50 protein-coding genes and 2 pseudogenes (1 of these 52 running past the window's edge) are annotated in these 57,671 nt (G+C 34.7%); 41 read left to right on the forward strand and 11 right to left on the reverse strand.

The annotated features are described in order from the left end of the window. Nucleotides 1-61 precede the first annotated feature (61 nt). The 4 genes from U860_RS35685 to U860_RS0123600 all read left to right on the forward strand — a co-directional run bounded on the left by U860_RS35685 (nucleotide 62) and on the right by U860_RS0123600 (nucleotide 2,814). Nucleotides 62-202 (forward strand): hypothetical protein, encoded by a 141-nt coding sequence (locus tag U860_RS35685; RefSeq protein WP_162791013.1) that lies wholly within the window; start codon nucleotides 62-64, stop codon nucleotides 200-202. A gap of 5 nt (nucleotides 203-207) precedes the next feature. Further along, nucleotides 208-999: a hypothetical protein gene (locus tag U860_RS0123590; RefSeq protein WP_025150432.1), complete on the forward strand. Its 792-nt coding sequence runs from the start codon at nucleotides 208-210 to the stop codon at nucleotides 997-999. Continuing rightward, entirely contained in the window at nucleotides 996-1,259 is a 264-nt protein-coding gene (locus tag U860_RS0123595; protein WP_025150433.1) for a DUF4176 domain-containing protein, read from the forward strand. Before U860_RS0123590 ends, U860_RS0123595 begins: the two co-directional genes overlap by 4 nt. 610 nt (nucleotides 1,260-1,869) lie before the next feature. Then, nucleotides 1,870-2,814: a glycerophosphodiester phosphodiesterase gene (locus U860_RS0123600; RefSeq protein ID WP_025150434.1), complete on the forward strand. Its 945-nt coding sequence runs from the start codon at nucleotides 1,870-1,872 to the stop codon at nucleotides 2,812-2,814. Between the two features lie 86 nt (nucleotides 2,815-2,900). Here U860_RS0123600 and U860_RS0123605 read toward each other — a convergent pair whose 3' ends face one another. Beyond that, complete coding sequence (locus U860_RS0123605) at nucleotides 2,901-3,752, reverse strand: LysR family transcriptional regulator (protein ID WP_025150435.1); 852 nt, start codon at nucleotides 3,750-3,752, stop codon at nucleotides 2,901-2,903. Between the two features lie 110 nt (nucleotides 3,753-3,862). Here U860_RS0123605 and U860_RS0123610 point away from each other — a divergent pair, with 110 nt between their 5' ends. Beyond that, a complete protein-coding gene (locus tag U860_RS0123610) occupies nucleotides 3,863-5,068 on the forward strand; it encodes an MFS transporter (protein ID WP_025150436.1) in 1,206 nt (401 codons plus the stop codon). 69 nt (nucleotides 5,069-5,137) lie between these two features. Here the strand turns inward: U860_RS0123610 and U860_RS0123615 are convergent, their stop codons facing one another. Beyond that, nucleotides 5,138-5,368 carry a hypothetical protein gene (locus tag U860_RS0123615; protein ID WP_025150437.1) on the reverse strand — a complete coding sequence of 77 codons (231 nt, stop codon included), beginning with the start codon at nucleotides 5,366-5,368 and terminating at the stop codon, nucleotides 5,138-5,140. Between the two features lie 270 nt (nucleotides 5,369-5,638). Between U860_RS0123615 and U860_RS0123620 the strand changes: the two genes are divergently transcribed. From U860_RS0123620 to U860_RS0123640, 5 genes and pseudogenes are all read left to right on the forward strand, one after another. After that, nucleotides 5,639-6,766 (forward strand): serine hydrolase domain-containing protein, encoded by a 1,128-nt coding sequence (locus U860_RS0123620; protein WP_025150438.1) that lies wholly within the window; start codon nucleotides 5,639-5,641, stop codon nucleotides 6,764-6,766. A 240-nt stretch (nucleotides 6,767-7,006) separates the two neighbouring features. Then, entirely contained in the window at nucleotides 7,007-8,149 is a 1,143-nt protein-coding gene (locus tag U860_RS0123625; protein WP_025150439.1) for an agmatine deiminase family protein, read from the forward strand. A 347-nt stretch (nucleotides 8,150-8,496) separates the two neighbouring features. Next, nucleotides 8,497-9,474 carry an agmatine deiminase family protein gene (locus U860_RS0123630; protein WP_025150440.1) on the forward strand — a complete coding sequence of 326 codons (978 nt, stop codon included), beginning with the start codon at nucleotides 8,497-8,499 and terminating at the stop codon, nucleotides 9,472-9,474. 83 nt (nucleotides 9,475-9,557) lie between these two features. Next, nucleotides 9,558-10,376: a MerR family transcriptional regulator gene (locus U860_RS0123635; RefSeq protein WP_025150441.1), complete on the forward strand. Its 819-nt coding sequence runs from the start codon at nucleotides 9,558-9,560 to the stop codon at nucleotides 10,374-10,376. A 74-nt stretch (nucleotides 10,377-10,450) separates the two neighbouring features. Then, nucleotides 10,451-10,809: pseudogene (locus tag U860_RS0123640) on the forward strand (agmatine deiminase family protein). Nucleotides 10,810-10,861: 52 nt separating this feature from the next. Here U860_RS0123640 and pepF read toward each other — a convergent pair. After that, nucleotides 10,862-12,649 (reverse strand): oligoendopeptidase F, encoded by a 1,788-nt coding sequence (pepF, locus tag U860_RS0123645; protein WP_025150443.1) that lies wholly within the window; start codon nucleotides 12,647-12,649, stop codon nucleotides 10,862-10,864. Between the two features lie 117 nt (nucleotides 12,650-12,766). Beyond that, nucleotides 12,767-13,558: an arylamine N-acetyltransferase gene (locus tag U860_RS0123650; protein ID WP_025150444.1), complete on the reverse strand. Its 792-nt coding sequence runs from the start codon at nucleotides 13,556-13,558 to the stop codon at nucleotides 12,767-12,769. Between the two features lie 563 nt (nucleotides 13,559-14,121). Between U860_RS0123650 and U860_RS0123655 the strand changes: the two genes are divergently transcribed. The 5 genes from U860_RS0123655 (at nucleotide 14,122) to U860_RS36605 (ending at nucleotide 18,951) form a co-directional block, all read left to right on the forward strand. Continuing rightward, nucleotides 14,122-16,023: a mannonate oxidoreductase gene (locus tag U860_RS0123655; RefSeq protein ID WP_025150445.1), complete on the forward strand. Its 1,902-nt coding sequence runs from the start codon at nucleotides 14,122-14,124 to the stop codon at nucleotides 16,021-16,023. A gap of 6 nt (nucleotides 16,024-16,029) precedes the next feature. Then, nucleotides 16,030-16,554 carry an N-acetyltransferase gene (locus U860_RS0123660; protein WP_025150446.1) on the forward strand — a complete coding sequence of 175 codons (525 nt, stop codon included), beginning with the start codon at nucleotides 16,030-16,032 and terminating at the stop codon, nucleotides 16,552-16,554. A gap of 170 nt (nucleotides 16,555-16,724) precedes the next feature. After that, nucleotides 16,725-17,453, forward strand: coding sequence for a histidine phosphatase family protein (locus U860_RS0123665; RefSeq protein ID WP_025150447.1), 729 nt, complete (start codon nucleotides 16,725-16,727; stop codon nucleotides 17,451-17,453). 254 nt (nucleotides 17,454-17,707) lie between these two features. Beyond that, entirely contained in the window at nucleotides 17,708-18,388 is a 681-nt protein-coding gene (locus tag U860_RS0123670; RefSeq protein ID WP_025150448.1) for a hypothetical protein, read from the forward strand. Between the two features lie 305 nt (nucleotides 18,389-18,693). Next, entirely contained in the window at nucleotides 18,694-18,951 is a 258-nt protein-coding gene (locus U860_RS36605) for a hypothetical protein (protein ID WP_025150449.1), read from the forward strand. Nucleotides 18,952-19,064: 113 nt separating this feature from the next. Here the strand turns inward: U860_RS36605 and U860_RS0123680 are convergent, their stop codons facing one another. Next, nucleotides 19,065-20,030: a quinone oxidoreductase gene (locus U860_RS0123680; RefSeq protein ID WP_025150450.1), complete on the reverse strand. Its 966-nt coding sequence runs from the start codon at nucleotides 20,028-20,030 to the stop codon at nucleotides 19,065-19,067. Nucleotides 20,031-20,153: 123 nt separating this feature from the next. Between U860_RS0123680 and U860_RS0123685 the strand changes: the two genes are divergently transcribed. Further along, the gene (locus U860_RS0123685) at nucleotides 20,154-21,047 is read left to right on the forward strand and encodes a LysR family transcriptional regulator (RefSeq protein ID WP_025150451.1); all 894 of its coding nucleotides are present in this window, start codon (nucleotides 20,154-20,156) and stop codon (nucleotides 21,045-21,047) included. A gap of 86 nt (nucleotides 21,048-21,133) precedes the next feature. Here the strand turns inward: U860_RS0123685 and U860_RS0123690 are convergent, their stop codons facing one another. Next, nucleotides 21,134-21,667, reverse strand: a complete 534-nt coding sequence (locus U860_RS0123690) for a GNAT family protein (RefSeq protein WP_025150452.1) — start codon at nucleotides 21,665-21,667, stop codon at nucleotides 21,134-21,136. Between the two features lie 577 nt (nucleotides 21,668-22,244). Here U860_RS0123690 and U860_RS0123695 point away from each other — a divergent pair. Beyond that, nucleotides 22,245-22,997 (forward strand): type II CAAX endopeptidase family protein, encoded by a 753-nt coding sequence (locus tag U860_RS0123695; protein ID WP_025150453.1) that lies wholly within the window; start codon nucleotides 22,245-22,247, stop codon nucleotides 22,995-22,997. Nucleotides 22,998-23,229: 232 nt separating this feature from the next. Here the strand turns inward: U860_RS0123695 and U860_RS0123700 are convergent, their stop codons facing one another. Further along, nucleotides 23,230-23,718, reverse strand: coding sequence for a DinB family protein (locus U860_RS0123700; RefSeq protein ID WP_025150454.1), 489 nt, complete (start codon nucleotides 23,716-23,718; stop codon nucleotides 23,230-23,232). Between the two features lie 175 nt (nucleotides 23,719-23,893). Here U860_RS0123700 and U860_RS0123705 point away from each other — a divergent pair, with 175 nt between their 5' ends. Further along, entirely contained in the window at nucleotides 23,894-24,349 is a 456-nt protein-coding gene (locus U860_RS0123705; protein WP_025150455.1) for a DinB family protein, read from the forward strand. Between the two features lie 101 nt (nucleotides 24,350-24,450). On the opposite strand, the gene U860_RS0123710 is transcribed toward U860_RS0123705, so the two are convergent. Then, a complete protein-coding gene (locus tag U860_RS0123710; RefSeq protein ID WP_025150456.1) occupies nucleotides 24,451-25,215 on the reverse strand; it encodes a DUF817 domain-containing protein in 765 nt (254 codons plus the stop codon). A 276-nt stretch (nucleotides 25,216-25,491) separates the two neighbouring features. On the opposite strand from U860_RS0123710, the gene U860_RS0123715 reads away from it, so the two are divergent. From U860_RS0123715 to U860_RS0123745, 7 genes are all read left to right on the forward strand, one after another. Beyond that, entirely contained in the window at nucleotides 25,492-26,526 is a 1,035-nt protein-coding gene (locus tag U860_RS0123715; protein ID WP_025150457.1) for an iron ABC transporter permease, read from the forward strand. Further along, nucleotides 26,527-27,543 (forward strand): iron ABC transporter permease, encoded by a 1,017-nt coding sequence (locus U860_RS0123720; protein WP_025150458.1) that lies wholly within the window; start codon nucleotides 26,527-26,529, stop codon nucleotides 27,541-27,543. It begins immediately after the preceding gene. A 21-nt stretch (nucleotides 27,544-27,564) separates the two neighbouring features. After that, on the forward strand, nucleotides 27,565-28,473 hold the full coding sequence (locus U860_RS0123725; protein ID WP_025150459.1) for an iron-hydroxamate ABC transporter substrate-binding protein: 909 nt from the start codon (nucleotides 27,565-27,567) through the stop codon (nucleotides 28,471-28,473). Between the two features lie 200 nt (nucleotides 28,474-28,673). After that, nucleotides 28,674-28,943 (forward strand): 2TM domain-containing protein, encoded by a 270-nt coding sequence (locus U860_RS0123730; RefSeq protein WP_025150460.1) that lies wholly within the window; start codon nucleotides 28,674-28,676, stop codon nucleotides 28,941-28,943. A gap of 655 nt (nucleotides 28,944-29,598) precedes the next feature. After that, on the forward strand, nucleotides 29,599-29,931 hold the full coding sequence (locus tag U860_RS0123735; protein ID WP_025150461.1) for a hypothetical protein: 333 nt from the start codon (nucleotides 29,599-29,601) through the stop codon (nucleotides 29,929-29,931). A 565-nt stretch (nucleotides 29,932-30,496) separates the two neighbouring features. After that, on the forward strand, nucleotides 30,497-31,048 hold the full coding sequence (locus tag U860_RS0123740; RefSeq protein WP_025150462.1) for a GNAT family protein: 552 nt from the start codon (nucleotides 30,497-30,499) through the stop codon (nucleotides 31,046-31,048). Between the two features lie 98 nt (nucleotides 31,049-31,146). Beyond that, entirely contained in the window at nucleotides 31,147-31,374 is a 228-nt protein-coding gene (locus U860_RS0123745; RefSeq protein ID WP_002172778.1) for a hypothetical protein, read from the forward strand. 88 nt (nucleotides 31,375-31,462) lie between these two features. Here the strand turns inward: U860_RS0123745 and U860_RS0123750 are convergent, their stop codons facing one another. After that, nucleotides 31,463-32,788 (reverse strand): ArsB/NhaD family transporter, encoded by a 1,326-nt coding sequence (locus U860_RS0123750; RefSeq protein ID WP_025150463.1) that lies wholly within the window; start codon nucleotides 32,786-32,788, stop codon nucleotides 31,463-31,465. A 251-nt stretch (nucleotides 32,789-33,039) separates the two neighbouring features. Here U860_RS0123750 and U860_RS0123755 point away from each other — a divergent pair, with 251 nt between their 5' ends. Beyond that, nucleotides 33,040-33,390, forward strand: a complete 351-nt coding sequence (locus U860_RS0123755) for a YojF family protein (RefSeq protein ID WP_025150464.1) — start codon at nucleotides 33,040-33,042, stop codon at nucleotides 33,388-33,390. A gap of 16 nt (nucleotides 33,391-33,406) precedes the next feature. Beyond that, the gene (gene bshB2, locus U860_RS0123760) at nucleotides 33,407-34,069 is read left to right on the forward strand and encodes a bacillithiol biosynthesis deacetylase BshB2 (RefSeq protein ID WP_025150465.1); all 663 of its coding nucleotides are present in this window, start codon (nucleotides 33,407-33,409) and stop codon (nucleotides 34,067-34,069) included. A 291-nt stretch (nucleotides 34,070-34,360) separates the two neighbouring features. Here bshB2 and U860_RS0123765 read toward each other — a convergent pair whose 3' ends face one another. Continuing rightward, nucleotides 34,361-35,593: a MerR family transcriptional regulator gene (locus tag U860_RS0123765; RefSeq protein WP_025150466.1), complete on the reverse strand. Its 1,233-nt coding sequence runs from the start codon at nucleotides 35,591-35,593 to the stop codon at nucleotides 34,361-34,363. A gap of 187 nt (nucleotides 35,594-35,780) precedes the next feature. On the opposite strand from U860_RS0123765, the gene U860_RS0123770 reads away from it, so the two are divergent. From U860_RS0123770 to U860_RS0123830, 13 genes and pseudogenes are all read left to right on the forward strand, one after another. Next, complete coding sequence (locus tag U860_RS0123770; RefSeq protein ID WP_025150467.1) at nucleotides 35,781-37,067, forward strand: FAD-binding oxidoreductase; 1,287 nt, start codon at nucleotides 35,781-35,783, stop codon at nucleotides 37,065-37,067. A gap of 13 nt (nucleotides 37,068-37,080) precedes the next feature. Next, nucleotides 37,081-38,553 carry an aldehyde dehydrogenase family protein gene (locus tag U860_RS0123775; RefSeq protein WP_025150468.1) on the forward strand — a complete coding sequence of 491 codons (1,473 nt, stop codon included), beginning with the start codon at nucleotides 37,081-37,083 and terminating at the stop codon, nucleotides 38,551-38,553. A gap of 45 nt (nucleotides 38,554-38,598) precedes the next feature. Continuing rightward, nucleotides 38,599-40,017: an MATE family efflux transporter gene (locus tag U860_RS0123780; protein ID WP_025150469.1), complete on the forward strand. Its 1,419-nt coding sequence runs from the start codon at nucleotides 38,599-38,601 to the stop codon at nucleotides 40,015-40,017. A 46-nt stretch (nucleotides 40,018-40,063) separates the two neighbouring features. Next, entirely contained in the window at nucleotides 40,064-40,345 is a 282-nt protein-coding gene (locus tag U860_RS0123785) for a cupin domain-containing protein (protein WP_025150470.1), read from the forward strand. Between the two features lie 185 nt (nucleotides 40,346-40,530). Beyond that, nucleotides 40,531-41,991 carry a CoA-acylating methylmalonate-semialdehyde dehydrogenase gene (locus tag U860_RS0123790; protein ID WP_025150471.1) on the forward strand — a complete coding sequence of 487 codons (1,461 nt, stop codon included), beginning with the start codon at nucleotides 40,531-40,533 and terminating at the stop codon, nucleotides 41,989-41,991. A 30-nt stretch (nucleotides 41,992-42,021) separates the two neighbouring features. After that, nucleotides 42,022-43,377 carry an aspartate aminotransferase family protein gene (locus U860_RS0123795; protein WP_162791014.1) on the forward strand — a complete coding sequence of 452 codons (1,356 nt, stop codon included), beginning with the start codon at nucleotides 42,022-42,024 and terminating at the stop codon, nucleotides 43,375-43,377. A gap of 107 nt (nucleotides 43,378-43,484) precedes the next feature. Then, nucleotides 43,485-45,104: an amidohydrolase gene (locus U860_RS0123800; RefSeq protein WP_025150473.1), complete on the forward strand. Its 1,620-nt coding sequence runs from the start codon at nucleotides 43,485-43,487 to the stop codon at nucleotides 45,102-45,104. A 43-nt stretch (nucleotides 45,105-45,147) separates the two neighbouring features. Further along, a pseudogene (locus U860_RS0123805) lies at nucleotides 45,148-45,687 on the forward strand (Bcr/CflA family drug resistance efflux transporter); the annotation flags it as partial. A gap of 1,180 nt (nucleotides 45,688-46,867) precedes the next feature. Then, nucleotides 46,868-48,670, forward strand: coding sequence for an ATP-binding protein (locus U860_RS0123810; protein WP_025150475.1), 1,803 nt, complete (start codon nucleotides 46,868-46,870; stop codon nucleotides 48,668-48,670). Nucleotides 48,671-49,172: 502 nt separating this feature from the next. Next, nucleotides 49,173-49,886: a response regulator transcription factor gene (locus tag U860_RS0123815; protein ID WP_002172765.1), complete on the forward strand. Its 714-nt coding sequence runs from the start codon at nucleotides 49,173-49,175 to the stop codon at nucleotides 49,884-49,886. Further along, nucleotides 49,883-50,941: a HAMP domain-containing sensor histidine kinase gene (locus tag U860_RS31905; protein ID WP_025150476.1), complete on the forward strand. Its 1,059-nt coding sequence runs from the start codon at nucleotides 49,883-49,885 to the stop codon at nucleotides 50,939-50,941. Before U860_RS0123815 ends, U860_RS31905 begins: the two co-directional genes overlap by 4 nt. A 535-nt stretch (nucleotides 50,942-51,476) precedes the next feature. After that, nucleotides 51,477-53,786, forward strand: coding sequence for a binary toxin-like calcium binding domain-containing protein (locus tag U860_RS0123825; RefSeq protein ID WP_025150477.1), 2,310 nt, complete (start codon nucleotides 51,477-51,479; stop codon nucleotides 53,784-53,786). Between the two features lie 803 nt (nucleotides 53,787-54,589). Beyond that, nucleotides 54,590-55,981 carry an amino acid permease gene (locus tag U860_RS0123830; protein ID WP_025150478.1) on the forward strand — a complete coding sequence of 464 codons (1,392 nt, stop codon included), beginning with the start codon at nucleotides 54,590-54,592 and terminating at the stop codon, nucleotides 55,979-55,981. Nucleotides 55,982-56,029: 48 nt separating this feature from the next. Here the strand turns inward: U860_RS0123830 and U860_RS0123835 are convergent, their stop codons facing one another. Continuing rightward, entirely contained in the window at nucleotides 56,030-57,049 is a 1,020-nt protein-coding gene (locus U860_RS0123835; protein WP_025150479.1) for a zinc-binding alcohol dehydrogenase family protein, read from the reverse strand. A 337-nt stretch (nucleotides 57,050-57,386) separates the two neighbouring features. On the opposite strand from U860_RS0123835, the gene aiiA reads away from it, so the two are divergent. Further along, nucleotides 57,387-57,671, forward strand: partial view of an N-acyl homoserine lactonase AiiA gene (gene aiiA, locus U860_RS0123840; RefSeq protein ID WP_025150480.1) — the start only. The gene runs 468 nt beyond the window's last position; 285 of the gene's 753 nt are visible here — the first part of the coding sequence; it begins with the start codon at nucleotides 57,387-57,389; its stop codon lies off the right edge, out of view.

Raw genomic sequence — 57,671 nt, forward strand, 5'->3', positions numbered from 1 at the left:
TTTTTACATTATTTCTTATTAGTGATGCAGCAAATGGAACCTTTATTGGAGTGGAATAAGCTTGGATGTTTTTATGGAAATTAGTATGTTCACTGATGGAATCGAATTTAACAAAGGTGATTGGAATCATGATGGGAAACAGGATTCGGTAAAAGATAGAGTTAAACCAGGAATTGGAAATGTATTAGATAAAATTTTTTAATTTTTATGAGGTGTATAATGGACAAATATAATGGCAACAGCATAGATGATTGTATGCGGATATTAATACCATTTGATATAAGAAATATTGTAGGGGCCTTTGTGTGGGTTATCATGAATTTTCTTCTACTCATCATTTTATTCATATTTCCACCGTACAATATATACTCTTACGCAGCTTTTCCATTTTATGTGATATGTAATCTATGGGGAATTTGGGTTTCTATTCATAAGCCTCGGCAGCCTCAATTGCAACATTTACTATATTCTGGATTTGTTGCGTTAAGTATTTCATTTTGTAGTTTTATAGCTGTGCAAAAGTTAGCTTACGAATTCGTAGAAATAGAGTCTCCTTTATTTTTTATTCTATCGCTTATGGCGTATAGTTTAATTATTTATAAATCTGAATTGTTCTGGATTAAATATTTTACAGCCCGCTTAAGGGGGATCACTGATCAAGATGTGAAAATTCCTAAAATTGTATATTTTTCGGGTTTAGGTTATATGATTGGTCAAGTTAGTATTGGAATTTTGAGCCAAAAAGCTATGGCGATTGTGCTAATCGTTATTTTGTCATTTATTTCAGTTGTTTTCCTAGCGCTAAGTACACATTTGTATTTTTACTTTGATTTCAAAAAACAAGGTATTACTTCGCGACATTTAAAAGAATTATATTCTCAAAAGAAGCCTAAACTGTCAAGGAAGGAAAGGAGACAATCCACGGCTGCTTCGGGACATGTAAATATACCTCATTCTCAAAAGAAAACTAAACTTACAAGAAAGGAGAAAAGACAATGAATTCACAACTTCTCCCTATAGGCTCTATTGTAATTTTAAAAGAAGGTACAAAGAAACTCATGATTTTCGGGCGGAAACAACAAGTAGAAACGGATGAGGTAAGAAAATTCGATTATATGGGATGTCCTTATCCAGAAGGCTATCTGAATCCAGATTTCACTTATTTATTTAACCATGATGATATTCAAGAAGTTGTTTCAACTGGTTATGAAGATCAAGAAGAACGTACTTTTCAAGAAAATGTATTGTCTAAAATATAATGCATGTTTTCAAAGTTAAGTATAGTTTCAAATATACTTTAAAATAAGTTCCAAGTAAGGATATACGAAACTAAGAATTTGTAATTAAGTAAAACGTAGATATACGTAAATATCAAGTGAAAGTTACTATAAAGAATTTGAACAGAATGTATTCTGCATTAATGAGCAGTAAAAACTTCCACTAATAATCAGTAGGAGATGGATAATTCAACCTGATTAAAGCTTCACTTTATTGAAAAAATAATATTCACAAATTTTAATAGGTTTGGTATGATTAAATTCAACAAGTTGATAGAGGCCGGAGATATTTGAGAAAAGCCATAAATTTATTTAGGGATACAGGAGTGTAGCCTAAATGATTTATGGCTTTTTTTATTGAATGGGCCATACACAATAGGGAGTACTATCGCGATATGTTACATGTGAAGGGGAGGGAATATAGGGATTAAATAGTATAAAAGGAGTTTTCTATTTTATAAACAATAAAAGAGTGAATATATGTAAGATTGGAATTTTAATATAGGCTTATAAAAATAATGAAAGTATGTCTTCTATTTCGTGTAAATCGCATTAGCTTGTTGAAATTTGCAACGTAGGAAGGGTTAGAAGGATGAGAAAGATTATTAGCGTATTAGTTATTTTCTTTACGATGGGAAGTATCTTTGCTGGGGGAGCTGTTCATGCGAAATCAGAAGGAAAGCATGAAGGGGATACGAATAAGTTTTTAAATATTGCACATCGCGGAGCAAGTGGACATGCACCTGAGCATACTTTTGCTTCGTATGATCTTGTGAAAAAAATGAAAGCGGATTATTTGGAATTAGATATTCAATTAACAAAAGATGGTCAATTGATTGCAATGCATGATACATCAGTTGATCGAACTACAAATGGAACAGGCGAAGTACGAGATAAAACGTTAAATGAAATAAAAAAATTAGATGCGGGTTCATGGTTTAATAAAGCTTACCCAGAAAAGGCTAAGCAAGAGTATATTGGTCAAAAAGTTCCGACTCTTGAAGAAATTTTTCAAAAGTACGGAAGAAGCATGAAGTATTATATTGAAACAAAATCACCAGATGTGTATCCAGGAATGGAAGAGAAATTATTAGCTTTGTTAAAAAAATATAATTTAATAGGTCAAAACATGTCTTCTAGCCGTGTTATGATTCAATCATTTAGCAAAGATAGTTTAACAAAGATTCATAGTATGAATGAGAATATTCCATTGGTTCAATTGCTATGGTATTATCCAAATGATAACAATGAGATTGTTGAATGGTCTGGTATTACACATGAGCCGAAAAGTGTAACGAATGATGATTTTCAAGAAATTAAAAAGTATGCAGTTGGTATTGGACCGAACTTACGTAATGATAACGGAGAACTAATAATTGATGAATCATATATGAAAATGGCTAGGGAAAATGGAATGCTAATTCACCCTTATACAATTAATGAGAAACCAGATATGAGATTGTTAATTAAATGGGGTGCTACAGGGATGTTTACAAATTACCCGGATCGATTACATAGTGTTTTAAAAGAAAAATAAGTGGGATATGATAAAAGGTATACCAGTGTTTTGGGTATACCTTTTTCTATGTTTCGGTTCTTCGTTTCATTCCACGTATTTTCTTTTCACGCATTGTGAATCAGCTCCATAAACTTTTGTAATGCAGCTGAGTGAAATATATCTTTTCTAGTAATAAAGGTAGTAGGAACTCTTTTGAAGTTATTTGGTAAAGGGTTGAATGATACGTCATGTTCATGAACATTTAAAATAGATTTCGTCATAATTGCTACGCCCATACCGGATTTTACACAAGCGAGTATTGCCTCAATTGTTCCGAATTCTAATACTCGTTTAGGTGAAATGCCTTCCTCTTGAAGCCAGCCTTCTAATAAACTTCTATAATAGCAACCGTGACTAAAAGCGAGTAAATTCATGTCTCCTACTTCTTTAAAGGAGGATAAAGGATGTTTACTAATGAGAATTAATTCTTCTTCACAAAATACATTTGTATGAAGTTCAGCATGCTGAGTAGTTCCAGCGATAAACGCTCCGTCTAGCTTTCGGTCTAATACGAGTTGAATTAATTCTTCCGTCGTATTTGTTTCTAAAATAAATTCGACTTTTGAGTAATTCTCATAGTAGTTCGTTAATATAGATGGAAGCCTTACAGCAGTTGTAGACTCTGTACATCCGATTTTTAAAATGCCTTTTGGCTCGGTTCCGTTACTTTGGATAGCTTTTACAGATTGGTCCATTAAGTGGATAATTTGTTTTGCGTATGATAATAAAATTTCACCGTTTGAAGTTAAAGTAACACCTTTCCCATTTCGATAAAATAAAGGCACACCTAATTCGTTTTCTAGTTGTTTTATACGCATTGTTACGCCAGATTGAACATAGTTTAAATTTTTAGCTGCGTGAGATATATTTCTTTCTTTTGCAACTTCGTAAAAAACAGTTAAATCCTTTATGTCCACGTATCATTCCTCCGAACACGGTATCAATTTTTTTGATGGATTATATGATTAATCTTTATTTTATATGATATCAGAAATTTCATACAATGGAAGGGGATGGAGGGATTTTCATGTTAATGGAAGAGCGTGTGAATAGTACTTATAAGTGGATTATGTTAATTTTTGCGACTATTACTCAAGCAACAGCAACACTTATAACGTATGGTGTCGGAGCTTTCGCTTTATTTTGGAAAGAAGAATATTCGCTTACGAATATGCAGAGTGGATTGTTAGTAAGTATTGTAAATATTGGACCGCTATTTTGTATGCTTTTTGTCGGGCGGTTACTTGATCGATATAATGAAAAATTATTAATTTCTATAAGTTCTTTTTTACTAGGAGGTTCGCTTTTACTCACTAATACTGTAAATGAATTTACTGGATTACTCTTTGTACTTTTATTAGTAGGAGCGTTTTATAGTGTTTCGCAGCCAGGAGGAAGTAAAGTGATTATAAAATGGTTCTCAAAAGAAAATCGTGGGTTAGCGATGGGGATCAGGCAAGCTGGTATACCGATTGGTGGTACGTTAGCGGGAGTATTGATTCCGTTTCTTACAATAAAATATAATGTGGCTTATGCGATAAATATTATTGCATGCATTTGTATAATTGGAGGATTTTTATTTTTCATATTTTATAAGGAACCATATGTTCAGGAGAAAGTAAAAGAAGAACGTATTAAACTCTCTTTTTGGATGCAGTTAAAAGCAGTGATGTGTAAAAAAGAGTTGTATCCAATTTATATAACTGGTATTTGTATGATTTCATTACAAATGGTGTTAGTTGGACATTTTATAAAATTTTTAGTAATGGAACAATCAATTACACCTATTTTAGCTGGAAAAGTATTTTCGATTGTGTTCTTTTCCGGAATGATTGGCCGGGTTGTATTAGCAGCTGTTAGTGATTTGCTTTATAAGGGGAATCGAAGCACACCTTTATTTATAGTTGTCTGCATTTCTATCGGTTTCATTCTAATGTTCGTTATAAGCATACATACAATAACGGTTGGAGTATTGTATGGTGTAAGTGCATTATTAGGTTTTTTTTCAATTGGATGGTTCAGTCTTTTTATGGTTGAAGTTGCTGAATCGGCAAGTGAAGAATCTGTAGGGATGACAGTGAGTTTTGCACTTACACTAAATCAAATTGCTATAATTGTTGCACCTGTTTTATTTGGTTATATTGTAGATGAGAAAGGGTATACGTATGCGTGGTTGTGTATAGTTGTATTACTAAGTATATCGGCCGTTAGCTTATATAGTAAAAATAAATAATAAAGGAATGTTAGCAATGTAAATTTCTTTAGATTTGCTGTATAATCGGAATGTAAATGAGATTTGATTTCAATTATGCTCATTTCCTCTTTTGAAATTGCCGGTAATTTTAGCCATAATAAGTTGTTTTTCGTTTTCGTTATTTGCCCGATTTATTTTGTTCAAAAAATTTTCAGCGTGATTTCCTTTTAAAGTCATAATTTGTTTTCCGCAATATTCAATTAAAACCATGTTTTTTTTAGTTACTCGATAATGAAACATCAAATCGCCTAAACGATTGCGTTTATCAGTATTTTTCAAATCTGCACCTCCATTTTTGCTGATGTGTAACAAATGTTACATAAGAAATTGAAATTCAAGTTAGATGTATCCGATTGTAAGGTGGAAATTTTGTAAAAAAGAAATACAATAGAGAGTAGTCAAAATTTGAATGTGAGAAAAAGGAATCTAGTTTAATAGGATGAATATTAGATAGATGGTATAATTATAAAATGTTTAGAGATTAATAGATATAGAATAAGAATAGAATGGAAAAGTATAACGTGAAACTGGATAAAAGAGGGTCCCTATATGTGTAAGAAATGGCTAATTGCTTTCTTTATTTTTGCTATTTTTTGTGGGAGTGTCGCTGCACTCATACATGCAAATAAAGATAAGAAATATAATTTGAAGGCATTTTCAAATTTTGAGAATAAGACTGAAAATGATAAACCGAAAGTCGATGCAAATCAGCAAAAACGTTATGAGATTGCAGCAACAAAACTAGATCAATATTTAAAAGATAAAGGATTTAATGGAACGGTCCTTGTAGCTGATAAAAATAATGTAGTTTTACGAAAAGGATACGGGTATGCGAATGTAAAAGATCAAATTTTAACAACGCCAAGAACAAAATATCGCATCGGTTCCATTACAAAAACGGTAGTTGCAATATCTATATTGCAGCTAAGAGAAAAAGGAAAATTAAACATAGAAGATAATGTGAATAAATATATTCCGTCCTTTCCAGCAGATAAAAATATTACATTGAGAAATTTGCTAACGCATACTTCGGGGTTACCTGAGCAGGGACAAGGTAGAGTTGAGGCAGCATCACGTTTAAAGTTAGTAACATGGATTGGATCTCAAAAGCTTGAATTTCCTGCAGGTACAGGATGGCGATATACAGATTATAATTATATGGTACTTGCGTATATTGTAGAAAAGATATCGAATAAACCGCTCGCTGAATATGTAAATGAAAACATTTTTACTCCTGTTGGGATGCATGAATCTGGGATGGGTGCAACGTTGCCTGGGGATATGTTTTTAGCAGAAGGTTATACGAAAAAAAATAATGAGTTAGTAACAACGCCTCGTTTAAAAATGAGTTGGTTATATGGTTGTGGTGAAATGTATACAACTGTTGATGATATGAAAAGGCTAGATGAGGCAATTATGGATGGTAAATTACTTTCTAAACAAAGCTTATCAGATATGTTTACTGTATCACCAGCTAGAAAATATGGATTTAGTTTTTACATTTACCCAGATTATAATCATAATCATGGGGTGCTAGCTGGTTGGAACACTTTTAATAATTTTAATGGGGATAAACGAACTTTTGTAATTCTTTTCTCAAACGTACAAAATGGAATGAACGATGCATTTAATCAAGAATTTAGAAAGATGGCAAAAGATTTGTTAGAAGCAAACTAAGTGTTTAATATGTAATAGAAATGAAAAAAGGTAGTAGCTATATAATAAAAAATCGGTATGGACAATTGTCCATACCGATTTTTTATTTAGGCCGTTATTAAGAAGTTACATCATATAAAAGCTAGATGTGTGGAATATTATGTCGGATGTAAAAAAATGTTGTTTTATATTGAAAAAAAGCTTGAGTTTCACACTATGTGAAGCTTTACATTGTTGTAGAGAAAATTAGGAGGTTTAGAAATGAAAAAAATAGTAACGCTTTGTTTGGTAGCGGCTCTATCCGCATCAATTATTGGTGGGTGTGCTCAGGAAAAAGATAATGAGAATACTGAGAAGGTAGAGGCGCAAGAAAAAGTAGGGAAATATACAATGCCGGACGAAAAAAGCAAGCATGAAGGCACATGGCTGCAATGGCCACATGATTACACATATGGACAGGAGTATAAAAAAGAAGTAGAACCTATTTGGATTGAAATGGTAAGTGCATTAACTGAAGGTGAAAAAGTTCACATTGTTGCATATGATCAAGAAGAAAAAGAAAGAATCAATCAACTTTTAACAGATGAAGGGCTGAATATGGAGGAAATTGATTTTTTTATCGCTCCTACTGATGATGTATGGGCAAGGGATAGTGGACCGATGTTTGTTTATGATAATAATAAAAATCTAAAAATATTAGATCCGGGATTTAATGGTTGGGGGAAGAAAACGCCTTATAAAAATGATGCCCGTATTCGTGAAAACCTTAGTAAACAATTAGGGGTGGAAAGAATTGATTGGTATAAATTTGTACTTGAAGGCGGGGCAATTGAATTAGACGGTAACGGTACGGCTTTATTAACTAGAAGCGCTGTAACGAATAAAAACAGAAACTCGAAATTATCAGAAGCGGAAATTGAGAAATATATTAGTGAACTTGGAGTAACGAATTTTATTTGGTTAGACGGGGTACCAAACATAGATATTACTGATTTTCATATTGATGGATTTGCAAAATTTCACGATAAATCTACCATTATAACGCTGGCTGAAGATGATTTGGTGGAATGGGGATTGTCAAATAAAGATATTGATACATTGATGCGTGCAAAAAATGCTGCAGGTGGGAAATATAAATATGTATACCTGCCGCTAAGTAAAAATAAGGTTACGTTAGAAAGTGGGAAAACTCTCGATTATAAGGGGTCATATGTGAATTTTTATATTGGGAATAAAGTTGTGTTGGTGCCTAATTATAATGATCCAAATGACAAAATAGCAAATGAAACCATTCAAAAACTATATCCTGATCGTAAAGTAGTAGGTATTGATGTGAGAGAACTTTATAAAAATGGCGGTATGATACATTGTATTACACAACAACAACCCGTTAGTTTGAAGTAGTAAATTGAAGTTTAATCATAGGCAAAATAGATAACGTGGTATCTATTTTGCCTTGTTTTATTTTCTGTAACAAAGTTTCTATGAATTTATAATTACATCTTTGTTTTTTTGTTTTTATTAAATAAAAATTTATTATAAAAAAGTTTGTCAAGAGTCAATTTATCGCTCAACCACGGCTTTATATTTTTTATATAAATATATAATATTACCCCGTGCTATAATCCATTCATGAAATGTGCACGTTTCAAAAAAAACAAGTAAGCATAGGAGATTTGAATAGAGGGATAGCAATTTTTATCGTGATAAAGACATTTTTCTAATTAATCATAAAAAGTGAGGGGAACAATATGGAACACATACAGGGCGGGATTATTTTTACTGCGATACCAGATAAATCGAATGAATATTATCGACCATTTTATGAAGATCTTATTTATTTTAATGAGAGCTTAAATGAAAATAAAGCATATACAGATCAACTTATATCTTTATCTATTGAAGAACAAGAATTTCATACAAGCCATTTTGAGTATGACGATATTTGGCTGAGAGATGTTGCACCAGTTGTAACAAATCACCTTGTTAAATTTAAATATCAACCAAATTACTTACCAAAAAATCAAGGACAATATTTAAATCAACAATTTAATAAGTGGTTAGGAGAAAATGGCTTTAAATATGTGACATCCCCATTGATATTAGACGGCGGAAATCTTATTTGGAATAAAAAAGATACTGTTATACTAACGGAACGCATATTTGATGATAATTATGATTGGACGGAAGAAGAGATTATAGAGCAATTGGAATGGGATTTAGATGTCAGTCGTGTTATTATCATTCCTGCTGAACCGGGAGATGTACTTGCTCATGCGGATGGTATGGTGAAATTTATTGATGATCATACAATGTTTATTAGTGATTTTCTAGGGGATCATGAATTTAGGCATAGCGTTCAAGAAATCATTCAAGAACAAATGCCAGAAGCTGAATTTATAGTTGTTCCTTCCTCATATACAGAGAAAGGGCAATATGATCAAGAGATAGCATCAGCAAAAGGTTTATATATAAATATGTTAGAGACAAATGATACTATCTACGTTCCTAAGTTTGGATTAGCTAGGGATAAAGAAGTATTTCAATATATTCAAAAACATACTGATAAACATGTGATTCAAGTTCATGTAGGAGAGATATCAACAATGGGAGGAGCCATTAATTGTTTAACATGGTATTGTCCTAATCATTTGTTACCTTCAAAAATAAAAAGATTGAAGAATCAAAATGAGGAATTTTCAATTAGGAAATTTTTTGATTGGTTTTAATACATGTTTACAGGTGTACTTGCTTAAAAGGGTAGAAGGTGTTTATAGGCTTATAAAAGATAAAGCATTAAAGGAGCATGTATATGTACACAATCACTGAATTTTCTCGGATTTGTAAAATGAGTACGCGGATGTTAAGACATTATGACCAAGAGGAGATATTAAAACCGGCATATGTTAATCCGGTAAATGGATATAGATATTATGAGCAGGAGCAATTAGAAGTAGCGTTAAGAATTAAAAAATTAAGAGAGTATAAGTTTCCTCTCTCGAAAATTAAAATAATTCTTCAGTCATCAGATCAAGATTCATTTATTAAACATATGCGAGCGCAAATTATAGAGTTGTCACATGAAGTGAAACAACACTTACAGGTTATTTCTGAAATGAATGAAATGATAAATATGAATAGAGATTTACATGCAATTCAGCATAGAACATACGATATATTCATTGGAATGAGAGGAGAAATAACTGTAATTACTCAAAGGTTACAAATCGATATAAATGATATGGACGACTATTTTCATTCTTTATATGAAAAAGTACAAATGAATTGTTTTACAGTAATCGGTTCACCTTCTGCTGTATTCTACGATGAAGAGTATATTCCAAATCGCAGTGATATTGAATTAAGAATTCCGATTATGTATGAGAACAATGAAGAATCTTCCCGAGAATGTGAGATAAAAAAGCTAGTAGAGCATCAAACTGTTACTACGATGCATTATGGAAGTTATGATTATATAGGCTACGGTTATATGGCATTAGAAGAGTGGATTGAAAAGAATGGTTATATAACTGATGCGCCGCTATATGAAGTGTATGTAAAAGGGCCTGAATGTGAATGTTCAGTAGAGGAGTATGTGACGCAAATTTGCATTCCAGTTACTAAAATGTAATACGAATTATAGTTGCCCTTAACACTATGTCAAAGTATAGACTGGACGTACATTAATAGAAGGGGTGAACAAGTATGGGAAATATAGAAAGTAGTTTGTTTTATATGCCTGCGGAATGGGAAAAACCTGAGGGGACATGGATCCAATGGCCTCATGATAGAACTCATAGAGGTGAAGGTTACAGAGCTAAGTTAGATGATATTTGGGTAACGATGGCAAAGGAGCTTCATTATGGAGAGAATGTGCATATTGTTGTATATAATTTGGAAACGAAGTTGTATTGGTCCCTATATACGGTGATGAACATGACAGGTTAGGGCATCGAATTATTGAAGGGCAATTTCCAGGTAGAAGAATTGTTGGTATTAATGTAAATGAATTGTATACGTATGGTGGCATAATTCACTGTGTAACGCAACAGCACTTGGAATAAAGTGAGTGGTTTAAATGAAAAAGAATGCAGAGTATATCTGCATTCTTTTTTTCTATAATGTTGAAAATTCCTCGACTAGTGCATTGAAGCGAATTAATGCACTTTCAATTGGCTCTGGCGTTGTTAAATCTACACCAGTTTTCTTTAGAAGATTTAGTGGATAATCAGAACTACCACCTTTAAGGAATTCGATATAGTTTTTCTGAACATCTGGGTCACCGCTTAAAAGTTTATCAGCAATTTGGATTGCAGAAGCGAATCCAGTTGCGTATTTGTACACGTAAAATGGACGATAGAAATGTGGAATTCTAGCCCATCCGTATTTTACTTCTTCGTCAAATACGAGGGAGTCGCCATTATATTCTCTAAATAAGTTTTCATAAACTTCGCTAAAGACTTGTGTGTTTAATGGTTTACCTTGCTGAGCCATTTCATGTGTAATTTTTTCAAACTCTGCGAACATGATTTGTGTAAAGAAGGTACCTTTAAATTTCTCGATGAAATGATTTATTAAATGATTACGTACATCCGTATCTTTTGCTTCTTTTAATAAATAGTGAATTAATAGTACTTCATTTACTGTAGAAGCGACTTCTGCGACAAAAATGGAATAGTGTGCAGAAATTCTTGGCTGATAACCGTGTGAGTAATGCGTATGCATGCCATGACCACATTCATGAGTAAGGGTGAAAAGGCTATTTAAATCATCGTGATGATTTAAAAGAATGAAAGGGTGAACACCGTATACACCAAAGTTATAAGCACCAGAACGTTTTCCAGGTGTTTCTCTCACGTCTATATATCGCTTATCTTTAAAGCTTTTTAATGTTTCAATATATTCTTCACCTAAAGGAGCTAGTGACGCGATCATTATGTCAAACGCTTCGTCATATGGAATGTCTTGTTTTACACCTTTTACTAAATCGACGCTTAAGTCGTATTGTCTTAGTTCATCTACATTTAATTTTCCTTTGCGCAAATGATTATAAGTATGTAGTGATTGAATATTTTTTTTCGTTGTATCAATCAAATTTTCATATACTTCTTTCGGAACCATATCGCCAAATAGTGATTTCTCTAAAGCAGATGGATATTTTCTTAGCTTTGAAACAGTAACATTATTTTTAATAGCTGCGGATAAGGTAGAAGCAATGGAGTTCTTTAACTGAACATATGGTTTGTAATACGCTTTATATGCTTCTTTACGTTTCTCACGATTCTCATCTTCTATTAACTTTGAATACATTCCACGCGTTAAGTTTACTTTCTTCCCATCATCAGTAGTAATTTCACCAAATACTATATCTGCATTATTTAACATGCCATACGTATGCTGCGGAGAGGACAGTGCTTCACCCATTTGCGATAAAACTTCTTCTTGGTCCTTATTTAAAACGTGTTTTTTATAACGGTATAATTCGAATAAATCTTCTTTATAATATTGTAAGCCTTCTGTTTCTTCTATGTAAGAATGTAATGTGTTTTCATCTACACTAAGTAAGAATGGGGAAAAGAAAGATTTAGCCGCACTTACTTTTACGTGTAACTGTGATACTTTATCGACAAGAGCTTGGGAGGCAGTATCACGTGTATCAAGGTCAGATTGTAGCCTTGCATAAGCAAACATTATTGATAAAATGCTAGATATTTCTTCACTTTTTGTTAAGTAAGCAAGTAGACTATTTCCATCATGAATCTTTCCATTAAACTCGTTCAATTCATCCGTCAATACTTCAATTTTTTTATAATCACTTTCCCAATCTTCAATTGTATGGTAAATATCCGTTAAATCCCATTTTTCTTTATCAGCTATTTGTAATCGATCTTTAAGTTCTGTCATAATCATTTCCTTTCTAATATGTAGTTATATTCCTATATAACTATGAAATACAACAAATTGCAAAAAATCCCTGCTGAAAAATGAAAAGCCTTGCCGGAAATGACAAGGCTTTAAAGGTTATAAGGAAATACCGAACGTTGAATGTAAAAGATTTGTATATTGTTCTTCTGTAAGTGATTCTTTAAGTTTCTTGCCTTGTTTTGTTATAGTGAGGCTATCTTTCGTTAATGAAGCATGCCCATCATGAGTTAGCTTTACTATTAAAGGGACTTTATTGAATGGTGATTTCTCGTGCTCTACAATAATTTTTTGCGCTGCATTTACCTTTGTTTCATCCACTTCTTCTAAGTAAAATGCATAGCCTACGGTCCAATTATCAGTAGAAGATTGATCTAAAAACGCATTGTTTTTACGCATTTCTAAAATATAAGCTCCTTTTTCGGTCGTTTCTTTACGAATACGATAATCGCCGGTTACAGAATGAACAACTTTACCTGAGAATGGAACAGGGGCAAGAGGTAAATATGATCCGAAACCTACTTCAATTAAGTAAAGTTCATTTTGATGTTGTAAAACAGTTGCGATATGTCCTGAATCAACAGCCCATATAGAATTTGCAGCGTTATAAACTGTTCCTGAAACGAGATGAACATCGAATCCACAATCTTTAAGGAAGTAATACATAGTGGGATTTAATTCATAACAAAGGCCACCCCGGTTGTTTAATAAAATTTTCTGGTGAAGGCTGTCTTTTGAGATTTCAGTAAAAGTATTTTGAAAAATATTTAAGTTTTCAAAAGGGACGGCTTGTGCCATCGCATACATAATATCATCTACATCATCGAATGACACAGATTCTTTCTCTTGTATATATAATCTAGTGAAAAATTGTTTTTGAAAGTCTGTCATATAAATCCCTCCATAATATGTTCTACAAACTAATTGTATGTAATTTTGTACGAGAAAACATCTGCAATAAGTCGGGGAACTAGTCTGTAAATGTGCGTACGACTAAAGTATGGCACCTTTACTTCTCGCAAAACATATAGTATGATGATTTCAATAAATTAGATTTCAATGACTATAATATAAATTAATGAGAGGTGCTTTTTGTGAGTGCGGTAGGTACTAAATAGGAAAAATTTAATGAAATAAATCGGATAAGACCAGGGGATTTTTATGTACATCATACCCCTAATTTTGTCATGGATTTATTTCGATACCTATGAAGATACCTACAATACTTTATAAAGCGTGTGATAAAGGGATTGCCATATACTTTTAAAATGGCTTATTTCCTTATACGTTATTACACTTGCCTTGTAAATGTAAAAGCTGCGGTATCCCCGCAGCTTTTTTGTATATATTTTTAGTATATAAAAATGGAAGTTGAATGATGTAGAGCTCATTGGAATCTAATGAGTAGGTATCTTCATTTATGATAAGAATCAATCATAGTGAGGAGAAACAAAATGAATACGATGACTTTTGAAAAGTTACAATATAACGAATTAAAGGAAATAGTGAAATCATATTGTGTAAGTGGATTAGGTAAGGAATTATTAAATAAATTAGAGCCGAGTACGAGTATAAAAGTAGTGAGAAATCGCTTAAATGAAACGACAGAAGCACGAGCTATATTAGATGCAGAAGGGCATGTGCCTTTCTTCGGAATTTCTAATATCGCTAGTACAATTCAAAAATTAGAAAAAGGGATGATTTTAGATCCAGAAGAATTAGTGAGTGTTTCAGACTTTTTACGTGGATGTAGAAAGATTAAAAAATTTATGTTGGATAAAGAATTTTTTGCGCCAGTATTAGCTTCTTATGCAAATTCAATGACTGAATTTAAAAGTATTGAAGAGGAGATTAACTTTTCAATAAAAGGAAATAGCATTGATGCAGCTGCTAGTAAAGAGTTAAAAAGAATTCGAAATAATATCGATTCTGTAGATGGAAAAATAAAAGAACGTTTAACGAAGTTTTTAAATAATAGTGCAAATAAGAAATATATTCAGGAGTTCTTTATTAGTAAAAAGGATGATAGATATACGATTCCAATTAAATCTTCATATAAAAATCAGGTTGCGGGAAGTATTGTTGAAGTATCTGCAAAAGGTTCTACTGTATTTATAGAACCACATACGGTTACAAAGTTAAATGTAGAATTGGCTAGTTTAAAAGCAGAAGAAGCGATGGAAGAGTATCAAATTTTAGCGACATTATCAGGAATGGTACTAGAAAACATTTATCAAATAAAAATTAATATGGAACTTATTAGCCAATATGATATGGTATTTGCGAAAGCGAAGTTTAGTAAATCTATCGATGGAATAGAACCGAAGTTAAACGATCATGGCCACATTCATTTAGTGAATTGTAAGCATCCACTTTTAACAGGGAAAGTTGTACCGTTACATTTCGAAATCGGTCAAGAATATCGTAGTTTAATTATTACTGGTCCGAATGCAGGCGGGAAAACAATTGTGCTAAAAACAATCGGTTTGTTAACATTAGCGACAATGTCAGGCCTTCATATTGCCGGAGATAAAGAAACAGAAATTGCTATTTTCGAAAACGTGTTTGTAGACATTGGTGATAATCAAAGTATCGAAAATGCACTGAGTACATTTTCATCTCATATGAAAAATCTTTCTGAGATCATGAGGTTATCAAATAATAATACGCTACTATTATTTGATGAAATAGGAAGCGGTACGGAACCGAATGAAGGTGCGGCGCTTGCGATATCTATTTTAGAAGAATTTTATCTTGCAGGATGTATTACAATTGCAAGTACGCATTACGGTGAAATTAAACGATTTTCAGAAATGCATAGTGATTTTATGAACGCAGCAATGCAGTTTAATAGTGAGACGTTAGAGCCGCTTTATAAATTAGTTATCGGTAAATCTGGTGAAAGTAATGCACTTTGGATTGCAAATAAAATGAACGTAAAAGAGCATGTATTGCAAAGAGCGAAAGAGTATATGGGAAATAAAGAGTATCGTTTAGAGCGAGTGAATGAAAGTAAAATTAGAAAACCGAAATTCGTGCAAGAAAAAAGAGAAGAGCACTATGAATACAAAAAAGGGGACCGTGTGAAATTATTAGATCATAACGACTTTGGAATCGTCTATAAGGAAAAAGATAATTTCTATAATGTCGTTGTATATTATAACGGTGAATTTATGGAAGTGAATGTGAAACGTATTACTTTAGAGGTAGCAGCGAAGGAATTATACCCAGAAGGATACGATTTAAATACGTTATTTGTCGATTATAAAGAAAGAAAAATGCAACATGATATCGAGCGTGGATCGAAAAAAGCTCTTCGTAAAATTGAAAAAGAAATTAGAAAGAATAGAGGATAATATAGAATGGTAACGATTAGACAAGAACAACAAAACGATTATAGCAAAACAGAAGAAGTTGTAAAACAAGCATTTTTAAATGAAGAATTTAGCGATAAAACAGAACATGAACTTGTTAGTCGTATTAGAAAATGTGATGCGTTTATTCCTGAATTATCAATCGTTGCGGTAGATAAAGAAATAGTTGGTCACATTATGTTATCAAAAATTACGATAGAACAGGATGGAACTTCTGTAGAATCATTAGCACTTGCACCAGTTTCAGTTGCCCCAAGCCATCAGAAGAAAGGAATTGGTGGAAAGCTTATCGCAGCTGCTATAGAAAAAGCGACAGAACTTGGGTATGGATCAGTTGTTGTGTTAGGACATCAAGAGTACTATCCGAGATTCGGTTTTAAGAAAGCAAGTGATTGGAATATAAAAGCGCCATTTGAAGTGCCGGATGAAGTGTTTATGGCAATGGAATTAAGAGAGAATGCTCTTCAAGGTGTTGAAGGAGTTGTACAGTATTCGGAAGCTTTTTCTGGATAAGAATAGCCATTAAGGTAAAGGAAATATAATCATAAAAGACGCTATCTTTTTGTAGGAATATACAGAAAGGATGGCGTCTTTTTTATGAAGAGGATCCGCTTACGTATGTTTTGCTCTATGGATAATCGAGATGTTAAAATTGATATAGAAACCTAAGGGGAGAGAATAATATGAAGAAGCAAGCAACTGATAGTAATGTATTAAATGAAAATAAAGATAATCAAGTTACGTTATATGTTACAAGACACGGTAAAACTATATTAAATGCTAATCATCGCGTGCAAGGTTGGGCAGATTCTCCATTAGTAGAAAAAGGCGTTGAAGTTGCCGAAAACTTAGGAACTGGATTAAAAGATATTCATTTTACTAGAGTATATAGTAGTGATAGCGGTCGAGCGATTGAAACTGCTAATTTAGTATTAAAATATAATGAGCAATCAAAGTTAAAGCTTGAGAAAAGAAAAGATTTACGTGAATTGAACTTTGGTACTTTTGAAGGTGAAAAAGTTGAAATTATGTGGGATGCTATCGGAAAAGCTGCGGGTGTTACATCAGCAGACGAACTCATGAAGTATTCTGTTGAAGAAGTTATTAATCTGATTAGGGCAGCAGATCCTACAAAACAAGCGGAAGATTGGGAAGTATTTTCTACTCGCATAAAAAAAGAGATTAACAAAATTAGTGAAGAAGCTGCTAAAAATGGTGGTGGTAACGTTTTAGTTGTAGTTCATGGACTAATGATTACCACATTAATAGAAATGCTAGATCGTAGCAAAACAAAACTTGGAGTAGAAAATGCTAGTGTGACGAAGATTTTATATCAAGATGGAATATACACCGTCGAATCAGTTGGAGATATGAGTTATGTTGAAAAAGGAAAAGAAAGCGTGGAAATCTAATAATATCTCAATTAGAAATAAGAAAAGGAGGCTAGAAAAATCTAGCTTCCTTTTCTTATTTCGTATATCATTTGTGCATTTGAATCGGAATATTCTGTTAAAAATATACCGTGAGAATTATTGTGATGATATAGTAAGAGGGTAGGAACAACAAATCGTCTTGCAGCTTATTGGATGGATAGTAGTATAGTCTTACATCTTGAAACCATAAGTAAGTTTACGAGAAATAAAACAAAGTAGGGGAACGTGTGAATATGGATCGAATATACTTTGTGGACAATCCGTGGCCTAATGGTCATCGAGTTACTAATTTTAAGTGGAGTGCACATTTTAAATATGCAGAGGAAGAAGGGGTAAATGGTATAGCTGGTTTGTATTTTGATTTACATTTAGAGACTGCGGATTATGATGAGGAAGAAGATGAAGATGATGAGGAAGAAGATGATTGGCACGCGAAGATTGTATGGAACAACTTCCATAGATGCACTTTGTCATCAGAAGAATGGGATTTTAAAGGGTTTCGTGTAGGAAGTGATGAGGCGCCTTTTGATTTGGATATGCTAAATGGGAAGAGATTTGCAATTGATTTTTTATCCGAAGATGAGCAGAAGAACTTAGATTTAGAGTTAACTGCATTTGACATTTATTTACTTGGACATGATGCGTCAGCCTTTCATAATATTAAGTTTACTAGATTAGAAGGGCAGACGTATCAAATTGAATGGAAAGGGAAATTGGCACTTGCGTATATTGGTGATTATGAATTTAAATATGATTTTCATACACTAATTTCCTCAACATCATTTAGTGGAATTAATATTCCTAATGAAATAACTGATCATGAGGCATACGTTTTGTTAAAAAGATTTGTTAGTAATCCAGTATTGTTTGAATTGCAACATGATAATGGGGATAGACGATTTGTATTTAAATAAAAATATATTGTTGTCGTTGCCTTTACAAAACTATAATGTTTTCAATTTATTTGATTGATTTTTAAGAGGAAGAGTAAGTGATATAAAAACTATACTTTTTAGGTGAGGGACGATATAGTCTGGCGATACATAGGAGGGGGCTTTTCCACCGTATATGAGGTTTTGAACATGAGTAAAGGTCATACGGTGTTCGGCATAGTTAATAATTTCGGTGTCGAAAAATTTAAATGAAATAATAAATATTATGTTATTTATATTCAATTCTAAGTAGAAAAGAATTTTAACAATTATATGGAGAAGTGATTATGTTGATTAAAACAGTTCATTTTTTATTTGGAAAACCATGTAAAAAAGGTGATTCGTTCCAAACTAAGTTTCCACGTTTTATTTATTGGAGTGCAGTTGTATTTTATTTTTTTGGAATGATATTCTTTGGGATTTTTTCTTTTATTGATACTGTATTTATTGGATCGTTGATATCCGGAGGTTTGTTTTTTCCTTTAATATTTAGATTCGTTTATTTTATAAACTTAAAAATGAGGGGCCTAGAAAGAGAAGTATAGACAGAAAAAATATAAATAACAGGGTTATTGAAAAGAAGCGAACTTGAGCATAAATAACATTTAAAAAGGAAGCAAAGAAATACATTCTAGCTTCCTTTTTTTAATTGGAACGATTATGGAATTAATAAAATCTTTCCAGTGCTTTTACGGCTTTCTAATAATTCATGAGCACGGGCACCGTCTTGTAAAGAGAACGTAGTAGGACTCGCAATGTTTAGTTTCCCGTTCGTAATCCATTCGAATAATTGAGAGGAACGTTCTTTTCGCTCCTCGTAAGATGTAAGTACATTCCAAAGGTCTCCACCAGTTAAAGTTTTTGAAGTATCCATAAGCATACGTGGATCAACTAGCGCAGGATTACCTCCAGCCATTCCGTAAAATACGACAGTACCACCAGTTTTAGTAGCCTTAAAGCTGTCTTCTAATGTAGAACCTACTGATTCATACACAACATTTACCCCGGCACTATTAGTCACTTCAAGTACATTCGTATGCCATGCCTCTGTATATAAAAATACGTGATCGGCACCAGCTAACGTTGCTATCTTTGCTTTTTCTTTTGATGACGTTAGACCGATCACTTTTCCGCCTTGTAGTTTAATCATTTGAACGAGAAGTTGACCAACACCACCAGCTGCAGCTTGTACTAAAGCTGTATCACCTTGTTTTATTTGATAGCTATCTTTCGTTAAATAATGTGCAGTTAATCCTTGTAATAGTACAGAAGCGGCTGTTTCAAAAGAAATAGAATCTGGAAGTGGAATTGCTTTTTCTGAAGGAACGGCAACTAATTCTGCATTTGCAAATGGGACATCAGCAAATGCAATGCGGTCTCCAGGATTGATTGTAGTAACGTCGGCTCCTACTTTTTCAACAATACCAGCCCCTTCATAACCTAATATATAAGGCGGGTTGCCAGCGAGATGATAATCGCCACGGCGTCTATAAATATCAGCGAAATTTAAGCCAATTGCTTTCGTACGAACAAGGATTTCATTTGGATTTATGATTGGATCAGGTATTTCTTTATATTGTAGTACATTAGCGTCTCCGAATGTTTCGAAACAAAGTGCTTTCATATGGAATACCTCCATTTATATTGTTTGTATATATTTTTTATCATACAATACAAATATCAATAGACAAAGAGGATTATTTCGATGGAATCAATCGGGAATTTCGATTGAAAAGAGGGATGATAAATGGAGATAAAACAATTAATTACATTTAAAGTAGCTGCAGAAAGCTTGAATTTTACCCAAACTGCGAAGAAATTAAACTTTGCCCAATCGAGCGTAACAGCACAAATTAAAACGTTAGAGGCTGAGCTCGGTACGCCATTGTTTGAGAGATTAGGAAAACGTCTTTTCTTAACTGAAGCGGGGAGGAAGTTTCAATTATATGCGGATAAGATGATTGCGCTCAGTAACGAAGCGAAAATGGCTGTGAAAGATGATGAGGAAATAGCAGGTACGTTAATAATTGGTGCGCAAGAAAGTCAATGTACATACAGGCTTCCTTCCATATTAAAAAGGTTTAAAGCACAATTCCCTCAAATAAAGCTTATATTTAAACCTGCTCATTCCAATAAAGATGCGAAGGAACAACTGATGGAGGGGAAAGTAGATCTTGTATTTATTTTGGACGAATGTAAAACAGAAGATGTTTTACATGTGGAGCCACTTATGAAAGAAGAATTAAAAGTAGTAGCTGCTCCGGGGCATCGTTTACTTGAACAACCTTCCGTTTCTACAAAAGATTTAGAGAGTGAAACACTTTTATTAACAGAACTAGGTTGCTCGTATCGAACTTTATTTGAAGATCTATTTCGTGCTGAAGATGTATACCCAGCAAATAAGATTGAGTTTGTTAGTGTCGAGGCAATTAAACAATGTGTCATTGCAGATTTAGGCATAGCTGTTTTACCAGCGATAGTAGTAGAAAAAGACATACGAGAAGGAACGATAAAAGAGTTACATTTAGAAAATACAATCACTCCGATTTATACACAAATTGCTTGGCATAAAGATAAATGGATGACAGCTCCGTTACAGCAATTTATTGAGGTAACGAGGGAGTCTTTTACAAAGAAGTAAGTGGAGAAATATTTGTTTTATATGAAAGAAGAATAGCATTTTTGTATAGAGAGAACCGATACTTGGGTGAAACAAGTATCGGTTCTTTATAGCATATTTTTATAATCACTTTTGAGTATTGCCATAATAATTTCATCCGAGTACGTATCGTTATAAAATAAGGATTGACGTAAGGTTCCTTCTTTTACAAACCCAACCTTTTCATAAGCCTTAATTCCGCGTGAATTATGACTAAATACTTCTAACTGTAAACGGTTTAATGTGAGTTGTTCAAAAACAAACCTTAAAACTATTTTAATAGCTTCAGTTCCGTAGCCTTTCCCTGTTAATGGAATAGAAGCCATTGATATTCTGAATCCTGCTCCTTTGTTCCCCTCATCGATATTTAAAATTGATAACTCTCCAAGCATTTCGTCAGTGCCTTTTAAACAAATAGCGAAATCATAGCGACTTGAATCATTATTTATATTATCTATATGTGTTTTAATTTGCTCCAATGAAAAAGTAGGTTTGGTTCCAGTCATATATCGTATTACTTCATCCGTTGTACTTTCTAATATAATGGGTGCATCTAGCTCACAAAGAGGCCTTAAATAAATTCTTTCACTCTCTAAATTCATTATAATTTTTCTCCTTAAGGTTAGTGATAGAGTATATAAATATTTTTGATCTACATTGAAGAAGAGTTTTATTTTGTGTGTTGTTTGAAAAGTATGTGTCTTACTTTGATGTTACATGAATTTTATAATGGTATGGTATACCTAAAACAAATAATAAAAGTTTTATACACAACAAAATGTATCAACAAGTTTTTTTGATAATACTATTATTATTGCTTTTCATTCCGCTTTTAAATGAACACGAATTTTTTATAGATATTTTTAGTGGAAAATAAGCATTTCCCACTAATTTGCACCGTAGTTAAACAAGAATTAAATAACGTTATTGTCACTTTAAAAGAGCATGTTTTGATTGGTTCTCAAAACATGCTCTTTTTTTGTTCGTTTATCCCGTATTAACGGATAGTGAGACTCCAACTTCGAACCTTGACTGAAGCAAAGTAGGTAGGTAGGAGTGGGCCTATCCATAAAAGTCTGATAGAGTATGGAGGTTCCTTTAATGTTTTGGAATAATTTAGCATAAGTGATTTTCATATCTCTAAATTTATGCTCTAATTAAAATAAAGGAGGCAAGTAAATGGGGAATGAGATTAAACGATATGTAATATGCACTTTTATATTTACATGGATACTATGGGGGCTATTAATTAGCTTAATAAAATTAAACATTACGACATTTGGTACACCGTTAGCGATGATATTATTTATTTTCGGGGGGATCATGCCGGCAATCATTGCAATTAGTTTAAAGAAAAAATATGGATCAAAAGAAGAGTTCAGAGTGTTTATTAAAAATATTGTTAATCCTAGGCATCACTTTGTATGGTATGTTCTAATCGTTGTTCTAGCTTTTATTAGCTGTTATCTTCCAACGATATTTGGTGGAGCAACGATGCAAAAATCATTATACGTGGTATTACTTAGATTTCCAATAATGATCATTGGTGGCGGTCTTGAAGAAATTGGATGGAGAGGGTTCTTACAACCTGCCCTTCAGAAAAGGTTTTCGGCATTTTTTAGTACGGTTATTGTGAGCGTTATATGGGCTATTTGGCACTGGCCGTTATGGTTTATTCCAGGTACGAATCAAACTCAAAGGGATTTTATAGCCTTTATAATTACGACAATTGCCGTATCTTTCTTACTAACTACAATTTTTAATGCAACTAAAAGTATTTTTATGTGTCTAATTTTTCATGCGCTTCTTAATTCTTTTTGGACTGTGTACGTGCCAAATGATAAAGTTTTACCAGCATTTTCAACTTTTATTTTCGGAATTTTCGTTTTTATTGTGTATAAAGTGGTAATAAAAAGAAAAAACTCTTATTGATTAGGTAACTGAAATAATAAAAGGAAACATATTAATATATTTTTTAATGGATATGAAACTAAGCAATAAGAACACGACACAAACATAATTAAAATATAATAAAAGTCTTCAAGTTTGTGCCGCAAGAAAATTTGCAAAACTATAAACAACATCAAAAAGAATGAAGGGCCTTTCCATTTACATAAACAATGTTAACGACAGTTATAGTGGTTCATTTGTTAGAACAATTGAATTAACTAAGGTCTGTGTCAGGTGGAGTGTATCCAAGGTGACGAGCCATTGATACGATCTGTCCTTTATGATGAAATTCATGAGTCTCTGTATGAGTTAATAGCCATAGCGGAGTTGTACTCCAAGGTCCTTTTTGCCATTTTACTTCATTTGCTATATTTTCGAGCCAACGGTCATTGTATTCATCTAAAAAGCGTTGTACAGTCTCATCTACTAACTTAAATCTAGCGCGAACCTTTTCGACATTTGCATGTTCAATTTCATAATCGCTAGCAAATGAAAAATCTGCTCGTTTTTGCTTAAATGCGAATGATCCGAGCCAGTATCGATAGCAATCAGCTACATGAATATGAGTTTTTATAATGCTACCGTTTCCGAAATTCGGAACTGTGCTGTGCAATTTTTCTAATGGGATTTCTTCTAAAAACGTAAATAGAGTTTCTCTTGTAGAACTAATAAGATTATATTGTTGTTTTAAAACATCTAGCATGCAATTACACTCCTCTTTTGTTTACTGAAATGTTTGTACGGTAAGTAATTCTATATTTACGAGGGTTGTACCTTTTTATCGTATTGCCGGAGTGCGCTAAGCATATTAGGTGTATTTCTTAATTGTTTCTGGTAGATTTATAAATAAATTGTATATAAAAAAGGGGAACGATAGAGTGAATAGAATAGTTGGTTTGAAACAATTTGAAATTACACGTGGAGCATTAATTAAATTTATGGAAACGTTAGATGATAAAACTGCGGATACGCAGCCAGATGGCTTTAATAACACAATCCGTTGGCATATCGGTCACGTGTTAAGTGCAGCAGAAACTTTCATGTTTGGAAGAGAGTTTAAACACTTACCAACTGAATATCCAGGTATGTTTGGATATGGATCAAGACCATCTAAATGGGAAACAGAAGGGCCATCATTAGAAGTGTTAACGTCTCAATTAAAAGAACAAGCAGAGCGTATTAATGCAATTCCAGAAGAAGCATTTGAAAATAAACTTCCAGAGCCATTTTTAGGGTTGGAAACAGTAGGAGAGCTTTACGGTATGATGCTTTATCATGAGGCGGATCATATTGGTCAAATGAAAGCGATGGAACGTATTATTAAAGCTCTATAGATTTGAAAAAGCAAAAAAACGAAATCCGTCTAGGATTTCGTTTTTTTATTGAGCAAGCAAAGAAAGTTAGTTGTTTATAATATGTATTTATATAATAAGCATTATCCCCTTGACTGCTTCAAATGTTTGAGTTGTGTAACAATCATAATACTAATGACAACGAGTAAAAACCATGAGCTAATTTTACTAAGGTGAACGAGGTTCCATGCTTCCCGTTGATTTGGATATTGCCACGCCCCGAAAAATGTTGCGATGTTTTCTGCAATCCAAATAAAGAATCCAATTAGGAAAAAGGAGAGTACGAGCGGCATTTTATATGTAACTCCTTGTAACGAAAATTCTACAAATGTCCGAAAGAATACAATGAATAAAAGTAAGGTTAATACCCATCTAAAGTCATATAGAAAATGATGTGTGAAAAAATTGAAGTAAATCATAGCTCCTAACGGTATTGCAAAAATAGCCCTCGGCCAATTATACATTTGTAAATGCAATCTTCTCCACGCTTGGCATATGTAACTTGCGACACTCGCATACATAAAACCACTGTAAAGCGGAACACCTAAAACTTTTGAATACGCCTCTTCAGGATAACTCCATGATCCAAAGTGCACTTTATATATTTCTAGTAAAAGTCCAATCAAATGAAAAACAGTAATTACTTTCAGCTCATCTTTCGTTTCAAGTCCGGTTTTATACATTATATATTGCATAAGAAGACATACAATGAGTATGAAATCATAGCGATATAACCCTGGAATGGAAACGAGTTTTGATACAGCGAGTGTTAAAAAAATAACGACAGGGAACAAACAGGATAATGCTTGTTCGTAAGTAAAGTGTAGTAGTTGTTTTACATAAAACATTTTTTCACCTTCGATATACGTATTTGGAAAATTAAAATAATAACTTAGTATACTATAAATTTGAAAATATAACACCGCGCTATTTTGCATGTATTTGTAAGTTCTAGAAGGGAATTGTAATAAGTATTTTAATATTTTAACAAAGTAAAAAAATAGTTTGCTATTTAAAAAAAGTGGGGATATAATATCTAAATGAAAATGATAATTATTATCAATAATGATTATAAATAAAAAATTATTATAAAAAACAACTGAATATAAAGGATGAAATGAAACATGTTACATAAGTCTACTGTACATGCTGGCAATAATCGCTGGATACATATTAAGTTCGTATGTTTTATGAGCTTAACAATTTTATGTTTAATTGGGTCTATATTTTTAGCCATTGCATTCGGTGCAAAGGATATTCATTTACAAACGGTGTGGGCAGCGGTTTTTGATTACAATCCAAAATTAACGCAGCATCAAATTATTTATGAATTAAGGCTCCCGAGGGTAATTGGCGCGGCAGTTGTAGGAGCTGCTTTTGCAGTCGCTGGGGCTGTTATGCAAGGGGTAACACGAAACCCTTTAGCTGATGCAGGTGTACTAGGAATAAATGCAGGTGCGATGTTTGTAGTAGCACTTAGTTTTGCTTTTTTCCCGCATATGCCGTATTCCTATTTAATGATTGTCTCCTTTATTGGAGCTGTTTTAAGTACAGTACTCATTTTTATTATCGGATCGGCAACATCAGGCGGGTTAACACCGATGAGGCTAACGATTGCAGGAGCAGTTATGGCAGCGCTTTTACATTCGTTAAGTTCAGGTATAGCAATTTATTATGATCTAAGCCAAGATTTAGCGTTTTGGTACGCTGGTGGAGTTGCAGGGGTAAAGTGGGATCAATTGAAATTTTTAGTTCCTATTATTCTTATAACGATTGTTTTTGCGACAGTGCTAGGGCGGTCTATTTCACTTATATCAATGGGGGATGATGTTGCTACGAATTTAGGTGTGAAAACGAACCGAACGAGAATACTTGGGATGATTATAGTAGTCATTCTTGCAGGTGTATCTGTTTCAGCTGTTGGTTCCATTGGGTTTGTAGGACTTGTCATTCCGCACATCGCTAGAAAATTAGTAGGTGTTAATTATCGGCTTATTATTCCTATGTCAGCATTATTAGGTGCTATGTTATTAGTTTTAGCTGATTTAGGGGCAAGAACAGTAAATCCTCCTAAAGAACTTGCGATAGGAATTATGGTAGCTCTTGTTGGGGTTCCGTTCTTCCTCTATATAGCACGTAAAGTTGGGAGGGAGCTATAAGTGAAAGATCTTTTTAACACGGATAAAAAGAGGGCTATTACTGTAACTACAATTTTCGGATGTATAAGTATCGCTGTAATTTTGATTAGCTTAAATACGGGGACGCTGAGTATTGCACCGCTCAAAGTGATTCAAACGCTTTTTGGTTATGGTGATTTTGAGAGTGCAACAGTGCTATATGATTATCGTATGCCAAGAATTATAATCACAATGTTAGCAGGTATCGGCCTTGGCGTGTCTGGTGCGATTTTGCAAGGATTATCTCGTAATGCACTCGCAGATTCAGGTATTCTCGGATTACATTCGGGTGCATCTTTCGGGCTTATTGTCTTCGTTACTCTCTTTCATTCTATTAATGAGAGTGCATCGATTTTAATACCGTTATTTACATTTGGCGGGGGAGTGTTAGCTGCATTTCTTATTATTTTACTTGCGAGTGACCGTTCAAAAGGTTTACTTCCTATTAGACTTATTCTCGTTGGTATTGCAGTTTCAGCTGGCTTTAGTGCAATTTCGTTATTTTTCTCTCTCAAGTTAAATGATGAGACGTATACGTTCGCTTCTAGATGGCTAGTTGGTAATGTGTGGGGAAGAGATTGGATTCATGTCCTTGCATTATTGCCGTGGATTTTTATATTAACCCCGTATGCATGGCTAAAATCTAAAACGTTAAATGCACTGTCACTAGGTGATAGTGTAGCAGCAGGACTTGGTGTTTCTGTTCAAAAAGAACGTTTATTACTTTTAGCTACAGCAGTTGGATTATCTTGCGCGAGTGTATCGATGGCAGGAGGGATTGGTTTTATCGGCTTAGTTGCTCCGCATATTGCAAGAAAGTTAGTAGGTACTACATATCAACACTTTCTTCCGCTAGCGGGTATTATCGGAATGATTATTTTAGTACTCGCAGATACGATAGGGCGCTCCTTATTTGAGCCAAATTCTATTCCAGCTGGTGTAGTAGTAGCGGCTTTAGGAGCACCGTATTTTCTTTATTTACTTACAAAAACAAAATAAACACTTCAAAGAGGAGAACATATGAAAAAGAAACTTACTATTTTATTTAGCATTATGTGTATTGTAGTATTATCAGCATGTGGTCAAACGAAATCTAGTGAAGAGGCAACTAAAAAAACTGAAAAAAGTAATGATCCAAAAATTGCTTCTATGTCTATTCATTTAACGAATGATTTACTTGCATTAGGAATTACACCAGTAGGTTCTGTTATTGGTGGAGATTTAAAAGATTTCTTACCACACGCGAAAGAGCAGTTGAAAGATACGAAGAAACTCGGTGTTGTAACAGATCCAAATATGGAAGCATTGCTTCAATTAAAGCCATCTGAAATTTATGTTGATGAAAAATATGCTGGCAAAGATTTAGCGAAATACGAAAAGATTGCAAAAACACATGCTTTCAATTTAGATGAAGGTACGTGGAGAGATCATTTAAAAGAAGTTGGTAAGCTTGTAAACCGTGAGAAAGAAGCAGATAAATATATTCAAGACTATGAAGAGCAATCAAAACGAGTAAAAAGTTTAATAGATAAAGAGTTAGGTAATAACGAAAAAGTAATGGCAATTCGCGTTACTGCAAAAGAATTGCGTGTATTTAGTACGAAAAGACCGATGGGACCAATTTTATTCCAAGACTTAGGATTACAACCCGCAAATGGTGTAGAGAAAATTGATGGAAACCGTCCTTTCGAAGTCATTTCACAAGAAGTATTACCTGACTTTGACGCAGATGCGATTTTCGTTGTCGTAAATAGAGACGATAAAGCAAAAGCAGCATTTAAACAACTACAAGAAACACCAATTTGGAAAGACTTAAAAGCTGTTAAAGGTAAGCACGTATACATTATTAATGACCAACCATGGCTTGACTATTCGGCTTTAGGAAACAAAATGGCAATGGATGAAGCAGAGAAAATGTTTACGAAGTAATATCGTCTTGTTGTTAGGAAGGCCCTCTAAATTTGGAGGGTCTTTTTATCGTTGTTATTGTTAGAATAAACAAAAAATACACAATGAAGTCGATCTTTTTTATTTTGTGAATTTTTGAGAATAAGAGATTTTCGATTAGAATATGATATTAAAATCGAAGCGAGTGTAAAAAATTACAATTATGAAAGAGGTGTTTAAAGATGGAGCAAGATGAGATTTATTTACGAGCTAAAAAAAGGGTGGAGAATTTAAAAGCATTTTACGTTCATTTAACGCTCTATATACTAGTTAATCTGATGCTTTTTTTAATAAATGTAATCTCTGATTCAAGTAAATTATGGTTTTTATATCCACTTGGAGGTTGGGGAATAGGTATTGTTATACACGGTTTGACAACTCTTCCATTAGGGATATTCGGAAAAGAATGGGAAGAACGAAAGATTAAAGAATATATGGAGAAAGATAAGTAAATCTTTTTCTTTCATATCTTTCTTGCATGGGGCGTTTCCTCCAAAAAGATTTTTTAATGTAAATAATATTATATTCTTGTTTCAAGCACGTAAAAAGGTCGCTTCCGTTTGCAGACCTTTTATGAATAAAAGTACATGATGTATTATATCTATTTGTAATATGTTTTCGTTTCATGGTATGTATTGTAAGGTCGCAATATCAAAAAATCATATGAAAACTGTACTGTATTCTAGTCAAAATAAGAACCCTCCTACAATTAGGAGGGTTCTTATCTTTCATATAAGTGAATCCGATTTTATGATTTTGAAAATGACTGTCGTATGTTATACCCCTAAAACGCAGACTGATCAGAGCATGCTCTGACTTCATTGTTATACTAGTGTCTATGATTGAACTCAATATGATAGTAATAGGTAGATTTCACCTAACGTATAATCTTCTGCTTTTTTTCCTCGGCGCTTGCAACTGATATTTGACTACATAACAAACCAAGTGATAATGTAGCGCCAACTAATGCTTTGTTTAATTTTATAAAACTTTCCTACTTTCTGAATGTTTATATAACGCGCATTTATGATATGATGATTTCTGATGGAAGTAAAGGGTTATTTTCCTAATTGTTTAAAAAATAGGAAATAAAAGGAGACGGGCGTAATGAAGCGGAAGGTGCTATTTGCGATAATAGTCGTTGTTTTAATTGGATTTATCATTTACTATAATCGTACAATTGAATCAAAAATACAGGGATTTCCTGTACCTGCTCGTGCGGAATATGTACATCAGGAAGAGCATAAGGATTATGAATACAACGGAACATGTTTTTCAAACGGATTACCCATTGATTATCAGCTAGGAATTTGGTTAGCTGGATGGAAAACACAGAGAGCAGAAGGCGCAATGATTCAATATAAAAAGAACGATAGAGTTGTTGTTTTAATACAAGGTGGGAATGCCATTTACATTTACGAAGAAGGTAGTAAAAAATAGGCTAGATTTTGAATGTACTTAAATAAGAGATGTTTAATATCTCCTCCCATATATTCATTAATACAAATTGCTAAGCTAATAATTAAAAACCAAAAAGTGAAATATCTTAATAATAAGCTGAACTTCATAATAATTTATCTCCTTAACAAAATTTAGCAGATTAATCCTAAAACAGCTTTATCCTAAAACAACATATTTATGTTATAAAGATAGAATAACAGCTTACAAGACTGGAATACCTTCTGATGTTTTAGATCAAAATAAAGTTTCTTATAGGGATTCTACCGCATCGCTATCAAACTAACAAAAGAAAATCCCCCATGCCTCTCAAGATAATATTTTGAAGTATCCCCAAAACGAAAATTTTATTATTTTACGGTTATTTATGAGGATTCATCTCACTTTTTCGTTTTGAGGAACAACCAATTTCTTAAGTTGATGGGCATGGGGATGTGCCAATGTCAGCGCTTATTGTAAGTATCCTGTTCATACAACAGTTCAAGGGGCAAGGGGATAAATAGGCTAGAATAATTATCCCCGCTATTTAAAAAAGGGAGAGTTTCAAATGACAATTAATCTTTTTCAGGATAAAACTATTAAATTATCAGCTATTAGAGGAACTGATGCTGAAGTAATGGCTGTGTGGCAAGAGGATAGTGAGTATTTAAGAAATGTAGATACAGACTTAGCATTCCCGCAATCTTTACATGAAATATCAAATGATGAGCTATTAAAGGGGCGGAGATCGAATAGTATTTCTTTCATGTTAAGAACGGTTCAAGATGATCGTCTAATTGGTTTTGTTGCAATTCATGGTATAGAGTGGAATAACAGAACAGGTTTATTAGCAATTGGAATAGGAGATGCAAATGATAGGGGAAAAGGATATGGAAGAGAAGCAATACATCTTATTTTAAGGTATGCTTTCTATGAAATGAATTTACACCGGATCGGCCTCGACGTTATTTCTTATAATAAAGCAGCCATTGCACTGTATAAACAGATGGGTTTTCAGATGGAAGGGTGTATGAGAGAAGCAGTTCAGCGAGATGGAAAGTGCTTTGATCGTATGATTATGGGGATATTGCGGGATGAATGGATAGAGCTGCAAGATTAAAAATACATTCCATATTATATATGTAGTATGCAGGAGATATAACAATAATTGGCGAATTTTTACAGTGTACTGATTGAACTTATAAGGAGTTATGCAAAATGAACTTAGAAAAAGCAAAACCAGTAAATGAAGAGGTCGCTGAATTAAAAGAACTAATTAAAGAATTGCACGGAAGTGTACACCAACTTCAAAGTGAAGTGCAGCAACTAAGGCACGAAAGACCAGTTGTTGAAGTGAGAAAAGGTGTTCAATTATCGCCAGCAATTATCGGACAAATTGGTGGGATTATTTTAGGTGGATTAGCAATTATAGGTATATTTTGGTGATGGAAAAAGGTATGCGGCGTAGTGCTGCATACCTTTTTGTATTGTTTGAAAGTTTTCGTCATTTGTTGGTAAGTAAATAGCATGTCCTTTACATTAAGTAACGTAAATATATGTAAGCATGTGATAATAATAATGCGATGATTGTTAGTGGTAAGCCGATTTTTAAGAAGTCCATATAAGAAAATCCATGTCCTTCACGTTTTGCAATACCAGCAACGACTACGTTTGCTGATGCTCCAATTAACGTTCCGTTTCCTCCTAAGCAAGCTCCAAGAGATAACGCCCACCATAGTACTTCGATTTGCGGAGAATCGACAGATAGTCCGAGTCCTGTAGCTAAATCTTGAATAAGAGGGATCATCGTTGCGACAAATGGGATATTGTCAATTGTCGCAGATGCGATGCCAGATACCCATAAGATAAGTATAGCAGCGAAACCGATATCACCATTTGTTACGTCGATTACTTCTTTTGCAAGTGAAGAAATGAGTCCGATATCAATTAACCCGCCAACGAGAACGAATAGTCCAGCGAAGAAGAAAATTGTCACCCATTCAACGTGAGCAAATATATCTTCTATTTCATGTTCTTTCGCACCGATTAACATAAGAAGTGTAGCACCTGTCATCGCAATAACTGCAGCGTCTACATGAATAATAGAATGAAGTACAAAGCCTAAAATGGTTAGTCCTAAAATCGTAATGGATTTTAAAAGGAGGCTTTGATCCTTAATGTAATCCTTTTCATTTAATGCCATTAGTTTTTCGATTTGCTCAGATGTTGTTTTTAGTTTGTTACGATACATGAAGTAAATAATTCCTAATGTAACGATAGAAATAATAAGTACGATTGGAGCTAAGTTTAATAAAAAGGCATTAAAGTCTAAATGCTTATTAGCCGATCCAATCATAATGTTCGGTGGATCACCGATTAGTGTTGCTGTGCCGCCTATATTTGAAAATAGTACTTCTGAAATCAAATAAGGCACAGGATTTACTTTTAAAATACGTGTAATGGATAGTGTAACAGGCACGATTAATAATACGGTCGTTACGTTGTCCAAAAATGCAGAACCGACTGCGGTTAATAGGGATAGTAATAATAAAATGCGGATCGGTTTTCCGCCAGCTGCTTTTGCTGCTTTAATGGCTACAAATTCAAATACGCCTGATTGACTCGTAATATGTACGAGAATCATCATCCCGATTAAAAGAGTGATTGTTTCCCATTGAATATGTGATGTGAAAGCAGTATGTAAATCTACGATTCCAAAAATAATCATAATAGCAGCACCGAATAGTGCGATTACAGCACGATTCAATTTCTCGGAAATAATAAAACCGTATGTGACTAAAAATACGGCAATTGCAAAATAATATTGCCAATTTGCTACTTCATGTACTGAGTGTTCCAAGCATGTCACCTTCTTTAAATTATGTATTCAATTGTCGAAATGTATCCCTCTACATAAAATATATTGTAGCAAATTCAAAAAAGAAAGAAAACTGTTTAACAAAGTGAAAGAAAAAATGATGATTTTACATATCATATAAAAAATATAAAAAACACAGTGCAAATTATTAGGAAAAGTGAGCGTTGTCCTCTAATATAGAGATAGCAATTTACATTATTTTTGCGTAAAATGGTTTAAAGAGGTGAATTCCGATGGAAATAGTAAAAGATAGTTCTCTTATTCAAAATGAAATTGAACGTTTTGTAAATAAAGATGTATATATTCATTTAGAAACGACGAACGGAGCGTATGCATCACACATAAATGAAAAGATGATGACAGTTGGTGCTTTCATTCGAAATGCAATTATCCGCTTTGAACGCGGGAAGATAACTGGAACAAACCCATACCGAGTGGGTCTGAAAATGGATCACGGATGGGTATATGCTGAAGGTATTACGCATTGGGAAGTAGATGACCAAAAGCGTTTATTACTAGCTGGACATGATAATTTAGGTCGCCTAGCAGTTGCGCTTGAATTAAGCTTAACGCCATTTAAATAAGAAGGAGGGGAAAAGAATGGAGAGACATGTACTTGTTGTATTTCCGCATCCAGATGATGAAGCATTTGCTGCGGGAGGAACAATTCGCTTATTAACAGATCAAGGAGTACCTGTAACGTATGCATGTGGTACTCTTGGACAAATGGGACGTAACATGGGTAAGAATGTATTCGCTAACCGTGAAACGATTCCAAATATCCGTGAAAAAGAATTAAAAGATGCATGTGAAGCGATGGGGATTCAAGATTTAAGAATGCTCGGTTTCCATGATAAAACGTTAGAGTTTGAAGATGTTGATTTCGTTGCAGACAAAATTGAAGCAATCATTCAAGAAGTAAATCCATCTCGAATTATTACATTTTATCCTGAGCATGGCGTACACCCAGATCATGATGCATTTGGCCGTGCTGTAGTTCGCGCTGTATCACGTATGCCAAAAGAAGAGCGTCCAGTCATTCATGCAGTTGCAATTACAAAAAATCGTGAAGCTGTACTAGGTGAACCGGATGTTGTAAATAATATTAGTGAAGTATTTGAACATAAGTTAGCTGCACTAGGCGCGCACCGTTCACAAACAGAAGCAATGCTTGAAGACACGCATGCAAAAATAAAAAATAAAGATGCAGCAACATTAAAATGGCTGCAACTTGAACAATTTTGGACTTATAAATGGGAGTAGGCTAGAAGGATACCTTTTAGTAGCTCTTACATAGAAAAAGCGCCGTCACTTGTGATGGCGCTTTTTCTTGTTGAAGTGTGGTGTGTTATGTTTGTTGATTAGTCAATCCATAATCTTTAAGGTACGAATGTATGTATATCCCTGTATCTGGTGAATTATCATGATTGGCTCAAGAAGTTCAAAGCTGCTTATGCCTGTGCTACCATTTTTCAGATTAACCATGATTTTAGCTACAAGGGTGCTGTCTCATCCGTGAAATAGCCTACTTTTCGGACAACCTCTTTTTGTATGCTATTTTTTCGTACTAGCCAAATACATTAGCATGTGGAATTTTTCGTCTATTACATGATAATCAAAATAAGGTCCTGGATCTGTACAGTAACCGATATTTTCACTTTGCATGATTTGGAATTCGTGGCCTGATAAATTTTCTTCTAAGTATTTTGGATATAAAATATGCTCGTGGGAATTTGGATATAAGGCTGAAATATTTTTCAAGGATTTGGCCGAGCTATCATAATACGAGTATCCGCCGACAATTGTTGAGCTGCTATGTAAATAGTTTTTTAGAACGTGAATTGGGAACTTCGGATTGAGCAGTGAAAAATCAGTTACTGAAAAACTATCCACAAAAACATCGATGCTAAGCGGTTTTAATGGCAGATTTAAATCAGAATTCAAAATATAAAGGACACGTGGTTTCGGATTCATACGCTCAATTCTGTTTCTAACCTTCTTGAGCATCGCAAGAGAATAGCCACTGAATACATAGGACGCGCTCGTTTCAAGAACATCGATATATTTGGGTAGTGACACAAAAGCGTCAACGTTTGTTTCCACGATTAATTTGTTTTTCAAATCTATATTTTGTAGAACTTTTTGAAACTGAAAATTAATTTTTTCAAATAAGTTAATCATTTTGGGATTGATCTCTTTAATCGTTTCTTTATCGTAAAAATAAGATGGATAAGGGGACGTCTCGTACAAGTTTGCGGTAATGATAATACCATCCTCGATAGCTGCCTCATATTCACAGGAACAAGTTAAACTCCCCGTGTGAATGTAAACTTTTTTAATCGTTACATCTTTCATTTCAAGTGGAATGTGGCACTTCGGACAATAGAGCAGATCTACAAAGGAAAGTGGGATCCCTGTAAGATTCTCTTCTTCAGATGAAGGCGAGCTAGTTTGAACCGCTTTTTCAATTAATTGGATGGCTTTTGATATGTCTTCTTTTTTCTTGGCCAGCTCGTTCTTTTTATCAATGAGCAAGTTGTTGTAGTAGTCGATATCCTCATGATCCGAGAAGTTTGTGACACGCCGATACGATAAAATTCGTTGGATTTCTAGCAATGAAAAATGAAATTTTTTTAGCTCAGTAATAAAAGTCATGTCGTCGAAGCACAATTGGTTCATTTGATACTGAGTGTTTTTTTTGTCTGGTATTAATAATCCAAGTTCAATGTAATAACGAACGGTATCAGTCGTAACATGAAAAAGCTTTGCAAATGTACCAATCTTCATAGATGTCCCCCCGATGAAAAAAAGTGGAGTTACTCCATTTTTTTCGCAAAATGAATTCAAAAAACTCTAAAATGGCTATTGACTTGGAGGAAGCTCCAAGTCATATTATTAATTCAATAAGTGTGAATATTTCGAATATTTTTGAGTGTATTGTAACATACATGTCACGAAAGGAGAAGGATTAGCTATGGATAAGATGGATCGAATGGATACTCTCTCATTGTGGACGGCGACTGCAAACAGCTATGACAAAGGAAAACTTCTTGAAGGAAATGAAGAGGCGGATGTTGTCATTATTGGTGCAGGTTTCACAGGTCTTTCTTCTGCATATCATTTGCAAAAATTAGGGAAGAGTGTCATTGTCCTTGAGCAAGAAACAATCGGATATGGCGCAAGCGGTCGCAACGGCGGGATGGTATTGCCAGGCTATAAGCCGACGATGCAGGAGCTTGCCAAGAAGTATGGTGCCGAAGAGGCGAGACAACTTAACGATCTTTCGCTGCTTAGTGTTGAACTAGTTAAAAACATCATCGATGAGCATCAAATCAATTGTAACTTTAGAAAGACAGGCCACATTGTGGCGGCTTACAAAGCTAAGCATTTTGAAGGATTGAAACTTGAAAGCGAATATTTAAACAAAAATTTTGGATATGAATGTAGCGTGCTTAATCGAAGTCAGTTGCATCAAGAAATCGATTCCCCGCAATATTATGGTTGCCTAGTCGACGACTCGAGTTACTCGTTCCAACCACTGAATTATGCAATTGGTTTGGGAGAAGCAGCTAAATCGATCGGTGCAAAAATCTTTGAGCATTCGAAAGCACTATCTATTGAGTACGGCCGAAATAGTGTGAAAGTTGTTACAGAAAAAGGTGCTGTTACAGCGAAAGACATTATTGTTGCTACAGATGGTTACTCCGGAAAAATCATGACTGAATTGAATAAAGGCGTACTGCCAATTTCGGCACGTATTATTGCTACTGAACAGCTTCCAGAATCATTGGTGAATAGCGTCATTCCTAAAGATCGCATGGTTTTTGATACAAGCAGTTTCCTTTACTATTTCAGACGTACACCAGATAATCGGATCGTATTTGGCGGTGGTGACATTCGTCCAAACTTAGGTGATGCTGTTTATCAAAGTGTTTACGATGCCATGGTTAAAATAATGCCAAAACTAGAAGGAAGCAAGATTGATTACAGGTGGGGTGGATTTATCGGCGTGACAATTGATACGTTCCCGGTTATTGGCAGATCTAAAGAAGGCGCATATTTCGCAACGGGTTATACGGGCCATGGTGCGTCTCTCTCAACATTGTTTGGTAAGTTATTGGCACAATGGATCACAACGGGGAGTGCAGGTGGATATCGATTTGAAAAGGAACGCCTCAAATCATTCCCGTTCTATAATCAGAAAACGATGCTGGTCAATATAGCACATATTGGTTTCAAACTAGTAGATATTATTGCATAAAGGAGAGGTGTTTATGGAAATTAACATGTTCATTGACGGGAAATGGGTAGAAGCGTTATCCGGTGATAGACGAAACATTATTAACCCTGCAACCGGAGAGGTTATTGCAACGTCTGCTCATGGATCAGCGGATGATGCGAAGATAGCAATTAAGGCAGCTCGTAAAGCATTTGACAGCGGAATATGGTCGGGTTTATCGGCGGATGAAAGAGCTGACTATTTATATAAAATTGCAGACCGTCTTGAAGAGAAGACAGTTGAAATTGCCCGTTTAGAAACGGCAAATAATGGTAAGGTTATTCGTGCCACAACCTATGTGGATATTCCTGTATCAATTCAATGCTTCCGCTATTATGCAGACTTAATTAAAGGCATGAAAAAAGAATCTTACACTCGCGAGGATGCTTCGGAAATGATTATTATTCATGAACCGATTGGTGTTTGCGGACTTATTGTACCTTGGAATTTCCCGCTTATGTTAGCTGTTTGGCAAATTGCTCCAGCACTTGCCGCAGGGAATACAATTGTAATTAAACCTGCTGATGTCACTCCTGTAAGCGTATACAAATTGTTTGAAATTATCGAAGAAGTTGGGCTTCCTCACGGAGTGGCAAACTTAGTATTGGGACCTGGCTCAAAAGTTGGGAATGAGCTTGCAGAGAGCCATGATGTTGATAAAGTTGCCTTTACCGGTGGAACAACAACAGGCCAAAGTATTATGCGCGCAGCTGCTGGCAATATGAAAAAAATCACACTTGAACTAGGTGGTAAATCTCCACTTATTGTGTTCGACGATGTGGATTTTGAAACCGCAGTTGATAATGCGATGTTTGGTATTTTCCACAATGCTGGGCAAGTTTGTTCAGCGGCATCTCGTTTGCTTGTGCAAGAGACCATTTACGATAAGTTTGTTGAAAGATTGGCCGAGCGTGCGAACAAAATTGTAGTTGGCAACGGAGAAAATGAGAACATTGAAATGGGAGCTCTCACAAACGAATCTCATATGAATGAAGTGTTACATTATATCCAGAGAGGAATCGAAGAAGGTGCAAAATTAGTTTGCGGTGGTCAGCGCTTAACAGAAAATGGGCTTGATCGAGGATTTTTCATCGCACCAACAATATTTGCTGATGTAAATGAGAATATGTGTATTGTTAAGGAAGAGATTTTTGGCCCAGTCCTTGTTGTACAGAAATTTAAAGATGAGGAAGATGCTATCCAAAAAGCGAATGATTCCATTTATGGATTAGCTGGTGCTGTATTTACGGAAGATATGGACCGAGCGAAACGTGTTATTAGTAAATTGCGTGCGGGAATTACTTGGATTAATAGTTATCATCTTGCTTATGTGGAAGGTCCTTGGGGCGGGTATAAGCAAAGTGGAATCGGCAGGGCGCTAGGTACTGTTGGGCTGGAGCATTTTATGGAAACGAAGCAAATCAATATCCACCAGCATGCCAAGCCTGTAGGTTGGTATGCGAATTAATTGAGCTTAACTTGCTATATAAATTATTTATAAGGGGATATGCTCATGAAAATAGTGGACAACCGTCCGTCATCGAAAATAGAGCAACCAGAAGTAATGAATACGCCGGTGGATGATTCAGTGCTGGGAACCAAAAGTATTCCGTTACTATATTTACGGTTTGCTTTGGCAGGAATTATGGCTAACGTAATTCTAGGAGTTGTATCGGTTATCGATGGCTTTTTCGTCAGTGGCTTTCAGGAGCTAGAAATCGAAGGGATCGGAATTGGATTTACGGTCATGGTTATTACCCGTATGATTGGTGTTCTTTTGGGTGTAGGAGCCGGAGCGGTCATTTCACTTCGACTGGGGAAAGGGAAGATAGAAGAAGCTAGAGGTATTATGGGGCAAACTTTATGGTTTACTCTTTTCCTTTCTTCTTTGTTAGCTATACTTGGGTTGGTCTTTGAAAAGGATATTATGATTTTATTCGGAGCAAGTGATGAAGCGCTTCCGTATGCGGTGCAATATAGCCGACTGCTATGGATTTCGTTGCCATTAACGATATTAGCTGTTGTATTAAGTATTTTAACTAATATCGATGAAAAACCTATATTATCAATGAACAGTTGGTTAGTCGCAGCAGTTGTTGCTGGGATTGCAGAATGGATTATGGTAACGAAGTATGACATGGGGATGATGGGTTCTTCATGGGCTAATACGATTTCGCAATCAATTCCTGTTCTCTTAATCTTTTATTTCTGGTTTGGTAAAACAAAACTTAAGCCAAAAATGAAAGATATGATGATTAATCTCAAAAAGATTGGTGAAGTAGTTTGGACTGGATTTGCATCTTTTTCGAGTCAGTTCATGATGTTTATTGCAATTATTTTCACCAACAACTTACTGCAAAGTTACGGTGGTGGTCTACATGTTGCAGCTTTCACGATTCAAAACGGTTACATTACCAATCTACTTGCCTTAGCAGCGCTCGGCGGGATGACAGGACTCCAACCGATTATTAGTTATAATTACGGTGCAGGAAACCTTGATCGTGTGAAACAAGCAATTAAGATGGGACTCATTTTTACAGTTTCCTTCTTTGTAGTTGTGACAGCTATACTAATCATTTTTGCAGATCCAATTGTGTCATTTTTTTCTGGTGGTAATGCTGAATTGCAGAAACTGGGTATTTGGACGACAGTTGTATTTAATTGTCTGTTTACACTTAGTGCAGTCAGCTTACTTATCTCTGGTTATTTCGAATCACAAGAGAGAAACTGGTCGGCAACGTTTATTAGTGTAAGCAAAATATTGTTGTTCATGTTACCATTTCTATTTGTTTTCCCGAAATACTGGGGTGTAGAAGGGGTATGGTACGCTGCTCCTGCTGCAGAAATCCCAGGTGTTCTCATTGCCATATATTTTATGAAAAAAGAGTTTAAACGTTTAAAAGATCCAAATGTTAAGCCGGTAGATTTATAGGAACGTATTCTGTCAAAATTACCAATTAGAAAGAGAGGGAATTATCATGTTTTTTGCGAAAAAACTTACAGCAGAAGAAGCTGAGCAACTAGGTGCCTACACATGGGAACCATGGGTAGGCGAACCGAATAAAGGAACGTGGCATGTAGAAGAACAGGAAGTTTTCTATGTGACAGACGGTGAAGTGTTTATTACTGTTGATGGGAAAAAATATCATATTACAAAAGATTGGGTTGTTTCCTTGGCTAAGGATCTTGTTTGTGAATGGGATTGCCCAGTATTTTTGAAAAAGAATTATAAGATGAACCACGAGATTATTCTGAAATAATGTGAACTGGGGAGTGGACAAATGCTAAGCAGATGACTGCTCCTGCGTGTGAAATGGATAAGAAATTTAGATTAGTAATGTTGAAGAAATATATGTAAATAAGTTTACATACCGTCTAATGAATGCGCTTTCTTTTTTCGGGCGTAATAACATAGGATGGTTATCTGAAAATAGGGGGTTTCACCATGGTAGTAACGAAAAATGTACAAACGTTGAAAAATTATATTGGCGGACAATGGATAGAATCCACAAGTAAGCATGTTGAAGATGTACCAAATCCAGCAACAGGAGAGATTATTGCTCGTGTACCTCTTTCGACTAAAGAAGATTTAGATAGAGCTGTAGCAACTGCGAAAGAAGCTTTCAAAACATGGAGAAAGATAGCTGTGCCTAGGCGTGCTCGGATTTTATTTCGCTATCAACAGCTATTGATTGAAAACTGGGAAGAATTAGCTAAACTCGTTACCTTGGAAAATGGAAAAAGTTATCAAGAAGCATACGGTGAAGTGCAGCGGGGGATTGAATGTGTTGAATTTGCCGCAGGCGCTCCAACTTTAATGATGGGAGAGCAACTTCCCGATATTGCTACAGGTGTTGAATCAGGGATGTATCGTTATCCGATCGGAGTAATCGCAGGAATAACGCCATTTAATTTTCCGATGATGGTTCCATGTTGGATGTTTCCACTTGCGATTGCATGTGGAAATACGTTTGTATTAAAACCATCTGAAAGAACACCGTTATTGGCTAATCGTATAGCCGAACTATTTAAAGAAGCAGGTCTTCCAGATGGAGTACTAAATGTTGTGCATGGTGCACATGACATCGTTAATGGCATTCTTGACAATGAGGATGTGAAGGCTGTATCTTTCGTTGGTTCTCAACCAGTCGCTGAGTATATTTATAAAACAGCAGCAGCTAATGGCAAACGTGTACAAGCTCTTGCAGGGGCAAAAAATCATTCGATCGTATTAAAAGATGCGGACCTTAGTTCTGCAGCGAAAGAAATTACAAATGCTGCTTTCGGTTCAGCCGGTGAACGATGCATGGCGGCGGCTGTTGTTGTAGTGGAAGAAGATGTTGCAGATGAGCTCGTTAATAGACTGCTTCAAGAGGCTAATGCTATTACGATGGGTAATGGATTGGAAGAAGATGTTTTCCTTGGCCCCGTTATTCGTGAAGGACATAAAGAGCGAACACTTGGATACATTCAATCTGGTGTAGAGCAGGGAGCGACACTTATTCGTGACGGACGTGAAGACGATGCAACAAACGATCAAGGTTATTTTGTTGGCCCAACGATTTTTGACAATGTGACACAGGAAATGAAAATCTGGCATGATGAAATTTTTGCACCAGTTCTTTCTGTTGTACGCGTAAAAGACTTGATGGAAGCAATTCATGTTGCTAATGCATCGCCATTCGCAAATGGTGCATGCTTGTATACCGATAGCGCTAAAGCCATTCGTGAATTCCGTGAAGAAATTGATGCAGGTATGCTAGGAATCAATCTTGGAGTTCCAGCTCCAATGGCATTCTTCCCATTCTCAGGTTATAAAAAATCATTCTATGGTGATCTCCATGCAAATGGAAAAGATGGCGTAGAATTCTATACTCGCAAGAAAATGCTTACGGCTCGTTATTGAAAGAGTGATGTGAAATTATAAAAGGATAGAATGGAGTTGGTGATTGTGCAAGCGACAGAACAAACACAAAGTTTGAAAAAAGCAGATGAAAAGTACCTTTGGCATGCAATGAGAGGAGCAGCCCCTAGTCCAACGAATTTAATTATCACGAAAGCAGAAGGAGCATGGGTGACGGATATTGATGGAAACCGTTATTTAGACGGTATGTCTGGTCTTTGGTGCGTGAATGTTGGATATGGCCGAAAAGAGCTTGCAAGAGCGGCTTTTGAACAGCTTGAAGAAATGCCGTATTTCCCTCTGACACAAAGTCATGTTCCTGCTATTAAATTAGCAGAAAAATTGAATGAATGGCTTGATGATGAATACGTCATTTTCTTTTCTAACAGTGGATCGGAAGCGAACGAAACAGCGTTTAAAATTGCTCGCCAATATCATCAACAAAAAGGTGATCATGGACGCTATAAGTTTATTTCACGCTATCGCGCTTACCACGGTAACTCAATGGGGGCTCTTGCAGCAACAGGTCAAGCACAGCGAAAGTATAAATATGAACCATTGGGGCAAGGATTTCTGCATGTAGCACCGCCTGATACGTATCGCAATCCAGATGATGTTCATACACTGGCAAGTGCTGATGAAATCGACCGCGTCATGACATGGGAGTTAAGCCAAACAGTAGCCGGCGTGATTATGGAGCCAATTATTACCGGGGGCGGCATTTTAATGCCTCCTGATGGATATATGGCAAAAGTAAAAGAAATTTGCGAGAAGCACGGTGCGTTGCTCATTTGTGATGAAGTTATATGTGGATTTGGCCGGACAGGGAAGCCGTTTGGATTTATGAATTATGGCGTCAAACCAGATATCATTACAATGGCAAAAGGCATTACTAGTGCGTATCTTCCTTTGTCAGCAACAGCAGTCAGACGAGAGGTTTATGAGGCATACATAGGCAGTGAAGATTATGATCGCTTCCGCCATGTGAATACGTTCGGGGGAAATCCTGCTGCTTGCGCCTTGGTTTTGAAGAATTTGGAAATTATGGAGAATGAGAAACTCATTGAACGTTCCAAAGAATTGGGTGAACGACTGTTATATGAACTAGAGGATGTAAAAGAGCTTCCAAACGTAGGAGATGTTCGCGGAAAGGGCCTTCTTTTAGGTATTGAACTAGTGGAAGATAAGCAAACAAAAGAACCGGCTGCCATTGAAAAGGTGAACAAAGTCATTAATTCTTGTAAAGAAAAAGGTCTGATCATTGGTAAAAATGGTGACACTGTTGCAGGTTACAATAATATTTTGCAGCTTGCTCCTCCATTAAGCATCACAGAGGAAGACTTTACTTTTATCGTTAAAACAATAAAAGAATGCTTAGCTCAACTTTAATTAATCATTGGTAAAACTCGATAAAAAGTAAGGTGGCATATTGAGAGATATAGCTTTAAATACTGAATGAATTACTCTAAAAGAGTAATTCCGAAAGGGTTGAGTTTATGAAAGCTGATGTTGTATTGATAAATGGAGAAGTTATTACAGTAGACCAAAAGAATACAGTAGCCGAAGCTGTAGCAATAAAAGATAATCGTATCGTAGTTGTTGGTTCAAATCAGGAGGTTAAGAGTTTTATAGGAGAAAAAACGAATGTAATTGACCTGCAAGGAAAAACGCTTCTTCCTGGATTCATTGATTCTCATATTCACCTCATTGCTCATGGTTTGAATCAGTTGTCGGTAAGTTGTAAAGCTGAACATATTGATTCTATCGAGGGCTTGTTAGATGACTTGAAAAAGAAGGCCTTAGAAACTCCAAAAGGCGAATGGATACGTGCTTGGGGCTTTAATGAAACCACTGTGAAGGAAAAGCGTTATCCAACAATCACTGAGCTGGATGAAATTTCAGTTGAACATCCTATTATTGTATCCCGTACTTGCAACCATATAAGCGTGGTGAACAGCAAAGCATTAGAAATTGCGCAAATTAACGAGAACACACCGGATCCGAGTGGGGGAGTTATTGAAAAGAATCAGGCAGGAAGGCTTACAGGGAAGTTAATTGAAGCAGCAAATATGGGGATGAGCGAGGTTGCAAGTTATACAGAAAGTGAAATGATGAAGGCTGTGAAAATTGCATCAGATCATTTCGTTACAGCGGGCATAACAAGTATACATGATGCAGGTGGATTTGGACCTGAGAGTTACCGTTTACTACAACTAGCTGTGAAGAGTAAGGATATTCGTGTCCGAATATATGCAATGATATGTCAGTTGAATAACTCCCATGAATTTGTTAATAAAATGGTCGAAGCTGGTGTGGTAACTGGTACCGGAGATGAGAGATTCAAAGTTGGACCAGCTAAATTATTTACAGATGGAAGTAGTACTGGGCCTACAATTGCAACCCGTGAACCGTACTCTAGTGACTCTAACAATTATGGCATTCTTTATTATAGCGAGGAAGAAATCTATAAAGTTTTAGGTGAAGCGCATAAAAAAGGCTATCAAATCACTGTACATGCACAAGGTGATAAAGCCATTGAAATGTATTTAAATTGTGTAGAAAAGGCGTTGGAGGAGTCACCAAGAAAAAATCACCGTCATCGGATCGAGCATGCGGGAATTTCTTCACCAGATTTACAAGAGAGAATGAAAAAACTCGAGGTGATTCCTATTCCAAATCCTCCATTTCCATATGAATTCGGAGAGATATATGTCGGGCACTATGGTGATCGTGTTAATCACATGTACGCTGTTCGTGATTTTATTGATCGTGGCATCGTGGCAGCAGGTGGATCGGACGCGCCAGTTACTGACTATAATCCTTTATTAGGAATTCATGTTGCTGTAAATAGAAAAAGCCAGTCTGGAATGGAGGTTGGTGCTAATCAATCTATAAGCGTAATGGAAGCTATTAAACTATACACATGGAATGGCGCTTATGCGAGTTTTGAAGAAGAGATAAAAGGAAGCATAGAGGTCGGAAAGTTAGCGGATTTAGTTATATTAAATGACAGCATTTTAAATGTAAATCCAAACCAAATTAAAGATTTAAAAGTAGAAACAACTATTATTGATGGTGAAATTATCTATCAAGAAGAACAATCAGTGAAAATTTAATATATCATAGTTTGCATACCACGTAACTCTTGTAATGTTACGTGGTGTTTTATTTAGCTATTATGCGGAAGCGTCGTTTATCTTTATTGAATACTTTCAGTTATCGCCTAGTATGTATGGATTTCTTGGAATTGTAGTTGCGTCTGCTTCTATTATTGGAGCGAAAGTTTCAAAACGGATACTGCCTATTTATAAACCGGAGAAAATCATATATATAGGTTATATTGTAATGACAGGGGGAGCAGTCATTTTATCTGTTATTACTTCTGTTGGATCAAATCCAAACATACTATATATGATTGGATTTTTAGTAGCGATGTTTATATTGCTACTAGGAATTGGGGTAGCGTTACCTAACTGTCTAAGCTTAGCGTTAGTAGATTTTCAAGATGTCATTGGCACAGCAGGTGCATTGTTTAGCCTAGGCTATTATATAATAGTGACGATGACGATTTGGGGAATGAGCCAGCTTCATACAGGTTCATTAGTAGTCATGCCTCTATATTTTTTAGTTATTGTAGTAATTATGGTAGTTTTCACTCGAGTATTTATTTTGAATGATAGAGCTGAAAATTCTGTTTAAATATATAAAGAGAAAAGAGAGTCTCATTGAAAAATGAGACTCTCTTTTTTATAAAAATTACCATTCATGTTGATAATTTTTAGTACTACAGTTTTACAAAATTTATTTATTGAACAAGAGATTTCTTGAGCAACTGTTTTTTTTATCATCTCCAATAAATTGTGAATATAGTCGTCATGTGGGAGTGTAATGGAATGTTTGCTGTATAAAAATAGGTCGAGTAGATTGTAAATAAAATACTAAATTCATATTTTTAAACAGATTTGTAGATGGAGGAGGTTTGAAATAAGGTTTTATCCAAAAAAACTGATAGTTGGTTTATATTTGGTTTGTATTTGGTTTATGTTTGGTTTATGTATACTTTGCGTTTGTCTTATGTTTGGTTTCATTAATTACAAAATCAGTTACAAAAGTTACAAAAACTATTTTTGTTGTCTAAATAGTCTTATATTACGGAGGAGAGCATGAAAAAAATGTCTTTAGGAGGGGACAAAAAAATTCGGTGAATAAAAATTGTGAATCATTAAAAATGTGTTATTAAACTTGGACATACTCATGTTATGAATCTAATAATGAAGGGGAAAAGTATGAGTAAACCGCTAGCTTTTTAATGAGAACATTATTAACCAGATATTTATGCTCATTTTAAGATGACAGGTATGATGCAACATAAGATTTTGAGATTTGATAGGGATGATGAAACGGTATAACGTTTTAGATTACAACGCTATCAGTAATTGCTTAGTTTGTAAATGTTGATACCATCAGCTAAGTATTATGTTGTAAACGGTAAGCGACTTAGTAAGGATAATAGGGAAATATCGATTGTTTTTTGTTTGTACTATGATTATAAACTAGGTTTATCAGTACGATTTAGAATTAAATAGTTTATATAAAAGTAAGAGGATAATAAGTTTACTTATAGCGTGCCGTTGATTTAGAAAGAAATACAATTGATTTTTATTTAGGTGAAACAAGAAAGTATAAGGCCACGGAGCGTTTTTTAAGAAAGCTTTGCGGTCTTTTTATATTTTATTACTCTATACAAGTACGCGGTTGATCCTATGGTATTTCAGAACAAGATCATCATTGTAATAGGTAATTGTTTATTGCTTCTAGTTGGAAAATTTATATGGGGAGTCTTAAAGATATAGTAAATATAAAGGAGATGGGTTAAATAGTGAAATACACACTTAAAGATCTTATAAATATAAATGAGTTTAAGAATATAACAGAGCAATTTTATAATTTAACTAAAGTTCCATTCTGTCTCCTTGATAATAATCAAAATGTTATATTTTCCAAAGGTGACCCTTTTTTTCATAATCAGAAAGTCCAATTGCCCCAAGAAATGCATATTCCCATCATTATTGAGCAGGAGCATATAGCAACCTTTGTTATAGGAACAAGTATTAATAAAGAGGTTATTGCGGATTCTCATATAACACATTTTAAATGCATTGCAAATCTAATTGAAGAGATGGCAACACAACAATTACACCTTAAAAAATTTCATGAAAAAGATTCACAAATAAAGACGATAACAAATCATGAAGAAAATTGTTTAGGCAGTGTATTACAAAATATGCCGATTATGATTAATGCTATTGATGAAAAAGGAAATATTATTATGTGGAATCGGGAATGTGAATTAGTAACTGGATATAATGCAGATGAAATAATTAACAATCCAAAAATGATGGAATTGCTACACCCTCATAAACCTTATAGAAATCAGTTATGTAACGAGTTGTTGCATAATGGTCACGAATCTAGAGATTGGGAGGTGAATATAACATGTAAAAGTGGAGAGATAAAAACTATTATGTGGTCAAACATTTTACATAGTATTCCAAATTTAGGATGGAGTATTGGAGCAATTGGAATTGATATAACTAAGCGTAAGAGGATGGAAGAAAAACTTAAACAAACCTCGACTGAACTAGAATTAATTTTTAAAGCAATTCCTGATTTTTATTTTTTGTCAGAACTTGATGGGACCATTAAGGATTGTAAAGTTAATGCTATATCTAAATTTTATGTTCCAATTGAAGAATTTATAGGGAAGAAATTCCAAGAGATATTACCAGTTCCTATCATAAAGCAATTTGAGAAGGCTATTAATCAAATAAAAACTTCATCCGCTCCTGTATTAATAGATTATTCTCTACAACTAGATGATGAAATTTATTATTTTGAAGCAAGACTTTTACCGCTTTTTGAGGATAAAATTATGATTATTGTACGTGATATTACAGAGCGTACAATAACGACGGAATTATTAAAGAAATCAGATACCCTTAATGCAGTAGGGCAATTGGCAGCTGGGATCGCTCATAAAGTTCGTAACCCATTAACAGTAATTAAAGGGTTCATGCAATTATTGCAACAGGAAGTAGGGAAGGATAAAGAATATTTAAGCCTAATACTTTCTGAAATCAGTAGTATAGAAAAAGTTATTCAAGAATTTTTATCTATTGCAAAACCGAATGCTGCAGTATTTGAACCAAAAAACCTTTGTACTATATTAGATAATGTAGTCGACTTAATAAGTACACAAGCAATTATGAAGAATATTCGTATTGCATTAAATATGGATGTTGAAAACTTATTGGTTGAGTGTTGCGAAATTCAATTAAAACAAGTTTTCTATAGTATTTTACAAAATTCTATTGAGGCTATACAAAATGGTCAAGAAATCATCATTAACGTGAAAAAACATAATAGTACCGAGGTTAAGATTTGCATTTTAGATAAAGGAGTAGGTATTCCTTCAGAAAGAATTAAAAGACTAGGTGAACCTTTTTATAGTACAAAAGAAAAGGGGACGGGTGTTGGGCTCATGATGAGTTACCGAATTATTGAAAGTCATGGTGGAAAAATAAGTATAAAGAGCCAAGTTGGGAAAGGAACTACTGTTACTCTGTTTTTTCCAATATATAACGGTGACTCAGTTGGTGATGTTAGTGCAAATAGCATGTAATCATAACTAGCAAATAAATCTCTGAAAATGAAAGATCAAGCTATTATCTTGTAGAAACATAGGTGGTCTGAAGTAATATGATCAGGCAAAGAAAAATGGATTTAATAGGGATAATGTAACTTGAATCTGAAGTACAACTCCTAGTTTCAGTAGACGTTATATTTTATGCATAGAAGTAAGAGGCTCCTTTCAAAATTCACTTAAAAAGTTAGATTGATAATTCATAATGTAACGGAAGATAAAAAATTAATTTAGGGAAAAGAAGGTTGCTCTAAATACCATTTAGGTTAAGTTGCATGTATATCTAAAAAGTGAAAAGTTTCTTTTTCTTAGCTATTGAAAAAGAAACTTTTTTACTTGAGTGATAATTTTTTATGATATTTGTGAAAGGGTTTTGTTATATTTTTGAAAGGAAAATGCAATGTATATAAACTAATATGAACTTACGCATATTGATTTTATATCAATCGCCATTGATGAAGGAACCGAGGAGACTTAATGTATGAAAACAAGAATTGCAATTATAGAAGATGAAGATAGTATACGAGAGATATGTAAACGGTACTTAGAAAGAGAAGGGTATGAAGTATACACTGCTGTGAACGGAACAGAAGGATGGAATGTATTTCAACAATTTCAACCAGATTTAATTATTTTAGATTTGATGATGCCAGGAAAAGATGGATGGGAACTATGTGAGGAAATTCGCCAACATTCCAATGTGCCGATTATTATGTTAACCGCGAGAGGAGAAGAAAGAGAGCGGATTTTAGGATTAACAATGGGGGCGGATGATTATGTAACAAAACCCTTTTCACCTCGTGAATTAGTATTAAGGGTACAAATTATATTAAGAAGAGGAAGTCAAGTAACAATTCAAGGAATAGAGTCTGCATCAGGAATGATAGAGTTTCTAGATTTGAAAATTGATCCAACAAAAAGACGTGTATTTGTTTGTCAATATGAAATAGAGCTAACGGTGAAAGAGTTTGAGGTGCTTTATCTCATGGCAAAGCATCCTAAACAGGTGTTTTCACGGTCTCAACTTCTTGAACAAATTTGGGGATTTGAGTATGAGGGCTGTACAAATGCAGTAACTGTATTAATGAGTCGTTTACGTGAGAAGTTGGAGAAGCATACAACAAAGAACCGTTGGGTTCATACGGTTTGGGGCATCGGTTATTGTTTCGAACCAGATGGAGGAAACGATAAATGAAGTTACGATATCAACTTTTATTGATGAATTTATTAAGCACGGGTATCATGGTAATTTCTATATGGTACAGTGAAAGGCAAATGTTACTTAGACCAGAACAGACACGATTATTAATAGTAATAGTAATTGTAGCCATGATTATTTCTACGATTATTTATTGGTTAATGACACGTCCTATTATGAGATCTATTCAAAATTTAATTGCCTTAACCAAACAATTTAGTGATAGACAATTTGGAACGATGTACATAATAGGGAAAGAACCGGAAGAGTTTAAAGAATTAGCGGAAGCTTTTCAAGAAATGGCCAAAAAGTTAGACGAAAGCTTTGCTAAATTAGAAAAAGGAGAAAAAGCACGTACAGAGCTGATTGCGAATATTTCCCACGACTTACGAACACCCATGGCTAGCATACAATTGATGATAGAAGCGTTACAAGATGGATTAATTGAAGACCCTGATATGAAACAACAATATTTAAAGACAATCCTAAATGATATACAACGATTAAGTGGATTAATTAATGATTTATTTGACCTTTCTAAGTTAGAACTTGGACAAGAAGTTTTTCATCCAAGTTTAATACATGTAGATAGTATTCTATTAAAAGTAATAGATTCACATGATATCTTATTGCAAGATAAAGAGATTGATTTGCAATTGCACGTTTCTGAGACATTACCACGAATTTGGATTATGCCATGTAAAATAGCTCGAGTTATTAATAATTTGTTGCATAATGCGATTCGGCATTCTCCTACATGTGGAGCAATCGAATTAATTGTAGAGGAAAATAAACAGAAGCAGCAAGTTCAATTCACTTTGTGTGATGAAGGAGAAGGGATTTCTCCGGATGATCAATTGCGTATATTTGACCGTTTCTTTAGAACGGATCCATCAAGAAGTTCACAATCCGGAGGTTCTGGGCTTGGTTTAGCCATTGCAAAATCGCTAGTTGAACTGCATAAAGGACAAATTGGTGTTCGGGATCGCCAAGACGGGAAACAGGGATGTGAATTTTGGTTTACTCTTCCTGTTACATCAGAGAAGAAATGAGGCGGTTGAAAGACTTTTGTAACATTTACGAAAGTGAATTGAAAGATATACATAATAAGATGACTGTATTGAAGGTAATTATATTTTAATTTCTTTATTTTTGGAGAAACAGCGGAACTGGGACAATTCTTAAGCAGAATCGCATGTGTAATTATAGGGATTTTATCTTTTATAATTAAATCGTTTATCAATAAAAGGAACACAACTTTAAAAAAGTAGTGTTCCTTTTATTTTTGTCATCTATCATATTTAAATTTTATTAAATAGCAAAGTAAAACAGGGAGCAAGCATAGAAAATTTCTTCTTCCTTTTTTTGTTAGGATATGATTTATAAAATTCGTTTCTGCAATTTCCACACTTTTCTATGTGTTAAGAAATGCTGCGACGAAACCGTTTATATCAATAAAGAAAAAAAGATTTGTGAAAGACTTTTGTAACATTTGCGAAAGAGAAATGAAAGACTTGTTAGATATTATGAAATCAATCTTACTAGTAGATGTTCAAACACGTATAGGAAATATGGAGGAAAACTAAGATGAAAAAATTAAAGCCAATACTTGGTGCAGTAAGTAGTTTAACTATGGCATTGACGATAACAGCCCCTGCTTTAGCTGAAACAAAGCCTGAACAAGACGGAAAAGTGGAAACCTTTAAAGAAGATACAAATTTAAAGGAAGGACAGAATATTATCTATGGTGATTCTGGAAAAAAGGGAATCATGATTATGGAAGAGCCACAGGAAAATAATGATTGGGACGAGGATGGTATTCCTAATGATGTGGAAGAAAAAGGATTTAAAATTGTATTTAATGAAAAGACAGGGAAAAATGAAGCCCAGTTATATGACCTAGTGCAAGACTTTGGGAAAAAGAGATTTATAACAAATCCTAAGAGTGCAAACTCAGATGGAGACCCTTTTACAGATAGCTATGAAGTGGAGCATTATGATAGTGATTCTGATATAGATTTTAACCCCATGATTGCGAATGTACCAAATCTACAAATTGCTGTAAAACGTATTGATATTACTCCTGTTGCTAGTATTACAGACTCAAATGGTGAGTCCCGTACTAAGACTTGGGAAAAAAGCTTATCTGTACAACATTCTTTTAATGTTGGCTTAGCTGGTGAAGGTGGCGCTGAAGGATCAGCAGCGGGTCCTGTACCATCGGGTAAGGGATCGATAAATGTGGGGTATGGTTATTCCAATACAAAAACGGAAACAGAAAGCATCTCTAATAGCTTTGACTGGTCGACAGCAACCACTGTTGATTCATCTAAAGCAGCAAATGTGAGGCTTCATCTAGAATATAAAAATACGGGTACTGCATCTGCTGGAGATGTTTCACCGCACTTTAACATTCGATTAGGAAATAAAATTATTAATACTGTAAAGGCAACACAAGATCGTTATAAAGCCAACTTGTTAACTACAGCAAAAGGTGGAAATAATAAAACTGAAATTCTAATGGATAGTATAGAAGGTCAAGCGGATGTGAAAATTTCCTTAACACTGGATGAATTAAAAGCGGTAGAACAAGGGGCACCACTTTCTATTGAAGTCTTGCCTACTAGTACGATGAATGTGTATACAATGAAAGATGGACAATTTGTAAATTTAGGAGATTGGTCGCATTTTGCATCAAATGTAAATGCTTCTACTACATTGGTAGAAACAAACTACGGTTCTATACCGAAATATAGAATCTATACACCAAGAACGGGCAAGGAAAAGCCTGCTAACATTAATCATAATCTTTCACTAGACGAATTCTTTGCACATACTGGGATAGCTGATAAAGGTTGGGTAGCGAATTATATAGTAAATGGTCGCCTAAACGAAGAACGAGTTCGTTATGGTCCAAGTCGGACTCTTTTAGAACGAGGTAAGAACCTTGGTTTCTTTGATAATCGTGCACTACGACCAACTCTATCATATAGCAGTTATGATTATAGCAAGAAAAAGATTTACGCATCGGTTATACCAGGGATATTTAATTTGGGTGAAGAAATATTTGTTACGGTTCGAAATAAAAAAGGTGAGAGCCAAAAGGTAACATTAGTTCGAAATCAGAATTCCAATGTGTATGAATCTAAAGAAAATGAGCCTGTAGACATAGCAGTAAACCGTGCATCTCTTGGAGAATATCAGGCAAAGTTTGAACTCATTGATGCAAAAGACAATAAAACTGAAGTCTTCACGCCTCTTGTTTCAAATAAAAGCTATCTAGAAGCTATCGATAAATTAGTAATAGATAATTCCGGAGAACCTATAGTAGAAGGTAAAAAGTACTATTTGAAGTCATCTGTTGGCTTTTATAATGGTGTAAAAGAATCTTGGTCTGCCGGAACTTTAAGCCAGTCAATTAATGGGAGATATGTACACTTTTCACTTAAGGGGAATAATTGGGACGGATTGAGACTCGGTCCTATCCAACAAGCAATACATGGACCAGACATTCAAGCAACACCAGTATTGATTGAAAGAAAAGGAAAATCTAAACCTGAAGAACCATTCAAAAAAGATGAAGAAGTATTTCTTAAGTTTACGAATAGTAGCCATAGTAATTACCAGTATTTAAACTTTGGAAACGGTTATGATTATAGCTGGCTAGATACTGAACAGAATAGATCTGCTATTAAATTAGACAAAATTCCTAATCAGAAGAGCTTCTATATAAAATCTGATTCTACTTATATAACATCTAGAGAAAATCAGTGGACTAGTTCTGTTGCAGATAATGGTATTGCCCCGCTTGTAGGTGGTGGTGAGCGTGTTTTAAAATCCGAGCACACAACTTCACCGGGTAATCATCACCAATGGGAATTAGAAAGTATTAAGTAAAGAATGATGCTATATGTATGAGGTTATAAAGATATCAAATCTTTCTGTTGGAGATGTCAATCTTCTCGTTTCGGGTTATTTGAATTTATTAGCCTGATGGATATGTAGCGAAACCTAGGATGGTAATACTTAAAATAATATAAGTAGTATTACAATTTAAAATGAATGCATAAAAAAAGACACTCATAAGAGTGTCTTTTTTTTAGCTGCTAAATCCACCGCAACTACCACCATATCCCACAATAATTCCTCCTTTACGTAAAAGGGGGAATTATTGTTTCACTCTTTTGTTTTAACGGTTTTACATTACTTTATGTTTTTATAATGAATGAGCAGGTCCTTTGAGAAATAATTAAAGAAAAACAACGTGCAGGGATAAAGTTAGCGAAACGAAAAGGAGTTCACAGAGGAGAGATAATTAAGGTTTTGTTGAATAAAAATGCGTTACAATAGTTTATTATTTAATAGAGAGTTTTTGGGAAAAAACCTTTATTTTTCAATAATATTGAATTTATGTTTTTAGTTACTAATATAGTAATGGATTGTATTCGATTTGCATATAACAATCTACCAGAAAAAGTAATTGTATTTTTCAGATAAATGAATTATTATAAAATAAGAAATTTTACAATTTTACAAAGGGGGGAAATGAAGAGGCTTTTACGACTTAATAAAAAGTAAAGAATAACTTTTAAGTGCGCTAAAAATGATACTCGCCTCATCATTTTCAAACCAAAGAGGAATTGGGGTACAGCATCTTGCTTTAAAATGCGGCTATGAATCATCTAAGAGGGGGAAGTGAAGTGGCAAACAAAGAATTGAAACGAGGTTTAGAAGCACGTCATATTCAAATGATTGCGTTAGGCGGAACGATTGGTGTTGGTTTGTTTATGGGGTCAGCCAGCACGATTAAATGGACAGGCCCGTCAGTAATGCTTGCATATGCAATTGCAGGTATTTTTATCTTCTTCATCATGCGTGCCATGGGAGAAATGTTGTATATGGAGCCAAGTACAGGTTCATTTGCGACGTTCGGTCATAAGTATATACACCCGTTAGCAGGTTATATGACAGCGTGGAGTAACTGGTTCCAGTGGGTTATTGTTGGGATGTCAGAGATTATCGCGGTTGGAGCGTATATGCAATATTGGTTCCCGGATTTACCAGCTTGGATACCAGGTGTTATCGCAATGGTTATTCTTGGTGCTGCTAACTTAATTTCGGTTAAGTCATTCGGTGAATTTGAATTTTGGTTTGCAATGATTAAAATCGTTACGATATTATTAATGATTATTGCTGGATTCGGTCTCATTTTCTTCGGAATTGGGAACGGAGGAGAGGCAATCGGTATATCTAATCTATGGAAAAATGGCGGTTTCTTTACAGGTGGTTTTTCAGGGTTCTTCTTTGCATTATCACTTGTAGTTGGGGCATATCAAGGTGTGGAATTAATCGGGATTACTGCTGGTGAAGCGAAAGATCCGAAGAAGACACTTACAAGAGCTATTCAAAGTACAATTTGGCGTATTTTAATTTTCTATATTGGTGCTATTTTCGTGATTGTAACGGTGTATCCTTGGGATCAATTAAGTTCAATTGGTAGTCCATTCGTCGCAACTTTTGCGAAGGTTGGTATTACGGCAGCAGCTGGACTTATTAACTTCGTTGTTATTACAGCGGCAATGTCTGGTTGTAATAGTGGTATTTATAGTGCTGGACGTATGCTTTATACGTTAGGTGTAAATGGACAAGCACCGAAATACTTTACGAAGGTTTCTAGTAACGGTGTACCTTTATTCGGTACAGTTGGTGTGATTATCGGTTTAGCGGTTGGTGTTGTTTTAAGTTATATTGCACCAAAAAACTTATTCGTATATGTATATAGTGCAAGTGTCCTTCCTGGTATGGTACCATGGTTTGTTATTTTAATTAGTCAAATTCGTTTTAGAAAAGAAAAGGGAGCAGCGATGAAAGATCATCCATTCAAAATGCCATTTGCTCCTGTTACAAACTATTTAACGATTGCCTTTTTAATTATGGTGTTAATCGGTATGTGGTTTAACGATGATACTCGCATTTCACTAATTGTAGGTATTGTTTTCTTAGCTATCGTAACAATTAGTTTCTATGCTTTCGGAATAGGGAAGCGTGTTCCGTTAGATGTTCAAAATGATCAAGAGGTTTCAAGTAAATAGAGATAGTAAAAAAGTCCGATTTCTTATTTGGAAATCGGACTTTTGTTATTAAAATTCCTCTAATACAATTTTCCCAATTGTACGGCCACTCTCAAGCAATGCATGTGCCTTTTTAAGGTTTTCTGCATTGATCGGTGTTAGCGTAGCGTTTAAAGTTGTTTGAAGAATACCTTCATCTAATAGCTCACTTACTTTATTTAAAAGTTCGTGCTGCGTAATCATATCACCAGTTTCATACATCGCTTTTGTAAACATAAACTCCCAAACGAATGTAGCACTTTTACTTTTTAAAATCCCCATCTCAAGAGGGTGTTCATTTTCTACGATAGAGCAAATTTTTCCTTGTGGTTTGATGATATCACCGATCGCGTGCCAATGTTGATCTGTATTGTTTAAGCAGAAGATATAATCTACATCTTTTAGCCCAAATTCTAATATTTGATCTTTTAAAGGTTGGTGATGGTTAACTATATAATCGGCACCGAATTTTTCAACCCAGTGTATCGTTTCACTGCGAGATGCGGTTGTGATTACATTCAGTCCAGCCCATTTTGCTAATTGAATAGCAATTGAGCCAACACCACCAGCTCCGCCGATAATTAAAATATTTTTAAATGAATTCTCATCTTTCTTATTATAATCAATCCCTAAACGTTCAAACAAACCTTCCCACGCTGTAATAGCTGTTAAAGGAAGTGCTGCCGATTCAGCATCAGTTAAAGTTTTTGGTTTTTTACCAACAATTCTTTCATCAACTAAATGGTATTCACTATATGTACCTTGTCTCGTAATACTTCCAGCATAAAATACTTCATCGCCTTCTTTAAATAATGTACAACCTTCGCCAGTTTGTACGACAACACCACTAGCATCCCAGCCGAGTATTTTCGGTATGTCTTCTTTTTTATCTTTCGGAGAGCGAACTTTTGTATCAACTGGGTTAACGGAAATCGCGTTAACTTTAACGAGCATATCTCTTCCTGTGGCAACAGGTTTTTCAATTTCAACATCAATTAAACTGTTTTCTTCTTCAATAGGTAAGTATTCATGTAAACCAATTGCTTTCATTTCTATTCCCTCCATTAAAGTAAGAGTCTATTCTTTTTTATTATAGTGGGTAATGTGTCGTTATGTAAAAAAGTAGACTCCATTTTGTTACAGTGGAAGATTTTTAAGGGTATCATGGTGAGATTGCGTTTTATATAGTTATTTTCATAAAGATGGTTTTAGTGTTAGTTTTATAGGAATTTTCTTATGTTACATCACAGCTGTTTTATTGTTCTCGACTATTCGGAGATTCAAGAATAGAAAGTAACAATGGAAGTTGAGAAGGAGTTTATTTCTTATAGGTGGAATTTTTTACTGTATCGTTTTATCTTAAATTATTTGTAAAGGTGGATACATAATGACAGTAAAGAAGCTTTATTTCGTCCGAGCAGGTCGTTGTATGTTGGACCATTCTTCCGTTAATAGTACACTTACACCGGGAAAATTATTAAATTTGCCTGTATGGTGTTATCTTTTGGAGACAGAAGAGGGGCCTATTTTAGTAGATACAGGTATGCCAGAAAGTGCGGTTAACAATGAAGACCTTTTTAAAGGGACATTTGTTGAAGGACAGATTTTGCCGAAAATGACGGAAGAGGATAGAATCATAAACATCTTAAAACGTGCAGGATATGTGCCAGAA

This window comes from Bacillus sp. H1a (assembly GCF_000633475.1).
Classification (GTDB): Bacteria; Bacillota; Bacilli; order Bacillales; family Bacillaceae_G; genus Bacillus_A; species Bacillus_A paramycoides.

Bases quoted from the DNA above. Each gene is read 5' to 3' on its own strand.
- U860_RS0123590 (WP_025150432.1), top strand. From the start codon at position 208: ATGAGGTGTATAATGGACAAATATAATGGCAACAGCATAGATGATTGT.
- U860_RS0123595 (WP_025150433.1), top strand. From the start codon at position 996: ATGAATTCACAACTTCTCCCTATAGGCTCTATTGTAATTTTAAAAGAA.
- U860_RS0123600 (WP_025150434.1), top strand. From the start codon at position 1,870: ATGAGAAAGATTATTAGCGTATTAGTTATTTTCTTTACGATGGGAAGT.
- U860_RS0123610 (WP_025150436.1), top strand. From the start codon at position 3,863: ATGTTAATGGAAGAGCGTGTGAATAGTACTTATAAGTGGATTATGTTA.
- U860_RS0123620 (WP_025150438.1), top strand. From the start codon at position 5,639: ATGTGTAAGAAATGGCTAATTGCTTTCTTTATTTTTGCTATTTTTTGT.
- U860_RS0123625 (WP_025150439.1), top strand. From the start codon at position 7,007: ATGAAAAAAATAGTAACGCTTTGTTTGGTAGCGGCTCTATCCGCATCA.
- U860_RS0123630 (WP_025150440.1), top strand. From the start codon at position 8,497: ATGGAACACATACAGGGCGGGATTATTTTTACTGCGATACCAGATAAA.
- U860_RS0123635 (WP_025150441.1), top strand. From the start codon at position 9,558: ATGTACACAATCACTGAATTTTCTCGGATTTGTAAAATGAGTACGCGG.
- pepF (WP_025150443.1), bottom strand. From the start codon at position 12,649: ATGACAGAACTTAAAGATCGATTACAAATAGCTGATAAAGAAAAATGG.
- U860_RS0123650 (WP_025150444.1), bottom strand. From the start codon at position 13,558: ATGACAGACTTTCAAAAACAATTTTTCACTAGATTATATATACAAGAG.
- U860_RS0123655 (WP_025150445.1), top strand. From the start codon at position 14,122: ATGAATACGATGACTTTTGAAAAGTTACAATATAACGAATTAAAGGAA.
- U860_RS0123660 (WP_025150446.1), top strand. From the start codon at position 16,030: ATGGTAACGATTAGACAAGAACAACAAAACGATTATAGCAAAACAGAA.
- U860_RS0123665 (WP_025150447.1), top strand. From the start codon at position 16,725: ATGAAGAAGCAAGCAACTGATAGTAATGTATTAAATGAAAATAAAGAT.
- U860_RS0123670 (WP_025150448.1), top strand. From the start codon at position 17,708: ATGGATCGAATATACTTTGTGGACAATCCGTGGCCTAATGGTCATCGA.
- U860_RS36605 (WP_025150449.1), top strand. From the start codon at position 18,694: ATGTTGATTAAAACAGTTCATTTTTTATTTGGAAAACCATGTAAAAAA.
- U860_RS0123680 (WP_025150450.1), bottom strand. From the start codon at position 20,030: ATGAAAGCACTTTGTTTCGAAACATTCGGAGACGCTAATGTACTACAA.
- U860_RS0123685 (WP_025150451.1), top strand. From the start codon at position 20,154: ATGGAGATAAAACAATTAATTACATTTAAAGTAGCTGCAGAAAGCTTG.
- U860_RS0123690 (WP_025150452.1), bottom strand. From the start codon at position 21,667: ATGAATTTAGAGAGTGAAAGAATTTATTTAAGGCCTCTTTGTGAGCTA.
- U860_RS0123695 (WP_025150453.1), top strand. From the start codon at position 22,245: ATGGGGAATGAGATTAAACGATATGTAATATGCACTTTTATATTTACA.
- U860_RS0123700 (WP_025150454.1), bottom strand. From the start codon at position 23,718: ATGCTAGATGTTTTAAAACAACAATATAATCTTATTAGTTCTACAAGA.
- U860_RS0123710 (WP_025150456.1), bottom strand. From the start codon at position 25,215: ATGTTTTATGTAAAACAACTACTACACTTTACTTACGAACAAGCATTA.
- U860_RS0123715 (WP_025150457.1), top strand. From the start codon at position 25,492: ATGTTACATAAGTCTACTGTACATGCTGGCAATAATCGCTGGATACAT.
- U860_RS0123725 (WP_025150459.1), top strand. From the start codon at position 27,565: ATGAAAAAGAAACTTACTATTTTATTTAGCATTATGTGTATTGTAGTA.
- U860_RS0123730 (WP_025150460.1), top strand. From the start codon at position 28,674: ATGGAGCAAGATGAGATTTATTTACGAGCTAAAAAAAGGGTGGAGAAT.
- U860_RS0123735 (WP_025150461.1), top strand. From the start codon at position 29,599: ATGAAGCGGAAGGTGCTATTTGCGATAATAGTCGTTGTTTTAATTGGA.
- U860_RS0123740 (WP_025150462.1), top strand. From the start codon at position 30,497: ATGACAATTAATCTTTTTCAGGATAAAACTATTAAATTATCAGCTATT.
- U860_RS0123745 (WP_002172778.1), top strand. From the start codon at position 31,147: ATGAACTTAGAAAAAGCAAAACCAGTAAATGAAGAGGTCGCTGAATTA.
- U860_RS0123755 (WP_025150464.1), top strand. From the start codon at position 33,040: ATGGAAATAGTAAAAGATAGTTCTCTTATTCAAAATGAAATTGAACGT.
- bshB2 (WP_025150465.1), top strand. From the start codon at position 33,407: ATGGAGAGACATGTACTTGTTGTATTTCCGCATCCAGATGATGAAGCA.
- U860_RS0123765 (WP_025150466.1), bottom strand. From the start codon at position 35,593: ATGAAGATTGGTACATTTGCAAAGCTTTTTCATGTTACGACTGATACC.
- U860_RS0123770 (WP_025150467.1), top strand. From the start codon at position 35,781: ATGGATAAGATGGATCGAATGGATACTCTCTCATTGTGGACGGCGACT.
- U860_RS0123775 (WP_025150468.1), top strand. From the start codon at position 37,081: ATGGAAATTAACATGTTCATTGACGGGAAATGGGTAGAAGCGTTATCC.
- U860_RS0123780 (WP_025150469.1), top strand. From the start codon at position 38,599: ATGAAAATAGTGGACAACCGTCCGTCATCGAAAATAGAGCAACCAGAA.
- U860_RS0123785 (WP_025150470.1), top strand. From the start codon at position 40,064: ATGTTTTTTGCGAAAAAACTTACAGCAGAAGAAGCTGAGCAACTAGGT.
- U860_RS0123790 (WP_025150471.1), top strand. From the start codon at position 40,531: ATGGTAGTAACGAAAAATGTACAAACGTTGAAAAATTATATTGGCGGA.
- U860_RS0123795 (WP_162791014.1), top strand. From the start codon at position 42,022: ATGGAGTTGGTGATTGTGCAAGCGACAGAACAAACACAAAGTTTGAAA.
- U860_RS0123800 (WP_025150473.1), top strand. From the start codon at position 43,485: ATGAAAGCTGATGTTGTATTGATAAATGGAGAAGTTATTACAGTAGAC.
- U860_RS0123815 (WP_002172765.1), top strand. From the start codon at position 49,173: ATGAAAACAAGAATTGCAATTATAGAAGATGAAGATAGTATACGAGAG.
- U860_RS31905 (WP_025150476.1), top strand. From the start codon at position 49,883: ATGAAGTTACGATATCAACTTTTATTGATGAATTTATTAAGCACGGGT.
- U860_RS0123825 (WP_025150477.1), top strand. From the start codon at position 51,477: ATGAAAAAATTAAAGCCAATACTTGGTGCAGTAAGTAGTTTAACTATG.
- U860_RS0123835 (WP_025150479.1), bottom strand. From the start codon at position 57,049: ATGAAAGCAATTGGTTTACATGAATACTTACCTATTGAAGAAGAAAAC.